Raw genomic sequence first — 54,619 nt, 5'->3', positions numbered from 1 at the left:
ACGACGGCGGCGTCTTGCTCGCCTACCCGGTCACCGCCCGCCGGCCCGAGGGCGACACCGACACGCGACCCGCCATCCACGCGCTGAAGGTCGAACGCATCGCAGCGGCAGCCGTGGCCGTTACGCGCACATGGCACGCAGCTCTCGCGGTCACGACCGGGGCCGTCCTGCGCGCCGCGGTCGTCACGGGTCCCGCAGATGTCGCCCCGTTCTACCTGTATGGCAACGCCGGCGACGACACCTTCTACAGCCCAGGCGTGGCGTCATGGACCCACCCCGTGCGCGCCATCGCCCCTGTGCTCGTCGACCAGCCGGGCGTCGACCACCAGGCCCAGCACCACGCCGCCGTCGATCTCGCCCAGGGCGTTTTGCATCAGTTCGGCACCGAACAGCTCGAAGCACTCGCCCCACTCGACGAAGACTGACAGCTCACGACGGTCAGGAGCGAGCGAGGAGAGCTCGGTTCACGTTTCGGACCCGAGCCGTGGCCCGGTCGTCCAGGAGGGATAAGTGCCCAGCGCCTTCGGCGCCGGGCGATCGTGCGCCGGAAGCGGGTAGCACCACGCGCACGCGTACGGGTGCTCGACGACGTCGTGCTCGTGCGCCTCCTGGTCCCCGATCGGGGTCCCGGCCTGGCAGGTGTGCAGACCAGCACGGTGGTCCTCGGCGCAGCCTGGGCACCACCCCACGCACGTGGGCCAGTCGTGTAGGTCGCACCGTGCGTGCCAACGCGGCATCCGCGGCGGGGACTGGAGTTCCATGGGCCCGGACGCTACCGGCCAGCACCGACCCGCCTGCCGCCCGCTCTACGATCGGGTCGTGCTCGTCCGTGCCACCATCCAGCAGATCCCGCCCGACAACGCCCGCACCTACGACCTCGAAACGCGCGACGTCGTGGTCGACGACGTCGCCTCGTACGAGGAGGGCAAGGAGCAGATCGCGCCTCAAGTGCCTGAGGGGTGGCGGATCATCGGTTACTCCCGCTGGTGATGCGAGGCCGGGGTCACCCAGCGTTGGGTGGCTGGACTGCGCTGACCTCGGCGTCCGGGCGCGAACCTGGCACCGTCTGTTATTCGGAACCGTCGATATTCAGGACGATCGGCGCCGGGGTGCGGGCATCGTCTCTCGCTCGGGTTCGCGGAGCGCCAGGTGGGTGGCGAGTCGCTGTGCGTCGCGTTGGACGTAGCCGAGCAAGGCTGATCCGCGGTCACGTTGCCAGGGCCGCCCGATCGCGTACAGGCCGGGGACGGGGGTCGAGCCGTCGTCGACGATGAGGGCGCCGCTCTGGTCGAGGGCGCCGGGCACGGTGACCCAGGTGTCGTCGTGCCGGTACCCGGTCGCCCACACCACGGCGGCGGGCTGGACGGCGTGGCCGTCAACGAACCTCACCGCGTCGCCGGCGGCGTCCTGGGCTCGAGGGTGGAAGGTGACGCCGGCGTCCTGCAGATCACGTCGCGGGGTGCCGATGACGGGCTCGTTCGCGCGCACGCGCCGCCCGACGAGCGAGTCCCCCGGCGCGTGGATCGCCCGTGTAGCGGTCAGCCACCAGAACAGGTCGCGCCCCATCGGTCGTTGCGGGAGCTCACGCAGGCGCGCACCCTCCGACAGGTGCACGGACCGGCCGGCCCGGGCGAGCTCGAGCGCGATCTGGCGCCCCGAGTTCGCGCCCCCGACGACGAGCACCACCCCGGGTGGGAGCGCGTCCGGGCGCTGGTAGTCGTCGGTGTGCACCTGCACGACGGCCCGGTCGAGACTGGTCGCGAAGGACGGCGTCCAGGGACGGCCGAACGCACCGGTAGCCACGGCCACCCGGGCAGCGCGGATCATCTCGCCGCCCGCCAGATGGACACGGAACTCGCCGGCATCGCCCTCGAGCAGGGCGACCTCGGCGCCGGTGCGCACGGGCAGCTCGAACCGGGCGGCATAGTCCGCGAGGTAGGCGGCCACCTGGTCCTTGCCCGGGTAGGACCACGCATCGCCGGGGAACACGAGCCCAGGCAGGGCGTCGTACCGGGCGGGGGTGAACAGCCGCAACGAGTCCCACCGCCGCGCCCAGCTCGCCCCGACGTGCGCGGCGCGCTCGAGCAGAAGCACGTCGACGCCGGCGCGGGTCAGGTAGTACCCGAGCGCGAGCCCCGCCTGCCCGGCCCCGACCACGACGACGTCATGGTCGGGGCCGGTGCCGCCGCTCACAGCAGCGACGCGATGTGGGCCAGGGTGCCGGACTCGATGAGGATGAACACACCGAGGCCGATAAACACCACCGGCACGAGCCAGTGCTCGACCTTCTCCAGCCCCTCCGTCACCTTCTCGTTCGTGCCGATCGCGCGCGCGAACAGGCACCACAGCGCAAGCAGGACGAGAAACACCGCGATCGTGACCAGGGCGTCCGTGGTCGAGATGGTGCGGAACACCGGGGTGTAGATCGCGATGTTGTCCCCGCCGTTGGCGATCGTGATGCCCGCGACGCCGAGCAGGCCGACGGCCTTGAGCGCGGACTCGGCCTCATCGTCGTCGTCCTTGCCGCGCAGCGTGCGCACCAGGGCGAGCACACCGATCGCGAGCGGGATCAGGCCGAGCAGGCCGACCCACTCGTCCGGCACGATCGTCAGGCCCAGCGCGGCCAGGAAGCTGACCGCGATCAGGGTGACCAGGCCCAGGTACTGCCCGGCCACGATCTGCCACCCGCGCAGCCGCGACGTCCCCCGTGCGGCGACCGCGAACAGGACTGTCAGGACCACGATGTCGTCGAGGTTGGTCGCGACGAACAACCCGACCGCGGCCGCGATCGTGCTCAGCACGCCGACACCTGCCCGTCCACGCCGTAGGTCGGGCAGAGCGCGACCGCGCTGCCCGTCGCCGCGAGCAGCGTCTCCGCGGCGGCGAGCATGTCCAGCAGCTCGGGGCGGGCCAGCGAGTAGAACACCCGCCGGCCCTCCATGCGCCCGGCCACCAGGCCGCAGTCCTTCAAGCACGCCACGTGCGAGGACACCGTGGACTGCGCCAGCCCCAGATCAGCCGTCAGCTCCGCGACCCGCGCCTCCCCGACCGCGAGCCGGCGCACGATCGCCAACCGCGCCGGATCCCCCAACGACCGGAACAACGCGACCGCCGGCTCAACATCCACCGTGCTCGCCGCACACACCTCAGAATCTATGATCGACACAGACCGATAATAACCGGTGTATGTCGATGATTAGACAACCGTGCTTAGGCAGCGACGATCCCGGTTGCTACGCCCGTTGGACCGTACGAGCACGTCAACGCGCCACGTCGCCCGGTTCAACCTCGTCCGGGTCCATTTCCGGACGGAGGCGCACGAGGCGGAGCGGGTGGCGCCAGGACTTCCCGGACCACGCGACGTCGGCGGAGACCTCGACGACGAACGGCTCGACGAGCGTCAGGTCGATCGGCGCCGTGCGGGCGTTGAAGCGCCCGAACGTGCCGGGAGAGATGCGCGCCGGCCACGGGTGCTCCCCCATGGGCCGGCGTAGCAGCGGGACGAGCCGGCGCCGGGCGCCAGGCGTCAACGGCGTCGTGCGGCCCACGATCCGCAGGTCGCCGTCGATCGGCAGGCCCGCGACGATCTCCTGCGGCTGGGACATGCTCCCGGTCACCGCGGCGCACACGACGTCGACGGTCGAGCGGTGCTTCACCTTGAGCCACGAGCGCTCCCCGCCGCGGTAGGGCTCGGCGCCGCCCTTCACGACCAGGCCCTCCACGCCGACCGCGACGTACGTCTCGAACCACTCGCGCGCCTCGTCGACGTCGTCGGTCACCGGTGACAGGTTCAGGGGTGGGCGCCACGACGACGCGAGCTCGACGAGCAGCGCGCGCCGTACGTCGAACGGCTCGGGCCGCACGTCGCGGTCGGCGATCGCGAGGACGTCGAACGCAGCGAGGGACGCCGGGCGAGCCCTCGCGGCGGCCGCCGCCGTGCGCGGGCCGCGGCCCATGCGCTCCTGCAGGGCCTCGAACGCGAGCCGGCCGCTCTCCCACACGACGAGCTCGCCGTCGAGCACGACGCCCGGCGCCAACTGCTCCGCGACGGCGCCGGCGATCTCGGGGAACGTCGCCGTCAGGTCCGTGCCGCGCCGGGACCAGATGCGGGCGCCGTCGTCGCTGCTGGACACGATCGCGCGGTAGCCGTCCCACTTCGGCTCGTAGCGGCAGCCGCCCTCGAGCGCGCCTGGCGCGGGGATCTGCTCGACGACGCGCGCGAGGGCGACGTCGTACGGCATCGCCTTCGCGCCGGCCATGGTTCAGCCTGGCACGTTGCGCGGGTCGTGCCCGTGGGAGTCCTTCTGCGCGATCGTGCCGTCGAGGTTCTTGATCACGAGCTCGGCGCTCTCGCGCCCGGCGACCGCGCGCCCGGCGGCGACGGCGTCGTCTTTCTTCGCGTGGTTGGACAGTGGCTCACGCTCGCCCTGGCGTCGCACGTGCCACTGCTCGTCCTGGTGGTAGACCTCGATCGTCACGGCCACGGGTGCTCCTTCCGTCGGGTGGATGCGACCACCGTGGAACGACCCCGCGGTGCACGCACGCCGCGACGGCGCAGCTCGTGCCCGCGCTCACCGGCTCTCGCGGCACGTGCGGCAACGCCGGCGCCCGTCCGACGGGTAGACGATCGTGTTCTGCGGCGTGTACTCATGTCCGTGGGGGCAGTGCGTCTTGGCGCGCTGGCGCGCGCCGCCGCCGAGGCCGTCCGTGCTCCCGGTGCGGTACCAGCGGTCGTAGTGCATCTTGCACAGCCCCCGCCCGTGCGCGGGCCGTTCGCACCCGTCGACCGAGCACGGTCCCGGCTCGTGCTCACGGATCGGCGCCGTCGCGGTGAACCGCTTGCGCACGCGCGCGGCCATGTCATCGTCGAGCAGCCACCGCCGGTCGACCGGGCGCGGGAACGTCGCGCGCAGCCACGCGTACACCGCGGCCCGCGAGACCCCGACCTCGGCCGCGAGCTCCGTCGGCGTCCACAGCGACTTCACGACGACGTCCCGACCGGCTGGGCGCCACGGCCGCGCCGTGGCGTGCCGGTGCGGTCGAGGCTCCGCCGCACCGCCGTCTGCGTGCGCCCCGTCAGCTCCCCGAGCTCACGCAGCGATCGGCCGGCCGAGTACTGCTCTGCCACGAACCGGTCGAACCTGTCCCGCTGGAACAGGTTGTACCCGTTCTTCACATCGCCGCGGAACTGCGGCAGCACCTCGAGCACGGGACGCGACGGGTACGGCACGATGCGACCGTAGCCGACGTGCCCTCGCCGATTCATACGAGATTCTCGTCGGATCGCGCCCGGAAGCGGTCAACCTGACTTCTGGCCTATACCCCGCGCGCTTCGTCCCTCTGACCAAGGAACGGGCCGTTTCACCCGGGTCACCTCGGCAGGAACTGAACTCTGTGCGGCAGCGGACGTGGGATGCTCTGGGCGAAGAGCGAAGGGAAGCAGGCGTGAGCTACCAGCAACTGCCCATGGACCAGGTGAAGGTCGAAGACCTCGTGCTGGACTTGGACAACTACCGGATCCCCACGCGTCCCGACGATGAGGCCGCGGCGTTGAACTACCTGTTTGCCGAGGAAGACGTCTTGGATGCCGCGACGTTGATCCTGCGCGACGGATACTTCGACAACGAAGTGCCGATCGTCGTGGAGGAAGATGGCGCCCACGTCGTCCTCGAGGGAAACCGGCGGGTCAGCGCCCTGAAGGCACTCCTGGATCCAGACTCTGTCCCGTCACACACTGTCGAAATCAGGCGGTTGCTGACCCGGTTCGCGGTCGAGGCGGAGAACCTTCCCCTCTCGATCCGCGTGCTGGTCGCCCCTTCTCGAGAGGTCGCCCGGCCGCACATCGCCCGCCTGCATACCGGACTCTCGAAGAAGCGGTGGAGCCGAGACCAGCAGGCCAACTACTACTTCTCGCTCCTCGGGCCTGGCGTCACCGTCGATGACCTGAAGCTTGACTACCCTGACGTGCAGGTCGTGCGGTTCCTAAAGATGGTCGCGATGCGGCGGTTCCTGTCGGGCGTCGCGTTCACCGACCCAAGCCTGCACGACTACGTCATCAGTCCCGCCCTCACGATGTCCGCGTTCGAGTACGCGTACCGCAACGCTGACATCGCCGCGGCGATCGGCGCGGTGTTCGACGGTGAGGGTCGTCTCGTCCCACATACTCTGTCGCCCCACTCGATCGGCGCTGCACTCGACGACAAGCAACGCGCAGCAGTCGAGCAACTCATGACGCAGTTTCGGGCCAAGCGCCTGAATACTCGCTCTGACGAGTTCAAGAAGGGGACACCGGAGCACCAGTCGCTGCTTGAAAGCCTCACTGGCACAGCACCAACCGCTACCTCTCCCGCGGTATCAGACGCGCGGGTCGGCGATCCCTCCGAGCCAGCCTTGGGTGAGGAATCCCCCGCAGTCACCGGTGACCCACACCAGGCTGGCGGCACGGGCGCTGGAGACGGATTGCCCAAAGCCGAGCAGCCAGCACAGATTGCGAGCCCGCGCGGCCCCAACCATCCCAACACCAAGTCCCTATCCTTGGCCGGGTTGGACTACGGGTCCGGTGCCTCGCACAACCTTCAGCTGCGCTACCAAGAGCTGCGAAAGATCGATCTGAAGGAAACGCCCGCCGCTGCGGCGATGCTGTTAAGGTCCGTGCTGGAGACCACGATCAAGTTTCATTTCGAAGGCACAAGCACCCCTGCAACCGGAGCTCTAGACGACAGCTTCAAGCTAGTCGTCACGGCGTACGGAAAGCAGAAGGCGCTACAGCACTCGATCGCCCGGATCCGCAACGGCGGTACGACCGCGCCAGGAAGCGTGCAGTGGTTCAACGTCGCCTCACATAGCGCCGAACTCGTCGTCGATGCACAGCAGGTCCGCGACGCATACAGCCTTCTCGAGCCCGTCCTCAGGCGCCTGCTTCGACCGGCAGCAGACAGTTGAGACTCATGAGCGACTGGGCTACTCGCGGCGAAGCCACTACCAACTCCTCGGCGCGACCGGGATACCTCGCGGAGTAGTTCAAATCCAGTGTCGCCTGAAAATGGTCGGCGTACAGGCGTTCGACCACCGGTGCCAGGTCGTAGGTCATCAGCCAGTCAGCTCGCGGAATCTCCCCAACGATCCGGGCCAGCGCCTGGTGGTCTCGTCCATCGAATGCGTTTAGGTAGAGTTGAGAACCTGCTTGGACGTAAGGGGGGTCGATGTACATGAAGGTCGACTCACGCTCGCCGTGTTTGAGGATCACCGAGCGTCCGTCCAGCTCGCTGACTTCGATTGAGTCGGCGAGGTCGCCCAAGGCGAGCAGGCGCTCGGCAAGGGTTGTCCGGTTGAACCGGGCGTCGATCTTATACTTGCCCGACTGGGCCTTGCCTCCGATCACGCCTGCGTTCAACACCCCAGATCGGTTGGTGCGGTTGAGGTAGAAGAAGGCCCGTCCCAGATCGAACCGGTCCTCCGTCTTTGATCGGTACACCTCGCGCTGCCTGGCCCACTCCTCCAGTGTCAGGGGCACCGAGTGCACCCACGCAACGAAGTCCTCGTTCTGTTCCGTTACGGACTTCCAGAACGCGAACACTGCCGGATCGATGTCATTGATGACCAGCCGGCTCACCAGGCCCTCGCGTAGGAGCGCGATACCCGCGCCTACGCCGCCTGCGTACGGCTCGACGTACACCACGTCCCGGAGCCCCAGGTCTTCTATCAGGTCGGCGAACAAGCCCGCGAGAGCCGACTTTCCTCCCGGATAGCGCAGCGGTGACAAAGTCCCGTACCTTCGCGAGGCCTGAATTCTCAGCGACTGTGTCATGCGCCCTCTTCCAACCGATTCCGGTATGCCGCGGTCCGACAGCGCCCGGAGCAGTACTTCGCGTCCGTACGGCCGAGGAACGTCCGCGCGCAGATGACACAGATGCGCCAGTCCCCACTTCGACGCAGAGCCTCTCGACGCACCCGACGGGCCAGTTCATGCAACGCGACGTCGTCGATCGCGGCAAGATCCAGCGCCGAGGGTCCGTCCACCATGTGACGAGTCTATCTGTCACACGGGCACTTCGGAACCGTCATTCTCGCCGCCCTCCGGCGATTGCACTGGGAACGGATATCTCATCGTCCAGTGCTGAGAGGTGGCGGTACAGAGTGTCTCGAGAGACCCCGAGGGCCCGGGCGACGGCGGCGCGGGACTGTCCGCCAGCAAGGGCCACGCGCGCGGCCGCGACGCGGTCCGGGGTCATGACGCTCGGGCGTCCGCCGACCCGACCGCGGGCGCGGGCGGCGGCGAGGCCGTCGAGGGTGCGCTCTCGCGCGAGGTCGGCTTCCATCTGCGCGACGGCGGCGAGCACGTGCACCATGAGCCGCCCGGTCGCGCTCGAGGTGTCGATCGTCTCTGTGAGCGACCGGAGCGTGACGCCGCGGTCGTCGAGGTCGCGCACGAGGCGCGCGACGTGCGCGGCGGACCGGCCGAGCCGGTCGAGCTTGGTCACGACGAGCGTGTCCCCGTCCCGCAGCCCGGCGAGGAGTCGGGCGAGCTCGGGGCGGTCCTCGCGGCGCCCGGAGGCCTTCTCCACGACGACGTCGCGCTCGTCGACTCCGCCGGACCCGGTGAGCGCGTCGACCTGGGCGTCGAGGTTCTGCGCCGTGGTGGAGACCCGGGCATACCCGTAGGTGTGTGCCATGCGGTGACCGTAGCGAAAACCCCCGGGTCGCGTTCTGCGACACCAGGGGTTTTCGGACACTAGTTCTGCGACATGTCCTCTCGGCGTGTCGCGACGGCCGCTGTCAATGTTCGGAGTCGCCTGCACGGATGTCCGAAGTTGACTTCAGGATCGGCTGGCCCGGCCCCACTAGCGGCGATACTGGGGTCCAGGGCAGGTCATTGGGGCACCTGGCGGGCTCTGGCTTCTCTTCTCTCGGGACCGACCTCGCCATCCTCCGTCTTGAGTGCCTTGCGCACGCCCACCACGTGATGGCCAGCGGAGAAGTCCGCCAGAGGGCCCACTTCCCCCGCTCGGGTGTCGACGACGGCTGCGCCTATGCCGGCCGGGTGCCGCCGGCCGAAGCCATCGGTGCACGTGTAGGCCTGATGGGCCTGATGGCCTAGCGCGTCTTACGCTCACCGTTTCAGACGGCTGGTGCGAGGGTGGGCCGTTGTGCAGCCGGCCGTTGAGTCGGTGCACGTCGCCACCCCTGAAGAGGAGGTCAACGGATGGATGATCGATTTGATGCCATTGTCATCGGGATGGGCCCGGGGGGTGAGGTGGTTGCCAGCAAGCTGCTGGAGGCGGGCAAGCGGGTCGCCGTCGTTGAACGTGAGCTCATCGGTGGGGAGTGCGCGTACTGGGCATGCATCCCCTCCAAGACGGTGTTGCGCCCTCCGGAGGCCAAGGGCGGAGTCGACCGGGCCGCGGGGGTGGACGGTGCCGGGCTGGACTGGCCGGCCACGCGCGACTACCGCGACTACATGATCCGCCACCTCGATGACAGCAAGCAGGTCAGCGGCTACGAGAAGTCCGGCGCCACCGTAATCAAGGGCGCCGCCCGGATCACCGCTCCGGGCTCGGTGGATGTCGAAGGGCAGCGGCTGACGGCCGAGCACATCGTCGTCGCCACCGGGTCCGATCCCGTCGTCCCGCCCATCGAGGGGCTGGACCAGGCGCCGGTGTGGACGAACCGCGAGGCCACCACGCTGACCGAGATTCCCGACCGCGTGGTGATCGTCGGCGGCAGCGCCGTCGGCGTGGAGCTGAGCCTGTTCCTGCACCGGTACGGCGCCGAGGTCACCATCCTCGAACAGACTGAGCGGCTGTTGCCTCGGGAGGACCCGCGCGTCGGAGAACTCACCGAGCGGTACGTCAGGGATGAGGGCATCGACGTGCGCACCGGTGCCACCGCCGCCCGGGTCCGGCGCGAAGGCCAGGACACGGTGGTGGAAGTCGACGGGGGCGGCGAGGTGCGTTGCGATGTCATCGTCGTGGGCGCCGGGCGGCGCCCACGCACCGCCGACCTCGGGCTGGACACGGTCGGGGTGCAGGTCGGCGAGAGAGGCGAGCTCGTCGTCGACGATAAGTGCCACGCGGGCGCCGGCGTCTGGGGACTGGGAGACGTCACCGGCGTCATGCTGTTCACGCACGTCGCGAAGTACCAGGCCCGTGTGGTGGCTGACAACATCCTGGGCAGGTCGCGCACGGCCCGGTACGACGGCATCCCCCGGGTGGTGTTCGCCGACCCGGAGATCGCCGCGGTGGGGATGACCAGCCGGCAGGCCCGGGACCGGGGCCTGCCGGTGGCGTCCACGGAGGTCGACCTCGCTGACGCGATCGCTAGGCCGTGGACCTACGAACGCGACCCGCGCGGGCACCTGGGTGTGCTCGCCGACCGCGACCGCCGGGTGCTCGTCGGCGCCTGGGCGCTCGGCCCCCAGGCCAGTGAGTGGATCCACACCGCCGCGCTGGCCGTCCGTGAGCAGATACCGGTGGACCGGCTCCTGGACCAGGTCGCCCAGTTCCCCACCTACAACGAGGGCTACCTCCAGGCCCTCCAGCGCCTCGAGCTGTAGCCGATGGTCACGAGCAGGGCGTTGTGCCGGCGCTGGCGATCCGCACCGCGCCTTCCCTGGCCCGCGCGCAACCGGTCCAACTTCCGGCGCGGTGCGGCCGGCCCGGCGCAGCAGTGCCGAGGAGGGATTTCCGGGTCCCGTTCTTCCGTCGAAGAGAGCGCAGGTCCCTCTCCTCGCTGGGGGCCGGGGCCGGCCCCGGCCCCGGCCCCGGGTGGCAGCAGCTCAGCAGCACCGGGAGTTTTGGCCGGTGGTGTCGCGGGGGATGTCGTGGCCGACCGGGGTGTGCTCGTCGAGCATGTTCGTGGTCATGGCGAGGGCGAGCCGGTAGGCGTCCTTGACGGCAGTTACCTCGGCGTCGGGGTGCCTCTCGAGCCAGGGCCGGGCGTCCTCGGCGGAGGCGAAGTAGTGGACCTGGTTGCAGAACGCCGAACGCACCGAGGACATGTCGGCGGGGTGGTTGACCAGGGAGACCACCGCGGTGGGCGGCTCCACCTTGGTGACTCCGTCCGGCCCGGCGTGCACCCGCACCGGGGTCCGCGTCGTCGGGGAGAGCGATTCGATCGTCACCGCTTTGTCGAGGAGCGCAGGGAAGATCAGGGTGTCCAGCGCGCACCAGGTGTACAGCTGCCGGCCGTCGACAGCGAAGTGGTGGCGGGTCGGCCGCAGGGTCAGTCCGAGACCCACGATGCGCCCGTCCTCGTCGTACTCGGTGTCGGGAACAGCGGCCAGCGCCTGGCGGACCTCCTCGGCCGGCCGGCCGGTGGCAGCCGCCAGGTCGGCGACTTCGACCGGGGCGCCGGAGGCGAGGAGGCGGAGCAGCGGCAGCCAGAGCCAGGTCTCCAGGCCGGAGTCCTGTGTGGCCAGTCGCTCGGTGAGGGTTTTGGTTTCATCGTTCACGGGGAAATCCCTTCCTATTGGTGCCGCGGGTCTGCGGCGGTTGTGGTCAGGCGGCGCAGCAGGAGAGCTTGGAGACGTCGGTGGTGAAGGACTGGCAGGCGAGCTTGATGCCCTCGGCCATGGTCAGGTAGGGCGCCCACATGTGGGCGACCTGGTCGACGGTCATGCCGGCTTCGAGGAGGTACACGCCGGCGGCGGCCAGCTCGCCGGCGTCCTTGGCGACCGCGGTCAGGCCAAGGATCTGCCCGGTGTGCGCGTGGGCGACGACCTTGACGAAGCCACGGGTGTCCCGGTTGACCAGGGCGCGGGGGACGTACTCCAGCGGCAGCACGCGGCAGTCGCACGGAATCCCGGCGGCCACGACCTCCCGCTCGGTCATCCCCACCGCACCGACGGCGGGGCTGGTGAACACCACCCGGGGCAGGTGGCGGTAGTCGACCTCCCGGCCGGCGCCGGCGAAGGCGGTCTCGACCACGAGGGTGCCGTGGGAGGCGGCGACGTAGACGAACTCCCGGTGCCCGGTGACGTCCCCGGCCGCCCAGATTCGGGGGTTGGTGCTGGCCAGGTGGCCGTTGACGATGACCTCGCCCAGCTCGCCGGTGCTCACGCCCACGGCGTCCAGGTTCAGTCCGTCGGTGACGGGGCGACGGCCCGTCGCGACCAGCACCTTGGCGGCGCGGAACTCCTCGACCCCGCCCGAGACCGTGGCGGTCGCGACCACCTCGCCGGTGGCGTCGTCGGTGCGCAGGGCCGAGACGGTCGCCCGGCGCACGACCCGGATGCCCTCGTCGGCGAACACCCCGAGCAGCGCCTTGGAGACCTCGGGCTCCTCCCCGGAGGCCAGGCGGGAGCGGACCAGCATGGTGACCTGCGAGCCGAGCCGCGCGAAGAGCTGGGCCTGTTCCAGTGCGACGTAGCCGCCGCCGAGGACCAGGAGCGTGTCGGGCACCTCATCGAGCTCCATCGCCGTCGTCGAGGTCAGGTAGTCGATGGTCTCGAGCCCGGCGATGGGCGGCGCCCACGGCGTGGAGCCGGTGGCCACGAGGTAGTGCGCGGCGCGCACCGTCTCGACCGTGCCGTCCGGACCGGTCACCTCGAGCAGCGGCTCGTCCGCCGTGGCGGCGAAGGTGGCGTCGCCTTGGCGCAGCTCCCAGCCGTACTCGGCGGCCAGGTCGACGTACTTCTCCGCCCGCATGGTCTCCACCAGCGCCCGCTTGCCGCCGACCAGCCCGGACATGTCCGCACGGGCGGCGGACGTGGCGATGCCGGGGAACCGGCCCGAGTCCAGCGCCACGTGGTGGGCCTCGGCCGCGGCGATCAGCGCCTTGGAGGGGATGCAGCCGGTGTTCACGCACGTCCCCCCGATCGTCGACCGCTCCACCATGAGGACCCGCTTGCCCAGGTTGGTCGCCGCGATCGCGGCCGCGAAGGCGCCGCCACCCGAACCGATGACCGCGAGGTCGACCTCGGTGTGTCCCATCTGATCCCTCCCGCTCGTTGCCGCCGAGGTGGCGACAGGACCAGACTGGACCTTCCAGTGCAGGGGAAGGTCAAGTCCGGCGGCACACGAAGGAGAGATGGATGCGGATCGGTGAGGTCGCGGCGGCGGCCGGGACGACGACGAAGACGCTGCGCTTCTACGAGGACCAGGGGCTGCTCCCCACGCCAGAGCGCACCGCGGGCGGGTACCGCGACTACGGCCAGGACGTGATGGGCCGGCTGGACTTCATCCGCCGCGGCCGCACCGCGGGGCTCAGCCTCGCCCAGCTGCGCCAGATCCTGGCCATCCGCGACGCCGGCGAGGCCCCGTGCGCACACGTCGCCGGCCTGCTCAGCACCCGCGTGGTCGACCTCGACCGGCAGATCGCCGATCTGCAGGCACTGCGCCAGACCGTCGCGGAGCTGCGGGACACAGCCACCACCGCCGACCCCGCCACCTGCGCCCCAGACCAGGTCTGCCGCTACCTCTAAGTGGCAGAAACTATCAGAACTTGACTTCGTGTAGGACTGGCATCGATCGCCGCGCGCCCGGGCGAGTCGACCAGGGATGACAACGAAGGGCACAGCTGGTGTCCGCCTACCAGCCGCTGGGCCGGCCGGTTCAGTTGCCGGGGAGGACCTTTCGCCCGTCGGGACGTAGCTCCCCGGTGGGAGACACGTGCCGGTACAGGGTCTGGCGCGTGATACCGAGCTCCTTGCACAGGTCGGTGACGTTGGTGTCGGGTTGTCCCATGGAGGCCATGGCGAGGCGGAGCTTGGCGGGGGTCATCTTGTAGGGGCGTCCGCCTTTGCGGCCGCGGGCGCGGGCGGCGGCCAGGCCGGCGATGGTGCGTTCGGAGATGAGCTCACGCTCGAACTCGGCCAGGGCGGCGAAGATGCCGAAGACGAGCTTGCCGGAGGCGGTGGTGGTGTCGATGGCGGCGCCCTGGCCGGTGAGGACCTTCAGGCCGATGCCGCGCTGGGTGAGGTCGTGGACGATGTTCACCAGGTGGCGCAGGTCGCGGCCGAGGCGGTCGAGCTTCCAGACCACCAGGGTGTCGCCGGCGCGAAGGGCCTTCAGGCAGGCGGCGAGGTGGGGGCGGTCGTCCTTCTTGCCGGAGGCCTTGTCCTCGTACAGGGCGTCGGGCTCGACGCCGGCGGCGAGGAGGGCGTCGCGTTGCAGGTCGGTGGTCTGGGACCCGTCGGCCTTCGAGACACGCATGTATCCGACGAGCATCGCCGTCACCTCCATCACTTATTCGACCGATTACGTGACAGTCCGCATCCGGAGGATTCTCCGGAGGAGATGTGTCACTTAACCGGTCACGTATTCTACGTCGTGCAAAGGTGCCGTCGCTTCGGATGTGACGAGCGCGCACTCTTGGACGGGTGGAGCGTCACGGGCGTGCACATCGTCCCGGGTTCGTGGGAGGTGGCGTTCGGGGACGCCGAGGGCGACCAGGTCCTCGCGGGTGCGCCGGAATGTGGTCTCGCTGCGGGTCAGGGCGGTGAGAGTGGCCAGCAGCTGGCGGGCGGCGGCGGGGTCGCGCTGGGCGCGGGCGATGGCTCGGTTCATCTCGTCCTTGATCTCCTGCCAGTGGTCACGGCGGCGCTGGGGCGGTGTGCTGCCGTCGGGAACGGGCCGGTAGGGCTCGGGGGTCAGGAGATGGCCGAGGGTGCCGTGGGCGGTCACGTCGCCGGCCTCGACCAGTTGCAGGGTGGTGGCGGCGGCCTCGAGGAGCATTCGCTGCTGCGGCCACGGCAGCGCCTCGTAGGGGCGCCAGGGGCCCGCCATGCCGGCCCGCGGCGGATGACCGGTCACGTGCCAGAGGTGCTGCATGGTGTGCCGGGAACGGACGCGCAGCATCGAGACGGGGGTGGAGAGCTCGTCGATCAGGGTGCGTAGGAGACGGAACCACATCCCGACGTGCACTCGGCGGCGGGGCAGGGTGACGAGGCCGGTGTGCAGACCTTCGTGGGTGAGCGCGTCCATGGCGACGACCGGGACCGGTGCGGCGGTGGCATTCGTGTCCTGCTTCGCCCAGGCGACGAAGCCGCCGAGGGCGCCGAAGGCGGGTTCGAGGCGGCAGCCGTGCTGCGAGCAGCTGAGCGTGAGCGGCAACTGGGAGACCAGGGTGAAGCCGGGGGTGCCGGCCGTGGTGGTGCTCAGGCAGGTCGGGCAGGCCCGGCGAATCGGTTCGCGTCTGAGGTCCGAGGGCAGCCAGGCGCGCCAGCCGGGCACCTGCCGGCGGGGGCGTTCCTTGGCGGTGAGGAGCACCGAGTCCTGGTGGAGGTAGGTGTCGAGCGCCGCCCCGGCCTCCGGTTCGACGTCCAGGGTGTCGAGGAGCCAGGGCGCCCAGCCGGCGATCGTCATCTGGCGCAGCTCGCCCAGGGGCACTCCGGTGCGCCGGTGGAGGGCGGTGAGCACTCCGGGTGGCGGGTCCAGGTCCAGGGCACCGCCGTCGTAGATTATCGGGTCGGCGCCCGGCGGGAGAAGGTCGTGCCGGATCAGTTCCTCGACGCTGAGCCCGTAGATCTCGGCCAGTCGGTTGAGCCAGGAGGACAGCGCCTCTCCGTCGCCCGGTGGCGGGTGCAGCGGCCATCGACGGGTCATGCGAGCTCGCGTTCGACCATCCGGCGTCGTTCCGTGGGGCCGGCGTAGGGCGCCATGAGGAGGGCGCGTTGGTTGATGGCCTCCTCGCCGGACTCGATCGCGGCCACGGCGGCGTCGACGAGCAGGTGGGTGAGCTCGCCGATGGTGCCCTCGCTGCGGGTCAGCAGGTAGCGGGTCATCTCCTCGGTGGCGATGGTCGAGCGGCGGCGCAGCGGGAAGGCGGCGGCGAAGCTGGCCAGCAGCGACCGTGTCTCCTGGTCGGGTTCCCACCGGGGCAGGGTGAAGGGTTCGAAGCGGTTCTCGAGCTGGTCGTCGGAGCGGATGGCCAGGTATGCCTCGCGGGTGCCGACCCCAACCAGCGGGATGCCCAGCTCGTTGCCGAGGAAGCGGATGAGGTTGAGGAACTCCCGGCGGGTGTCGGACCGCCCGGCGAGGACGTTGTGCAGCTCATCGATGACCAGCACGCGTACTCCCGCGGCTCGCAGCAGCGCCAACGCCATCGGCTCCATGTCGGCCAGGCGCTGACGCGGGCGTAGCGGTGCCCCGAGCGTGGCGAGCAGCGCGACGTAGAACCGGATCACCGACGGTTCGGAGGGCATCTGCACGACCAGGACCGGGATCTCCTCCCGGTCCGCGTGTGAGGTGGGCGGGTGGAGGCGGCGGAACTTCTCGATGATCATGGACTTGCCGTTGTTCGTCGGGCCGACCAGCAACAGGTTGGGCATCCGTTGCCGGCCGGGCCACGCGTACAACGTCTCCAAGCGGTCCAGGGCCGCGGTGGCACGGGAGTAGCCGATCCACCGGTCCGCGCGCACGTGCCGGACCCGTTCCTCGGCCGGGAGCCGGGCCAGCGCCCGGGCGCTGTCGTGCAGGTGGTCCAGGTCGGCCGGGGCCAGGTCGTTGTTCACCACTGCTCGATCACCTCGAACGGAACCGCGTCGGCGTCCATCCGGTCCTCTGCTTGTCGGCCCGCCGGGACGTCCTCGGGCGGGCACGCAGGCATGGTCGGCGGTGCGGCGGCCGCCGGCGGGTTGCGGTGGCGTCGTTCGGCGTCACGGCGGGCCCTGCGCGTGGTGGCCCGGGCGGTCTCGGTGATCGTGCGCATCTGCTCGACCATCCGGAACAACGCGTCCTCGTCGACCTGTGCCCGTCCCTCGGCGTGCAGCCGCTCGAGCGCGGCACGATGCTCCCACGCGCTCACCGCCGGGCGTGACAGGGTCCGGTAGGGCACCGGCAGGTAGGCCCCGCCCTCGGGGTCGAGCACCCAGATGCGGCTGATGTCGCGCGGGTCGCGGCGGATCACGAACCGGTCCAGCCGGTCGCGGCGGGCGATCCACGGCTTGAGCGCGTCGCTGAAGTAGTGCACGTGGTCGATGACGAACCCGGTGCGGGTCAGGGACCGGCGGATCACCGGCAGGAAGTCCACCAGGAACGCCGTCTCGTCGGTGACCGTCATCGGTGCCGCCCCGGTAGTGGCGGCGGCCCAGCGGGCCTGCGGGGTCTGCCGCGTCGTGCCGTGGACCTGCCCGTGGTAGCTCGCCACCGCCAGCGCCAGCCATCGCTGCAGCTCCGCGAGCGTCAGGACCGCCTTGGCGTCGGAGTCGTAGCTGCCGCGCTGGGCCGGGTTGGAGAACGTCGTGCCCGGCAGCTCGTGGACCATCTCCATCAGCGTGCCCACGACCCGCTCGACGATGCCGCCGTAGTGCGGACGCCCCGGCGGGCGGTAGCGCAACTTGATGCCGTGCTCCTCGCACCCGCGCCGGAGTGCCTCGCTTTTGAACTCCGCGGCGTTGTCCAGGTACAGCTCGCCGGGCTTGCCGGCCATCGGCCAGGCGGCCTCGGTCCCGAGGCGCTCGAGCCAGGCCTGCTTGTCGGTGACCATGTGCGCCAGACAGAGCCCCGCCGACAGCGCCGAGGGCGCCTCCAACGTGATCACCAGCCCGACGATGCACCGGGAGAAGACGTCGATCCCGACCGTCACGTACGGCTGCCCGATCGGCAGGCGGTGCCGCTCGTCGACCACGACCAAATCCACGACGGTGTGGTCGATCTGCACCTGCTCCAGCACCCCGCTCACCGGCGGCACCTGCCCGCCGGCCGACGCCAGGGACCGGGCCCCGTCCGGGCCCTCCCGCGCCGTCGCGGCAGCCTGCGGGTCCAGCCCGGCGATCCGCCGTTCGACGGCGCCGCGCGAGGGTGCCGGCAACCCGCGCCGCCGACAGGCCCGGACGATCTCGCGGTGGACCGCCGCGGTGGTCCTGTGCTGCCTGGTCAGGCACTCCCGGGGCAGCACCTCCGCGAGGATCGCCTCCACGTCGGCCGGCAGTCGCCGCCCGCCGCGGCCGCCGGACGAACGGCCTGGGACCAGGGCCGAAACCACGCGACCGCCCTCGCGCCACCGGCGCAGCAGCACGTACACCTGACGCCGCGAGACACCCAGGAGCTCGGCCGCGCTGTCCACCGCCTCGCCACCGGCCCGGCCCGCCTCGGCGAGCGGGGCGATCACCTCCGCCCGGCGCACCGCCACCGCCCACACCTCATCCGGGACGGTCAGCAGACCTCGCTCGGCAACGCGATCCTCATCGACCGCCTCGTCGTGCACAGGACTATGGAACAACGTGCCGGTCGTGCGTACGGGTACGGACACGCCGGCAGCTCACACTCCCATGCACGCAGCACCGAACTTGCAGGTCACCTGTGCACGCGACTTCGGGATCTGACAGCCGCCGCGGTGTACGGAAAACGGTCGGTTCTGCGGTGTCCGACAACCTTGTAGGAACCGGCCAAGTTTCGGGAGGGTCTTCGCCGGGCTTGGTCGATGAGTTACGAGGCGGAGCCGCCTGTAGGTGTGGGTGCTGACTGAGACGATGCATCCAGCGAGTCGTGACTTCGACGAGGGGATGCGTACCGTGGCGAACTTCAAGTTCGACAGCAAGGGCCTGGCCGACCTTCAGAAGCACATGGAGCAGCAGCTGAAGAAGGCCGAGCTCGAGGCGAACAGGGCTGCGGCCCGTGAGTCGACACCTGAGGCCAAGGCGCGAGCCTTCGCCCGGGTCTTGCGCAAGTACGGGGTCGAGAACGTCAACGAGGCGGAGCTCCGCAAGAAGTTCAGCCGCTGACCCTGCCGTCACCCGCGGGACGCCGCTCTACGTCGTACCGCGCGTGATGGTGTCGTTCGCCGTCCGTACCCTTGCGTCGTGCCTACCAGCGTGCCGGACCGTTCCCTGCGAGGCGGTCACGTGTTCGTCGACGAGAGCAAGAAGCAGGACTACCTGCTCGTCGCCGCGGTGATCATCCCCGGTGAGCTCGCGCTCGCCCGCAAGACGGTGCGGGGGCTGCAGAAGCCCGGCCAGCGCCGGTTGCACATGGTCAAGGAGTCGCCGGCGCGTCAGCACACGATCTTGTCGACGCTCGGCACGCTCGGGGCGCAGGTCACGATCTACCAGGCCGGCGCGGGGTACCGCACGAACATCGAGCGGCGGGCGGCGTGCCTGGAGCGGCTCGTGGAGAACATCGCGGAGGCGGGCTGCGCCCGGCTGATGCTCGAGAGCGAGCAAGGCGAGGAAGAGCGCGACCGGCGCCTGCTCTATCGAGAGACGGGCCGTCACGGATGCCGGGACTCGCTGGCGTACGACCACGCGACCGCGGCCGCCGAGCCGCTACTCGCGATCCCGGACGCGATCGCCTGGGCGTGGGCCCGGGGCGGTGACGCGCGTCGTCGCGCCGAGCCGCTGGTCGACGGCGTCGTCCGGCTGTAGAAAGCGCGAAACCCGAGCGCCACAACCGTCCGGAAGGGTCTCGGGTTCACTTCTCGCCGCTACTGCGGTGAGCTGCCCCAATCTTAGGCACCCGTGTTGCGTACGCGCAACGAACCGCCGATCCCGGCGGGTGATCTTTGGGCGGTCCCCCATGCGTGCAGGAGCACGCCTGCACCCGCTGCCACACCCTCGCGATCGATCCCGCCCAGCCCGGCCGCCCCGACCCCCAGGCTTCAGCAGCACACCTGGAGATAGGCCTGCAGGTCGCCCAACGCCCGTGTCACGCCGTCGCGGTCAGCTCGGTAGAACACGACCCTGCCTTCACGTCGGGAGGTGACGATTCCGCCACGACGCAGGATCTGCAGCTGCTGGGACGCCGTGGGCTGACTGATGCCCGCGCGCTCGGCCACCTCGCCGACCGCGAGCTCGGCACCGCGTGCGAAGAGCAACAGGACACGCTGGCGCGTGGGGCTGGCCAACGCGCTGAGGAAGTCGTGCGTCGCCTGGGACAGCTCGAGCGGCGAAGTGTCCACCGCGGTTGCTTGGCTTGTCGGCGTGCTCATCCCTCGAGCGTACCCGCATCCATCGTTCTATTGACATATTCCACATCGTCGATACGTTACGGGGGTGACGACGCCATCGACGCTTCCCGTGATCATCATCGGTGCTGGCCAGTCGGGCCTGGCTGCGGCCAGGGCCGTGCGCGCGCGAGGTCTTGAACCGCTCGTGTTGGAGGCGGGCGACAGGCCGGTGGGGTCGTGGCCGTCGTACTACGAGAGCCTGCGGCTGTTCTCCCCCGCCCGGTACAGCGGCTTCCCCGGGTTCGGCTTCGGCGGCGACCCGGACCGCTACCCGGCGCGCGACGAGGTGGTCGCGCACCTGCAGCGGTACGCCGACCACCTCGGGGTCGAGGTGCGCACGGGCACCCGGGCGGTGGCGGTCGAGCCAGCAGAGGCCGGGTTCGTGGTGCGCACCGACGACGGGGTCGAGCTCGATGCGAGCGGGGTGATCGCGGCGACGGGGTCGTTCGCCAACCCGGTCCGCTCGAGCGTCGCCGGGTTGGAGCGCTTCGCCGGCCGGGTGATGCACGCGGCGCAGTACCGCGAACCCTCGCCATTCGCTGGGCAGCGTGTCGTGGTCGTTGGCGGTGGCAACTCGGGGGTGCAGATCGCGTACGAGCTGGCGCAGGTGAGCGACGTGACGCTCGCGACGCGCGAGCCCGTCGTGTTCGCGGTCCAGCGCCCGCTGGGACGCGACGTGCACTTCTGGTTCCGCGTCACCGGCTTCGACCGCTTCCCGCCTGCCGTGCTTCGGCGCGTGGTGCGCGGGCCACTGGTCCTGGACACCGGCGCGTATCGGTCAGCCTTGGAGGACGGCACCGTGGATACGCGGGCGATGTTCACCGAGGTCGAGCAGGACGAGGTGGTGTGGGCGGATGGGACGCGTGAACACGTCGACGCCCTCGTCCTGGCCACCGGGTACCGGCCAGCGCTGGGCTATCTCGGTGACCTGGCCGGTCTGGACGAGCGCGGCGTGCCGCGACAGCGCGGCGGGGTCTCGCTCGTCCGGCCGGGCCTGGGGTTCGTGGGGCTGGAGCTGCAGCGCTCGTTCGCCTCGAACACGCTGCGTGGGGTACACCGCGACGCCGCCCACGTCGCCGCGGCGGTCGGTGCGCACGCCCGGACCGTGCGCACGCTGACCCGGTCATGACCACCACGCGGCACGACAAGGACGACCCCCGCCTGCGGGCGGGCCCGCGTGGCACCCTGGCAGCCTTGTGCGTGACCCAGGTCGTGGGGTGGGGCGTCCTCTACTACTCCTTCCCGGTCGCGTTGCCGGCCATCACGGCCGACACCGGCTGGTCGCAGGCCAACGCGACGGCCGCCTTCTCAGCGGCACTGGTGGTCGCCGCCGGCGCCGGCGTCATGGTCGGCAGGCGCATCGATCGCCACGGCCCCCGGGCGGTGATGACTGCCGGGTCTGTCCTGGCGAGCATCGCGGTCGTCGCCGTCGCGCTCGCGCCGTCCCTGGGCTGGTTTCTCGCCGCCTGGATCATGGTCGGCCTCGCCCAGTCGATGGTGCTCTACGCCCCGGCGTTCACCGCAATCACGCGCTTGTACGGGCCCGCGCGGAACCGGTCCCTGCTCGTGCTGACCTTGGTAGCCGGGCTCGCGAGCACGATCTTCGCGCCGCTGACCGCCGCCCTCGTCGAGCACGCGGGGTGGCGCCAGACCTACCTCGTCCTGGCCGCCCTGCTCGCCGTGACAACCGTCCCCGCGCATGCGCTCGGCCTGCGCGCCCCCTGGCCCCACGCCCGAACCTCCCACGGCCTGGACATCGGCGGATGGCGAACCATCGCGCGCTCTCGAGCATTCGTCGCCCTGACCGTCGCCACTGCCCTGGGCGCGTTCGCGATGTTCGCCGCCACCATCCACCTCGTGCCGATGCTGACCTGGCGCGGTCTGACCCCGACGGCCGCGGCATGGGCGCTGGGCCTGTCCGGCGCCGGTCAGCTCTTGGGGCGCATCGCGTACGGACCGCTAGCCGCACGCACCACTCCACCCGTACGCGCGAGCCTGCTGCTCGCAGCATCGGGACTGACCATCGCCGCCGTCGGGCTGCTCGCAGGTCCACCCCTCACCCTCATCGCCGCAGCCGTCGCCCTCGGCGTGGCCCGCGGCGCGTTCACGCTCTTGCAGTCCACCGCCATCAGCGACCGCTGGGGCTCGAGCTCGTACGGCGTCCTGTTCGGAATCCTCAACGCCCCCACCACGCTCGCGATGGCACTGGCACCCTGGGCGGCAGCCGCCTTCACCAGCGCGACCGGCTCCTACCCGGCAACATTCGCGGTCCTCGCCGCGACCGCCTGCCTCGCAGCACTCATCGCCCTCACGACCGGCGTGCACCGCTCGAACGCTGCATGACGGCTGTGGGGGCGCAGGCCAGCGCCCGAGCACGTGCCTCGTTGGCAACTCCTTGTTATATCGGTGTTCATCGATGGCGGCTGGCCGGACTGCATCGACGAGTGTCAACATAGAGGCATGTCGATGCCAGAGGTTCAGCAGATTGTGATCGTGGGGTCGGGCCCTGCGGGCTACACCGCGGCGATCTACGCGGCACGTGCGGGCCTGGCCCCGCTCGTCCTCGCGGGCTCGATCACCGCGGGCGGCGCGCTGATGAACACCACCGAGGTGGAGAACTTCCCCGGGTTCCCGGACGGGATCATGGGCCCCGAGCTCATGGAGAGCATGCAGAAGCAGGCCGAGCGGTTCGGCGCGCGGGTCGAGTGGGACGACGCGACGCTGCTCGACCTGCAGGGCCCGGTGAAGACGGTCGTGACCGGCAACGGCGAGACGTACCGGGCCCGCGCGGTCATCCTGGCGACGGGGTCGGCCTACCGTGAGCTCGGCCTGGACGACGAGAAGCGCCTGTCGGGCCGGGGCGTGTCCTGGTGCGCGACGTGCGACGGGTTCTTCTTCCGCGACCAGCACATCGCGGTCGTCGGCGGCGGTGACTCCGCGATGGAGGAGGCCACGTTCCTGACCCGGTTCGCGCAGAAGGTGACCCTCGTGCACCGGCGCGACGAGCTGCGCGCGTCGAAGATCATGGCCGACCGTGCGCTGAACGACCCGAAGATCGAGGTCGCGTGGAACAGCGAGGTCATCGGCATCGACGGCGAGAAGAAGGTCGAGGCCCTCACGCTGCGCGACACCGTGACCGGGCAGGAGCGCGACCTGCCCGCCACGGGCCTGTTCGTCGCGATCGGCCACGAGCCGCGCACCGAGCTCGTCAAGGGACAGATCGACCTGGACGACGAGGGTTACATCCAGGTCGTGGGGCGCACCACGGCCACCAACCTCGAAGGCGTGTTCGCGTGCGGCGACGCCGTCGACCACACCTACCGCCAGGCCATCACCGCCGCCGGGTCGGGCTGCTCGGCCGCGCTCGACGCCCAGCGCTACCTCACCGAGCTCGCCGACGCCGCCGGCCTGGAAGATCTCGCCGGCACCCCCGAGGTCCCGAACCCCGACGATCTGCCGCTGGCGCTGGAGGAGATCCGATGAGCACCGTGACCGTCACCGACGACACCTTCGACGAGGTGGTCCTCGGCTCCGAGATCCCCGTCCTGGTGGACATCTGGGCCACGTGGTGCGGCCCGTGCCGCCAGGTCGCCCCGATCCTGGCCGAGCTTGCCGAGGAGTACGACGGCAGGCTCACGATCGCCAAGCTCGACGCCGACGCCAACCCGGCGACGGTCGCCGCGGCCGGGGTCGTGTCGATCCCGACGCTGAACTTCTACTCCGGCGGCCGGCTCGTGAAGTCCGTCGTCGGTGCCCGCCCGAAGCCGGCGCTGGTCGCGGAGATCGAGGAGGTCCTCGCGTGAGCGACCTCACGACCGCCACGCGCGGGCGCCTGTCCACGCTCGACCGGTGGCTGCCGCTGTGGATCGGGCTCGCGATGGTCGCCGGGCTCGTCCTGGGCCGGTTCGTCCCCGCCCTGTCCGAGGTGCTCACAGCGATGGAGGTCGGCGGGATCTCGGTCCCGATCGCGCTCGGCCTGCTCGTCATGATGTACCCGGTGCTGGCCAAGGTCCGCTACGACCGCGTCGGCGCGGTCACCGGCGACAAGAGGCTCCTGGTCTCCTCGCTGGTGCTGAACTGGCTGGTCGGTCCGGCGCTGATGTTCGCCCTGGCCTGGATCTTCCTGCCCGACCTGCCCGAGTACCGCACCGGGCTGATCATCGTCGGCCTGGCCCGCTGCATCGCGATGGTCGTCATCTGGAACGACCTCGCGTGCGGGGACCGCGAGGCGGCCGCTGTGCTGGTCGCGATCAACTCCGTGTTCCAGGTCGTCGCGTTCTCCCTGCTCGGCTACTTCTACCTCACCGTGCTGCCCGGGTGGCTCGGCCTGGACACCCAGGGCCTGGACGTGTCGGTCGGGCAGATCGCGCTCAACGTCCTCGTCTTCCTCGGCGTCCCGCTGGCCGCCGGGTTCGCCTCCCGCCTGGTCGGGGAACGCGCCAAGGGCCGCACCTGGTACGAGGACCGGTTCCTGCCCGTCATCGGGCCGTGGGCGCTGTACGGGCTGCTGTTCACGATCGTCCTGCTCTTCGCCCTGCAGGGCGAGGCCGTCACCTCGAACCCGCTCGACGTGGCCCGCATCGCGCTGCCGCTGCTGGTGTACTTCGCCGCCATGTGGGGCATCGGCATCATCGTCGGCAAGACGCTCGCGCTCGGCTACGCACGCTCCACGACGCTCGCGTTCACCGCGGCCGGCAACAACTTCGAGCTCGCGATCGCCGTCGCGATCGGCACGTTCGGCGCGACGTCGGGCCAGGCACTGGCCGGTGTCGTCGGCCCGCTCATCGAGGTCCCCGTCCTCGTCGGCCTCGTCTACGTGTCCCTGTGGCTCGCACGCCGCTGGTTCGCCGTCGACCCCTACGCCACCCCGGCTCCTGCACGCGAGCTGGACGAGGTGAGGTCATGACCACCACCCCCCTGACCGCGCGTGACGCGGACTGCGCCCCGCAGATCGAGTCCCACGCGATCGGCACCGAGGTCGCCGGCGCCGTCGCCACCACGCTCAAGGCCCTCGCCGAACCGCTGCGACTGCGGATGCTGTCCTTCATCGCCACCTCCCTCGCCGGGGAGGCGTGCGTGTGCGACCTCGCGGCTCTCACCGACGTGTCACAGCCGACGGTGTCGCACCACCTGAAGGTGCTGCGCGACGTCGGCGTGCTGACCTCCGAACGACGCGGCACCTGGGTCTGGTACAGCATCACCCCTGGCTACAAGGCCGCGGTGACGACGCTGCTGGACTCGTTCGCCCCGGCCGCGCTCGGCGCCACCCACGGCACCACGGTCCTGGCGGGCCTGGACGACGTCGACCCGGCGCTCGACCACCTGGCCGAGGACCTGGCCGGTGCCTTCCCCGACGTCCGGTTCGACGTCGTGCAGCGCGTGGTGCGCGAGTCCTACACCGACCTGGCCCGCTCGGCGAAGGTCTCGGCCCACCTGGTGCCGCTCACCGGCAGGTTCGCCCGGCAGAGACTGACCGACCTGACCCGCACCGACGACGCCCGCCCGCAGGTGCTGTTCGTCTGCGTCGCCAACGCCGGCCGCTCCCAGCTCGCCGCGGCCCTGCTCCAGCACTACGCCGGGGACCGCGTCGTGGTCCGCTCCGCCGGGTCCACGCCCGCAGCCGACATCCACGACGGCGTCCGCGAGGCACTGGCCGAGCTCGAGGTCGCCGACGACGAAGCCTTCCCCAAGCCGCTGACCGACGACGCCGTCCGCGCCGCCGACATCGTCATCACGATGGGCTGCGGCGACGTGTGCCCGGTCCTGCCGGGCAAACGGTACGAGGACTGGCTCGTGGGCGACCCCGCCCTCGCCTCCCCGGCCGGGGTCGCCGCGATCCGCGACGACCTCGACGAGCGCGTTCGCGGCCTGCTCGCCGACCTCCTGCCCGACCTGACCCTCACCATCGCCTGACCCCCACCACCAGGAGAGCCACCATGACCGACACCACCACCGCCAAGCCGTCCGCCCTGTTCGTCTGCGTCCACAACGCCGGCCGCTCCCAGATGGCCGCCGGCTACCTGCGCGCCCTGTCCGGCGGCGCCGTCGAGGTCCGCTCCGCCGGCTCCGCACCGGCCGATCAGATCAACCCCGTCGCGGTCGAGGCGATGCTCGAGGAGGGAATCGACATCCGGGCCGAGCAGCCCAAGGTCCTCACGACCGAGGCCGTGCAGGCCTCCGACGTCGTGATCACCATGGGCTGCGGCGACGCGTGCCCGATCTTCCCCGGCAAGCGCTACGAGGACTGGCAGCTCGCCGACCCCGCCGGTCAGGGCATCGAGTCCGTGCGCCCCATCCGTGACGAGATCCGCGGTCGTGTCCTGACCCTGCTCGACGAGCTCGGTGTCACGCCGGTCGTGCCGAGTCCGGTCGCCTGACGCGGACGGCTATCCTCGATGGGTGAGCGCCCCGGCACGCGAGTCGTCCCCGCCCTTGGACGGGCGGTCCGAGCGCGCGCCGGGGCCCGCCCTTCGCGCGACCTTGAGCCGGGAGCAGGCCGAGGACACCGCGACGCTGCTGCGGGTGGTGTCCGACCCGACGCGGCTCCAGCTGCTGAGCCTGATCCACCACAGTGCCGACGAACGCGCACGGGTCGCGGACTTGACTCGCGCGCTCGGGCTGCGTCAGCCCACCGTGTCGCACCACCTGAAGGTGATGACCGAGGCCGGCATCGTCACCCGCGATCCCGTCGGGCGCGAGGTCTGGTACTCCATCGTCCCTGCCCGCCTGCACGCGATCGCCGACCTGCTGCGCTGATCTCGCCGGGCGGGCCCCGATGAGCCCGCCCGACCTGCGCGCCGCCCAGGTGGCCACGATGGCCGATCCGGCCAGGCTGCGGCTGCTGGCCCTGATCATCACCGACCCGAGCGGGCAGCCCGCAGCGGTCGATCTGGCGGGGCCCGGTGGCGCACTGGAGGCCGTCGACGCCCACCTACGGGCCATGACCGATGTCGGGATCCTGGTTCGCATCGGTCACGGCCGACAGGCCCGGTACCGGCCCACCCCGGACGCCCTGGCCCGGTTCGGCGGCGCTGCGATCGGGGTACCGCACCGTGCCGGGGCCGCCCACGTCCCGTCCGGAGACCACGACCGCCTCCTGCGGCGCATCGCCGCCGATCTGAGCGCCACCTACGCGGACGTCCTCGCGCCCGAGACGGTCACCCGGTTCGTCACGGACAGCTACGACCTGCTCGCCGCCCGCGCGACGGTTCGCCGCTACCTGCCCGCCCTCACGGCCCGCTTCGCTGCCGACCGGCTCGCCGCGCTCACCCTCGAACGCCAGGGCGTCGTGCCGCACCGGGACGTGCTGTTCGTGTGCGTCCGCAACGCCGGGAGGTCTCAGATCGCGGCGGCGGTGCTGCGTTCGGTCGCCGGTGATCGGGTGCGCGTACGCACCGCGGGATCGGTGCCCGCCGGCCAGATCGACCCCGTCGTGCGCGCCGAGCTCGCCCAGCGCGGCCTGGACGCGCTGACCGAGTTCCCCCGCCCGCTGACCGACGAGGTCGTCCGGGCCTCAGGAGTCGTGGTGACCATGGGCTGCGGGGACGCCTGCCCCGTCTTCCCCGGACGCCGCTACGTCGACTGGACGGTCGATGACCCCTCGGGGCGCCCGCGCCAGGACGTTGCACGCATCGTCGACGACATCACCGCACGGGTGCACGACCTCGTGCGCCAGATCGACCCCTGACCGACACCTCTCAGCGCGCCACCGGCCCGGCCGCATCGCCGGCGACGCGGGAGACCTCGCGTGCGAGGGCGCGCACCAAGCGTTTCATCGCCTGGTAGGCCTGGTGGTGATGCCACCGGCCATCTGTCTGCGCCCCGTCGACGTCGTCCGGCGCCGCGTCCACCGTGAGGTCGCACTGCGCGCCGCGCGGGACGAGATGGGCCGAGAGCTCGTACGCGCGCCCGCCCACCCGGGCACGCACCGCCAGCCCGTCCCCGGGCACCGCGTCGCGCAGGCGCCCCGCCATCGCACCGAACGCCACCGGCACACCAGGTACGTCGGCCTCGGCCCCCAGGACGATCAGCAGCGCGCGCCACGCCTGCTCGACCGGCGCGGCGACCGCGACGGTCGAGCTCACCTCCCGGTCGAACAGCGTGCCACCCACCCCTTCAGAATAGATGTCCGTCTATGGTTTCGGGTGTGAATGGTCGTGGAGCACGGTGCTCTCCAAGCGGAAGCCGATGCCGCGCACGGTGTGGATCACGCCGGCGAGGTCGTGGGCATCGAGCTTGCGGCGCAGGCGGGAGATGACGGCGGCCAGGGTGCCGTCGGGGTCCGGTGAGTGGGGCCAGTAGCGGTGCGTGAAGCGCTCGCGCGGGACCACGTGGTCGGGGTGGGTCGCCAGCTCGTGCAGGACCTCGAACTCCAGCGTGCTCAGGTCGATGCCACGCCCGCGCAGGCGAGCGTCGTAGGCACCCGGGTCGAGCTCGAGCAGACCGACCCGGACCAGGGGGCGCAAGTCGCTGCGCGTGGCGAGCTCGAGCAGCGTCCGGGCCAGCCGCTCAGGCTGGTACGGCTGGTCGACGACGGGGCGTGCGCCGGCAAGCACCGCCGCGCCGAGCCGGTCGGCGTCCCCCGCGCGGTAGGCGAGCAGGACGGGCAGGTCCAGCTCGTCGCGCACCACCGCGACGAAGCCACTGAGCATCGGGTCCTCCAGCGCCGCGCTGACCACAACGGCGAGGGTGGGGATCGCGGAGGCGCGCGCCAGCGCGCGCAGTGGGTCCCCCACGGGCTCGAGAGTGACGCCTTGCTCGCGCATCGCCGTGACGAGCCCTTCGTGGGGGTCGAAGGTGGGGTCGACGAGGACCGCGTGCGCGGCCGGGGCCCGGAGTCCGGTCGAGTCGCGCAGGATGTCGTGGCCGCGCTGGGGAAGGGTGACGGTCATCGTCGGCTCCTGGTGGGTGGTCAGCCGAAGCGGCCGGTGATGTAGTCCTCGGTGCGCTGGTCGGCCGGGTTCTCGAAGATCTTCGCGGTCCGGTCGAACTCGACGAGCTCCCCGGTGCGGTCGCCAGTGGCCTCATCCACGGCGGCGGTGAAGAACGCGGTGCGGTCGGCGACCCGGGCGGCCTGCTGCATGTTGTGGGTGACGATGACGATCGTGTACAGGTCGCGCAGCTCGGTCATGAGGGTCTCGATGCGCATGGTCGCGATCGGGTCGAGGGAGGCGCAGGGCTCATCCATGAGGATCACGTCCGGCTCGACCGCGATCGTGCGGGCGATGCACAGGCGCTGCTGCTGACCCCCGGACAGGCCGTAGGCGGACTGCTTGAGCTTGTCCTTGACCTCGTCCCACAGCGCCGCGCGGGTCAGGGCCTGCTCGACGTGGTCGTCCATCGAGGAGACCTTCATGCCGGTGACGCGGGGCCCGTAGGCGATGTTGTCGTAGATCGACTTCGGGAACGGGTTGGGCTTCTGGAACACCATCCCGATGCGTCGGCGTACCTCGATCGGGTCCACGCCGGCGCCGTACATGTCCTGGCCCCAGTACCGCACCGACCCGGTGACGCGGGCGCCCTCGACGAGGTCGTTCATGCGGTTCAGGGATCGCAGGATGGTCGACTTCCCGCACCCGGACGGGCCGATGAGCGCGGTGATCTCGTTGTGCCCGAATGCGAGGGACACCTCACGCACGGCGCGGAAGCCCCCGTAGTGGACGCTGACGGCCTCGCACTCCAGGACGGGGTTGGGCTCGGCGGGAATCTCACGGTGCTCGCTGTGGGCGGGGCGTGTGGAGATCCGGGTGCTGGACGTCATGGTGGCCTTCGCGGGAGTGCCGGTGGTGGTCATGGTGGGGCGGTCCTCGGGTGGTCTCACCAGCGGCGCTGGTAGCGGTTGCGGATGACGATGGCCAGCGCGTTCATGGCCAGCAGGATGCCCACGAGCAGGATCGAGGTCGCGGCCGCAAGCTCGTGGAAGCCGGCCTGGGGTGCGTTGGTCCAGCCGTAGATCTGGATGGGCATGGTGGTGAACCCGGACAGCAGCCCGTTGGGGTCGAAGGAGATGAACACCAGGGCGCCGAGCAGCAGCAGCGGCGCGGCCTCGCCCAGTGCCCGGGACAGGGCGAGGATCGTGCCGGTGGCGATGCCGGGCACCGCGGAGGGCAGCGTGATCCGCCAGGTCGTCTGGAGCTCGGTCGAACCCAGGGCCAGGGAACCGTGGCGCAGCTCGCGCGGGACGGCGCGCAGCGCCTCGCGGGTGGCGATGATGATCACCGGCAGGATGAGCAGTGCCAGGGCGAGCGCGCCGCCGATGACGATGTTCTTGTTGCCGACGCCGATCAGGGCCAGGGTCCCGATGGCGAGCATGCCGTAGATGATCGAGGGGATGGCCGACAGATTCTGGATGTTGAGCTCGATGAACCGGTTGAACCAGTGGCGCCGGTCGGCGAACTCCTCCAGGTGGACCGCCGCGGCGACCCCGAGCGGGATCGCCAGGACGGCGGTGGTGCCGATCACCCACAACGACCCCAGGATCGCCGGCCGTGCGCCGGCCTCCTCCGGGCGTGAGGACGGGTATTCGGTGAACAGGCGCGCGTCGAGCCGGTCGGCGCCCTGGGCGATCGTCGTGACGATCAGGGCGACGAGCGTGGCGAACGCGACGAACAGCGAGACCCACAGCAGGGCCAGGAACACGATGGAGGCCGGGGTGCGTTCCTTGGACCGGTTGCCGGTGGCCAGGCGTGCCTGGTGGGTCGCGACGGCGGGGGTGTGCAGGGCCATCAGTACTCCTGGCGAAAGCGGCGCACGAGCTGGATGCTGATCGCGTTGACCACCAGGGTCAGGACGAACAGCAGCAGCCCGACGGCGAAGAGGGTGTTGTACTCCAGGGACCCGACTCGCGCGTCACCGAGCGCCATGCGGGCGATGAAGCCGGTCATCGTGGCGCCCTCCATGGTCGGGTCGGTGACCATCTGGGGCCGGGCGCCGGCGGCGATCGCGACGATCATCGTCTCCCCGATCGCCCTGGAGATCCCGAGCACGACGGCGGCGACGATCCCGGACAGCGCCGCGGGGAAGACCACACGCAGCGAGGTCTGCATCCGGTTCGCGCCGAGGGCCGCAGATCCCTGGCGTAGCGCGGACGGGACCGCGGACATCGCGTCCTCGGACAACGACGCGACGGTGGGGATGATCATCACGCCCATGACCAGCCCGGCGGCCAGGATCGAGAACGTGCCAACCTCGATGCTCAGCCAGTCGCGCAGGACCGTCGGGGCGACGAACGACAGGGCGAAGAAGCCGAACACCACGGTCGGCACCCCGGCCAGCAGCTCGAGGATCGGCTTGAGGATCTTGCGGGCCCGCGGGCGGGCGTACTCCGCGAGGTAGATCGCCGCGCCGAGCCCGAACGGGACCGCGACCGCCAGCGCGATCAGCGTCGTCCACGCGGTCGCCGTCACCAGCGGAAGAACCCCGAAGGTCGGGTTGGCGAACTGCGGCGCCCAACGGGTCCCGGTCAAGAACTCCACGACCGAGACCTCGGCGAAGAACTGCAGCGCCGGGGTCAGCAGCGAGATCACGATGCCGACCGTGATCAGGATCGACAACCACGCGGCCAGGCGCAGCAACAGGCGCACCAGCTGCTCCCCGCGACGTGCGTGCTGCCTCGTGATGGCCGGGGCGTGATCGGTCAGGGCCGACGGCCGGCCCGGTGCGCTCACCGGGCCGGCCACCGTGAATCGGGGGGTGCTCATCGAGGCGCCGGTCAGCCGACCAGGCTCGCGAGCTCGTCCGCCGCGGTCTGCTGCTGCTCGTCCGTGAGGTCGATGAACAGCGCGTCCGCGGCGATCTCCTCCTCGTTGGCGAGGTAGAAGTCGACGAACGAACGCAGCGCCTCGTTCTCGGCGTACTTCGCGTTGTTGACGTAGATGAACAGCGGGCGGCCCAGCGGCGAGTACGTGCCGTCCTGCACCGTCTCCTTGGACGGCGTGACGCACCCGTCGCCGTTGTCCACGGCGAGGAGCTTGACCGAGTCGGCGTTCTCCTCGGCGTAGCTCAGGCCGAAGAACCCCATCGCCCCGACCGCGCCCGAGACGCCCTGAACCGTGAGGTTGTCGTCCTCGGACGGGGTGTAGTCCGTGCGGATCGCGCCCTCCTCACCGTTGATCGCCTCGGTGAAGTAGTCGAACGTGCCCGAGTCCGTGCCCGCCCCGTACAGCTCGAGCGTCTCGTCCGGGAACTCGGGGTCGACCTGGCTCCACGACGTCACCGTGCCCTCGGACTCCGGGCCCCAGATGGTCGCGAGCTGGTCGGTCGTGATGCACTCCAGCCAGTCGTTCTCCGGGTTCACCACCACCGACAGGCCGTCGTTGGCGATGACGATCTCGGTGAACTCCACACCGTTGTCCTCGCACGCCGCGATCTCCTCGTCCTTGATCGGACGCGACGCGTCGGAGATGTCGGTCTCCCCCGCGCAGAACCGCTCGAACCCACCACCGGTCCCCGACGTGGCGACCGTGACGTTGATCCCCGGCTCCTCGTCGCGGAACAACGTGGCCGCCGCCGAGCTCAGCGGCTCGACCGTCGAGGAGCCGTCGATGACGACCTCCCCGCTGAGCCCGCCCGATTCCCCGCCATCGCCGGTCGCGCCCTGGCTCTGGCCACCACAAGCGGCGAGAGTGAGAACCAGCCCCGTCGCGCCGATCACGACTGCACTGCGCTGCGGAAGTCTGAACACGTAAGTCATCCCGTCTCGTCGGGGCGGGACCTTGCGCCCGCCCACATCCACCAACGAGATCGATAGAACGCGGTCTATGTGAACGAGCGATGAACACGGCCGGAAGCCTGGATGACAAATAGAGCACGATCTATGTTTAGAGGCTGAATCGAGTGCTACGAGACACCGAGCCGCTTCTGCAGAAGCGTCGTACCGAGCCAGCGGTCGAACTTGCGACCCACCCGTTCCAGGCGCCCGGCACCGGTGAACCCTGCGCGCCGGTGCAGCGCCAGGGACGCGGCGCTGTCGCCGTCGGCGACGACCGCGACGACCTCCCTCGCGCCGGCCGCTGCGGCACCGGTGAGGACCTGGTCGAGCAGCCGGGTGCCGATCCCGCGCCCGGTGGCGGCCCGGTCGAGGTAGATCGTGTCCTCGACCGTGTGGGCGTAGGCCGGGCGCGGGCGCCACGGCCCGACGTAAGCGAACCCTGCCACGGCGCCGTCGAGTTCGGCGACCAGGAACGGCCAGCCCGCACCCTGCAGCGCTTCCAGCTTCTCGTGCCACAGCGACACTCCAGGCGGGGTGAGCTCGAACGTCGCGGTCGACGTCGCCATGTAGTGGTCGTAGATGCGCGCGACCCCCGCCATGTCGGCGGGGGTCGCGGTCCGCAGGGTCAGGCTCATGCGTCCTGGCCGTCGCCCGAACGCCCGTGGACGACGCCGGTCGCGAACCCGACGCCGGCCGGTGCCCCGACGCCGAGGGTGACGAGCTGCGGCTCGGCCGGCGCGGTGCCGCAGCACGACCCGCCCGCGCTCTCGCCGTCGGCCTCCAGGGCCAGATCGGTCGAGCAGACGCCGGTCGCGGGCAGGTCCAGCTCGACCGCGTCGGCCGCGGCGCGGTCCCCGGCGAGCGCCGCGGCGATCGAGCGCACCTGCTCGTACCCCGTGGCGAGCAGGAAGGTCGGCGCCCGCCCGTAGGACTTCATGCCCGCGAGGTAGAAGCCGTCGTCGGGGTGGGACAGCACCTGCTCGCCGTGCGGGGGGACCGTCCCGCAGGAGTGCTGGTTCGGGTCGATCAGCGGAGCCAGCGCCGACGGCGCCTCCACGACCGGGTCGAGGTCCAGGCGCACCTCGCGCAGCATGTCGAGGTCCGGGCGGAAGCCGGTCGCGTTGACGATCTGGTGCACCTCGAGGTCGAGCGCGCCGTCGCGGGCCGTCCCGAGCACCTGGACGGTCTCCCCGTCGGGCACGAGGCGCTCGATCGAGACGCGCGCGAGCAGGGTCAGGCGCCCGGCCTCCACGGCCGCCCGCAGACGGGTGCCGAGCAGACCGCGCGCGGGCAGCTCGTCGTCGGACCCGCCGCCGAACAGGCGACGCGCGGACCCGCCCCGGATCGCCCACGTGATCGTCGTCCCCGGCTCGGCCTCGGCGAGCTCGACGAGGCTCAGCAGGGTGTTCGCCGCCGAGTGCCCCATCCCGACCACGAGCGTGTCCCGGCCGGCGAACCGGTCACGCTGGGACCCGAGGACGTCGGGCAGCGGCCCTGTCACGAACCCGGCCGCCTGCGCCTCCCCGGCGGCCGGGAGACCAGAGACGCCCAGCGGGTTCGAGGTCGAGAACGTGCCCGAGGCGTCGATCACCGCGCGCGCCAGCACGTCGCGCACCACGCCCTCGCTGTCGACGGTCCGCACCCGGTACCCGCGGCGCTCCCGCCCGAGCGACCGCGTCTTGTCCGCCCCGTCACGCGCCACCGCCAGCACCCGCGTCCCCGTGCGCAGCCGCGACGCGATCTGCGGCGTCGCGGCCAGCGGGGCCAGGTACCGCTCGACGAGCTCCCCACCGGTCGGCAAGGTGTCGGGGTCCGGCTCCACCCAGTCGGTCGGCGCCAGCAGGCGCCGCGCCGCGGCGTCGACGTCGTACCGCCACGGCGAGAACAGGCGCACGTGACCCCACGACGCCACGGCCGCACCGGGACCCTCGCCCGCCTCGAGCACCAGCGGCTCCAGTCCCCTCTCCAGCAGATGCGCCGCCGCCGCCAGACCCACCGGACCCGCACCAATCACCACGACCGGCAGCTCGCCCCGCACAACCTCGCCCATCACCACTCCTCAAATTGAAGACCGTCGATGTGAGCATCGTGGAGCACGTATCGAAGGATGTCAATCTGTGCGAGGATGGCGGCATGACGATGACCGACCTGCCGCTGGCGCCGACGGGTACCGGATGCTGCGGCCCCGCTGTCACCGAGGCCGTCGAGCCCGGGCGTGCGCGTGAACTTGCCCGCACCTTCAAGGCACTTGCCGACCCCACCCGGGTCCAGCTCCTGGCGATCGTCGCCGCACAGACTGGTGGCGAGGCCTGCGTGTGCGACCTCACCGAACCGGTCCGCCTCTCCCAGCCCACCGTCAGCCACCACCTCAAGATCCTCGTCGACGCCGGCCTCCTCGCCCGCGAGCAGCGTGGCCGCTGGGCCTACTACTCCCTGGTCCCTGGCGCCCTCAGTCAGCTGGCGACCTCGCTCACCGAGGCGGCCCCACACGGCTGACCCCGCAGAACAACTGGCCTCCTGGAGGCGGCCATGATCGACATCCCTGGACTGCCGGAACCGGATGCGGGCCTGGTGTTCGACCTCGCTCTGCTGGTGCACGTCGTCGCAGGCGTCACAGCGGTGCTTGCGGGTCTGGTCGCGATGCTCACGCGCAAGGGTGGGCGGTGGCACGTGGGGGCGGGGCGCGTGTTCCTCGGCGGGATCGTGGCTCTCTTCGGGTCGATGATCGTCATGGTGGTGATCCGCTGGCCGGCCACCGTCCACCTGGCCGTCCTCGGAGGTATCGCCCTGGCCGCCGTGCTGCTCGGGTGGCGCAACCGGCGCCGCGGCCGCAGCGACGACGCGCACATCGCATGGATGGGTCTGGCGTACATCGCGATGCTCACCGCGTTCTACGTCGACAACGGTCCGCACCTGCCGGTGTGGGAACGGCTGCCGGACTGGTCGTTCTGGTTCCTGCCGACCGCGATCGGGGCACCGCTCACGGTCTGGGCGATCCGCCGGCACCGCCCGACGCCCGCGCACCGGCCCGAGCCGGCACCGTAGACCGCCCCGCGCGGGCGTCGTTCACGAGCCGTCGGGCGAGGCGTTCCGCGTCGCGGCGGACGTAGCCGAGCAGGGCTGAGCCGCGGTCGTGTTGCCAGGGCCTCCCAAGGGCGTACAGCCCGGGGACGGGGGTCGTGCCGTCGTCGACGACGAGGGCTCCGCGGGTGTCGAGGGCGCTGGGGGTGGTGATCCAGGAGTCGTCGTGCCGGTACCCCGTGGCCCACACCACGGACGCGGGCTGGACGGCCTCGCCGTCGGCGAACCGAACCGTGCCGCCGTCGACCGACGACGCTCGGGGGTGGAGCGTGACGCCGGCGGCGCGCAGTGCTCGTCGCGGGGTGCCGATGACGGGCTCGTTCGCCCGCAGGCGCCGACCGACGAACGACGTCGCCGGGGCATGGATGGCGCGCGTGGTGGTGAGCCACCAGAACAGGTCGCGTCCGAGCGGGCGCTGCGGCAGCTCGCGCAGGCGTGCGCCTCCGGACAGGTGCACGACGCGGCCGGCTCGGGCGAGCTCGAGCGCGATCTGGCGTCCGGAGTTCGCTCCGCCGACGACGAGCACCGGGCCGGGCGGGAGCTGGTCCGGGCGCTGGTAGTCGTCGGCGTGGGCCTGGACCACGGCAGGGTCGAGCTCAGCCGCGAACGCCGGCGTCCAGGGACGGCCGAACGCGCCGGTGGCTACGACCACGCGGGCGGCGGCGATCCGCTCGCCGGTCGCGAGGTGGACACGGAAGTCCCCCGTGCTGTCCTCGAGTCGGGTGACGTCGGCACCAGCGCGGAAAGGGAGGTCGAACCGGGTGGCGTAGTCCGCGAGGTAGGCGGCCACCTGGTCCTTGCTCGGGTATGACCACGGGTCGGCGGGGAACGCGGCGCCGGGCAGGGCGTCGTACCGGGCCGGGGTGAACAGGCGCAACGAGTCCCACCGCCTCGCCCAGCTCGCCCCGACCCGTTCGGCCCGCTCGAGCAGCAGCACGTCGACGCCTGCGCGGGTCAGGTAGTACCCGAGCGCGAGCCCGGCCTGGCCCGCCCCGACCACGACGACGTCACGGCGGACCGGTCCGGGGTCGGTCACAGCAGGCTGGCGATGTGGGCGAGGGTGCCGGACTCGATGAGGATGAACACACCGAGACCGATGAACACCACCGGCACGAGCCAGTGCTCGACCTTCTCCAGTGCCTCGGTGACCTTCTCGTTGGTGCCGATCGCGCGCGCGAGCAGGCACCACAGCGCGAGCAAGACGAGGAACACCACGATCGTGACCAGGGCGTCCGGGGTGGAAATGGTGCGGAACACCGGGGTGTAGATCGCGATGTTGTCCCCGCCGTTGGCGATCGTGATGCCGGCGACGCCGAGCAGCCCGACGGCCTTGAGCGCGGAATCGGCCTCATCGTCGTCGTCCTGCCCGCGCAGCGTGCGCACCAACGCCAGGACACCGATCGCGAGCGGGATCAGGCCCAGCAGCCCGACCCACTCGTCCGGCACGATCGTCAGGCCCAGGGCGGCCAGGAAGCTGACCGCGATCAGCGTGACCAGACCGAGGTACTGCCCAGCCACGATCTGCCACGCGCGCAGCCGCGACGACCCCCTGGCCGCGACCGCGAACAAGACCGTCAAGACCACGATGTCGTCGATGTTGGTCGCGACGAACAACCCGGCCGCGGCCGCGATCGTGCTCAACACGCCTCCACCTGCCCGTCCACGCCGTACGTCGGGCACAGCACCACAGCGCTGCCCGTCGCCGCGAGCAGCGTCTCGGCCGCGCCCAACAGGTCCAGCAGCTCCGGGCGGGCCAGGGAGTAGAACACCCGCCGCCCCTCCATCCGCCCGGCGACCAGGCCGCAGTCCTTCAAGCACGCCACGTGCGAGGACACCGTCGACTGCGCCAGCCCCAGATCTCTGGTCAGCTCCGCGACCCGCGCCTCCCCGGCCGCGAGCCGGCGCACGATCGCCAACCGCGCCGGGTCTCCCAACGAGCGGAACAACGCGACCGCCGGCTCGACGTCCACCGTGCTCGCCGCACACACCTCAGAATCTATGATCGACACAGATCGATAATAACCGGCTCTAGTCGATGAGTTGACCTAGGCGCAGTACACGGGTGCGTGTACTCTCGGTCCCATGGAGACGGTGACCCTCACCCACACCGCCGCACTCGCCCGGCTCGGCCACGCGCTGTCGGACGAGACGCGGGCCCGGATCATGCTCACGCTGCGCGAGGCGCCGGCGTACCCCTCGGACCTGGCGGATGCGCTCGGGGTCTCGCGGCAGGTGATGTCGAACCAGCTCGCGTGCCTGCGCGGGTGCGGTCTGGTCGAGGCGATCCCGGACGGCCGGCGCACCTGGTATCGGCTCGCCGACTCCCACCTCGCGCCGGCGCTGGACGACCTGCTGAAGCTCGTCGTCACCGTCGACCCGACCTGCTGCTCACCCGAGGGGTGCACCTGCTCATGACCTTCATCGAGACCATGGCCCCGGAGGACCGCAACTCCATGGCGCCGCGGGGAACACTCGCGGGCTTCACGACGTGCGGGAGCGTCCAGTGAGTCGGGAGTGCTGCGGCGGAGACGAGTTCGAGGGCCGCCTCGCGCCGACTACCGGCCTGGGGCTGCAGCCGGCACCGGCCCCTCCGGCCAGCGCGTCGTCGCAGCAGCTCAAGGACGATGACGGGTACGAGGAGTTGACGCCATGGTGGCGCGACCGGGCGTTGCTCCTTCCCGCGGCCTCCGGTGTGTTGCTCGCTGTCGGGTACACCCTTGAGTGGTCCGGTCTGAGGACGCCGGCCGTGGTGGTGCAGGGCGCAAGCCTGCTTGCGGGAGCCTGGACATTCGTGCCCGGAGCAGTGCGCCGCCTGGCCAGGGGCAAGCTGGGGGTCGGGCTGCTCATGACGATCGCCGCGGTCGGCGCCGTCGCGCTCGGACATGTCGGCGAGGCCGCCGCACTGGCGTTCTTGTTCTCCATCGCCGAGGCGCTGGAGGATCGCGCGATGGACCGCGCCAAGCACGGGCTGCGCGCTCTGCTCGATCTCATGCCCGCCACTGCTCGTGTCTCTCGCGTGACCGGCGACGTGGAGGTTCCGGCGTCGGCCGTGCGCAAGGCGGACGTGTTGGTGGTCCGAGCTGGTGAACGTCTGGCGACGGACGGCGTCGTCACCAAGGGGCGCAGCTCGCTGGACACGTCCGCGATCACCGGAGAGTCGATCCCGGTCGAGGTCGGTCCCGGCGACCAGGTACCCGCGGGGGCGATCAACGGCAGCGGCGCGCTGCTCGTCGAAGCGACCGCCGACGGTCAGGACAACTCCCTGACGACGATCGTTCGGCTCGTGGAGGAGGCGCAGGCCCGCAAGGGCGAACGCGCACGGCTCGCCGACCGCATCGCTCGACCACTCGTGCCGATCGTCCTCGTCGTCGCAGCCGTCGTCGTCGTGTGGGGCTTTGTCGTCGGCGAACCCGGGGTGTGGACTCAGCGCGCCCTGGTCGTGCTCGTCGCCGCATCACCGTGCGCGCTGGCCATCGCGGTGCCCGTTACGGTCATCTCCGCGATCGGCGCCGCAAGCCGCTTCGGGATGATCATCAAGTCCGGGGCCGCGTTCGAGGAGCTCGGCGTCGTCCGTGCTGTCGCGATCGACAAGACGGGAACGCTGACCCGCAACCGCCCCGAGGTCGTCGACGTGGTGACGAGCCCCAGGACCATTCGGGACCATGCGCTCGCTCTGGCTGCCGCGCTCGAGGCACGCAGCACGCACCCCCTCGCTGCGGCGATCCTGGCCACCACCCCCCGCCCACCCATAGCCGACGACGTCGAGGAGCTCCCTGGCCGGGGCCTGCGCGGCAAGGTCGACGGGCTCGAGGTCCGCGTGGGCACCACGCGCTGGATCGACCCCGGCTCTCTCGGCCCGGCCGCGCTCACGCTCGAAGAGCAAGGGATCACAGTGGTCGTCGTGGCAGCCGATGGCGACCCGGTCGCTCTCCTCGGGATCCGAGACGAGCTGCGACCCGAGGCCGCCTACGCCGTGCGACGACTCACACAGGACGGCGTGTCGGTCACCATGCTCACCGGTGACAACGAGCGCACCGCCCAGGCCCTGGCCACCCAGGCCGGCATCACGGACGTGCGCGCGGCCCAGATGCCCCAGGACAAGGAAGCCGCCGTCCGCGGGTCCTCTGAGCGCGTCCCGACCGCGATGATCGGCGACGGCGTCAACGACGCCCCGGCCCTCGCCGCGGCAAACGTCGGAATCGCGATGGGCGTCGGCGGGTCCGCCGCTGCCATCGAGTCCGCGGACATCGCCTTCACAGGAACTGACCTGCGTCTGGTCCCGCAGGGTCTGGCGCACGCCCGGCGCGGCCGACGGATCATGGCGGCCAACATCGTGCTCGCCCTGGCGATCATCGTCGTGCTCTTCCCGCTCGCCCTCTTCGGCGTGTTGGGCCTGGCCGGTGTCGTCCTCGTCCACGAGATCGCCGAGGTCGTCGTCATTCTCAACGGCGTCCGCGCAGCGCGCGGCACTGCGTCGCTCCCCGCCCTGCCGGCCACGTCCTCGGAAACTGAGCGGCCAACGCTCACGGCAACCGTTCACTGACCCCGGAGCCCAACCACACAGTGCGGCCGGTCGGCGCCGAGAGCCTGGGTAGCCCTGCGGCACCGCCAGCCGTGCCAGAGACCCTGACGGGAACCGGATTTCGGTAGACCGAAGAGTAGACTTCGCAGGTATGGATGTTGCGGTCCGTGAGGACTCGACACGTACAGCACGCACCGGGGGCCTCGGTGTGGTCCGTCTGCTGGGCCCGGCGTTCGTCGCGTCCGTCGCTTACGTCGACCCCGGCAATGTGGCCGCGAACGTCTCGGCCGGCGCACAGTTCGGCTTCCTGCTCGTGTGGGTCCTGGTCGCAGCGAACGCGATGGCCGTCGTCGTGCAGTATCTGTCCGCGAAGCTCGGCATCGTCACGGGCCGTTCCCTGCCGGAGGTGGTCGGGCAGCGGTTCCCTCGCAGGGTGCGCCTGGCGTACTGGGGGCAGGCCGAACTTGTCGCGGCGGCAACCGACCTCGCTGAGGTGATCGGTGGGGCGATCGCCCTGAACCTGCTCTTCGGTCTCCCGCTCGTGCTCGGCGGGGCGATCACCGGTGCCGTCTCCCTCGCGCTTCTCGTGCTTCAGCATCGCCGTCGACAGCGCCACTTCGAGTTCGTCATCACCGGGCTGCTCGTCGTGCTGACCGTCGGCTTCACCGCTGGACTGTTCGTTTCGCCGCCGCCGTGGTCACAGGCCGCGGCCGGGCTCATCCCGCGGTTCGACGGGCCGCAGTCCGTGCTCCTCGCGGCGTCGATGCTCGGCGCGACCGTCATGCCGCACGTGATCTACCTGCACTCCTCCCTCGCACGCGACCGACACGGTCGATCGCGCACGGACCATGAGACCTCCTATCTGCTGCGGGCAACGCGTTGGGATGTGGTGATCGCGCTCGTCGTGGCAGGCGGTGTGAACATCGCGATGCTGCTCTTGGCTGCGACGAACCTGCCGGGGCAGGATGGCACCGACACGATCGGGGGCGCCTACGCAGCGATTGCCGGGGCGCTCGGTCCCGTCGTTGCCGTGCTCTTCGCCGTCGGGCTCCTTGCCTCGGGTCTCGCCTCGACGTCGGTCGGGGCATACGCAGGTGCGGAGATCATGCATGGCCTCCTGCGCGTGCAGATCCCGCTGGTGGTACGACGCCTGGTCACCCTCACCCCGGCCCTGCTGCTGCTCACCACCGACCTGTCACCCACCAGCATGCTCGTCATCAGCCAGGTCGTGCTCAGTTTCGGCATCCCGTTCGCGCTGATTCCGCTGGTCGTCGTCACCCGCGATGCCCGGGTGATGGGTGCACGACGCAACGGCGTCGTGCTGCACCTGGCGGCCTGCGCGATCGCCATGGTCATCGTCGTGCTGAACGTCACGCTCCTGACGCTGACGCTCTTCGGCTGAACCCGGAGGGGAGTCATGGTCGTGGGTAGGCTCGCGGAATGCCCTCGACCACGGCGACGACCGCTGCTCCACGCCTCGCGCGCGCAGCAGTCGTTTCCGTGCTCGTCCTGTCGTTCTCTGTCGGCGCTCACCTTGCTGGCGGTGGCACGATGCCTGATCCGCTCGTCCTTGCGGCGCTGGTCTCGCTGACCCTGGCCGCGACCACGATCGCGGGCCGGGCCCGCTTCACCCCGACGCGCCTGGTCGCCGTGCTCGGGACAGCTCAGCTCGCCCTGCACAGTGCGTTCGACGTCCTGGGACACAGAGCGCATCTCTGCGCGGATCCCCTGACCGACTCTGCGCCGCACGTCCAGCACGCGCAAATGACGACCTGTGCGCCGATCACGGTCTCGCACGGCGCGACTCCGGGATGGATGGTGCTCGCGCACCTCGTCGCGACGCTCACGCTCGCGTTCGCGCTCGCCCGCGGGGAGGACGCCATCCGCTGCGTCCTGGCGTGGCTGGGTCGGCGTCTCATGCGCGATGTCGCGCCCGCCTACCGGCACGAACAGCACCGACCCGTCCGTGTCGCTCGCCGCGTGGCCAGGCCGCACGGCAGGCCCTTCTCCACCGCTCCCACCCGCGGCCCGCCGGCTGCACCCGAGCTCGTCGCTGGTTCTTCCTGACCGCGCCCCACATGGTCGGCCCCGCCGACCCCCGTCCGACGAGCCCTCGCATCACTGCCTGCGCCGGGGCGCGACGAGTCCCCCTCTCGCATCGCTCGACGGAAACGGTCATGACCTCGACACCCTCGCTGCCCGACCCTGCCCGCGCACCGGACCATCCCACACGGACGGCTCCACGGTCCCTATGGGCTGCCATGCCCCTGGTTCTAGGGTGCGCGACCCTCGTCGTCCTCGTCGCCCTGGCATTGTTATCTGCTGCGGGCGAGCTCGACGTCAGGCTCCTCATGAACCCCGGTGCCGTCGTGCGCTACGGGCTTCCCGCCGCGCGCGCACTGCACGACGCGACGGCGGCACTGACCATCGGGCTGCTGGTGCTGGCCGCCAGCATCCTGCCGGGCCAGTCCGACGAGCCCGAAGCACTGTCCTACTGGCAGTGGCGAGCCGCGCGCTGGGCAGCCTGGTCCTCGTCTCTGTGGTTCATCTCTGCCGTCGTGGTCGTCGCGCTCACCGCCGGGAACTCCATCGGCACGGGCCCGCAGGAGCCGGGGTTCTGGACCCAGGCGCTGCACTACGCGACATCGATCGACCTGGGCCAATACCTGGCGATCTCCACGCTGCTCGTCCTCGCGACTCTCCTCACGCTCACCGCCGCACGCACGGTGTCCCGCGTCGTCCTCGCGCTGGCGTTCGCCCTGGTGGCACTCCTGCCCGTGGCCCTCGTGGGTCACGCCGCCGGAACCGAGGAGCATGCCAACGCCGTGAACAGCCTGATCGTGCACCTCGTGGCCGTGACCGTGTGGGTCGGAGGCCTGGCGGGCCTGGCCCTGCTGCTGCCGCGCCTGCGCGGCTCGCTCCCGATCGTGGTCACGCGCTACTCCACCGCCGCTGCGTGGTGCTTCGCCGCGACCGCGGCCTCCGGGGTGGTGAACGCCTCGCTGCGGTTGACGAACCCGTCCGACCTGGTCGCCACGCCGTACGGCCGTCTGCTGCTGGTCAAGACTGCGGCCCTCGCCCTGCTCGGTGCGGCGGGGTGGGCGCAACGACGACGAGTCATCCCGCACGTGGGCGGGCTTCACGGCCGACGAGCGTTCGCTCGGCTCGCACTGGTCGAGGTGGTCATCATGGCGCTGACGTTCGGTGCCTCGGTCGCGCTGTCCCGGATGGCGCCACCAGTACCTCAGGACCCGTCGGCGTTCGACGTCCGCCTGTCCCTGCTTGGCTTCCCCTATCCGCCCGCCGTCTCGTTCTCGACCATGATCAGCGAGGTTCAGCCGGACTGGCTCTTCGTCGCACTCGCCGTCGTGCTCGCGACCCTGTACCTGGCCGGAGTGTTCCGCCTGCGCCGCCAAGGGTTGACGTGGCCGCGGGCACGCACCAGCGCGTGGGTGTCAGGCTGCCTCGTCCTGCTCTGGGCAACGAGCGGCGGAGCGGGCGTCTACGCCTCGGTCCACCTGTCGACCCACGTCCTGCACGCCACCTTGCTGATCCTGGTCGTACCGTTGCTCCTCACCCTGGGCGCCCCGCTCCCGCTCGCTCTGCAGGTATTGCCTGCGCGTCCAGACGGGTCAGGCGGGCCGAGAGAACTCGCCGACACGCTCTCGCGGTCTGTGCTGTCCGCCCGGCCGGGCGTGGCAGCCGTAGTCCTGGTGGCGCTGGTGGCCGTGTACTTCGGGACGGGCTGGCTCAAGTGGGGGCTGTTCGAGCACGCCGGCACGCTCGCCATGCAGGTGCTGTTCCTTGCCGCCGGGACGGTGTTCTTCCATGTCGTGCTCGGGACCGGCCCGGACCGCAACGCGGTGCCCGCCTCTCGGGCACTGCTCGCTGTCACGGTCGTAGGCGTCGGCCTGGCCGCGCTTGGCGTTGCTCTGCACACCCTCCCCGGGCTGCTCGCGCAGGACTGGTGGTTCACCATGCAATATGACGACGTCCGCGCGCTGCGTGCCGACCAGTCGCGAGGGGCGCTCGTCGCAATCGCCGCAGCGGTGGTGACGACAGCTGCCACCGTCGCGCTCCTGCTCGCCCGACGATCAGGGCGACTCCAGCGCCCCCGACAGGACCGCCGGCGTCTGAGCACCGGGTGAACCCCGCACCAGCATTGCTCCGGGCCGCCTCAATGCGCCCAGGAACGGCGGCTAGATCGGGGTCACGAAGCCCCCGACCCAGCCCTGCATCGTCGTCATCAACGCGGTCCACAGCCCTGTGACCATCGAGATCCCGATGAGCACGAGGATGAAGCCACCGGCGACGTTGATGGCGCGCAGGTGCTGGCGTAAGAACGTCATCGACCGCTGGGCCCAGCCGAGCCCCCACGCGACGAGCACGAAGGGCACACCCAGGCCCAGGCAGTACGCCAGGGCCAACAGCGCCCCACGCCCGGCCGTGCCGGCGTCCACGCTCAGCGCCGAGATAGCTACGAGCGTAGGGCCCAGGCACGGCGTCCATCCCAGCCCGAACACCAACCCGAGCACGGGCGCCCCGGCGATCCCCACACGCGGCGTCCAGGACGGGCGCACCACCCGTTGCAGGGGCCCGACCTGCCCGACGAACACCAGCCCCATGACGACCACCAGGGCACCCAGAACCCGGATCAGCATGTCCTGGCGTTGCACCAGCCACGACCCCAACGCTCCGAAGAGAGCACCGTAGGCGACGAACACGACGGTGAACCCTGCGATGAACAACCCCACCCCGAGCAGCAGGCGACGACGAGTGGTCTCCCGCCCCAGACCCCCGACGTAGCCGAGATAGCCCGGCACCAGCGGCAGGATGCACGGCGAGGCGAAGGACACCAGCCCGGCGAGCATCGCGAGCGGAACAGCGAGCAGCAGGTCGCCGGAGAAGACGGTCTCGGTGATGCTCACTGCGCGAGAGCAGCCTCGACGGCTCGGGTGAGGTCGCCCGGGTTCTCGACGCTGACCTTCTCGCCGTCAAGGAAGAACGTCGGTGTGCCGCCCACGCCCAGGGCCCGCCCCTCGTCGAAATCACGCTGCACCCGTGCTGCGACCTTCGGGTCGGCGACGTCGGCGTCGTACTGCGCCATGTCCAGGCCCATTTCCTCGGCGAACCCGCGGAACACGTGCGCCTTGGAGTCGCGAGCCTCGCCCCAATCAGCCTGGGTGGCGTACATCTGCTGGTACATCGCCTCGAGCTCGCCCTGCCGTGCTGCGGCCTCGACCGCGATAGCCGCGTTGTTCGCGTTGGCGTGGGAGGGGATGGGGAAGTAGCGGATCACGAGGGTGAGCTCGTCGCTGTACTGCTCGCGCAACTGTTCGACAGTCGGATAGTAGGCGCGGCACACCTCGCACTCGAAGTCGAGAAACTCCACGAGGACGGCCTTCTCGTCGGGTGCCTGATTGATGACGTGGCTGTCCTCGCGCACGACCTGCGGATCGCCGCTCTGCGCTGAGGCGTCGGCGTCGTCGGTTCCCGATGACAGGATGAACCAGACCAGGATCGCGAGCAGGCCGGCGACGCCGAGCAGGAGGACGGACTGGAGGATGCGGCGGGTGGTCATGAGGTTCCTCGGTGGTCGTGGGCGTGCGGGTTGTTTGGTGGGTCGACGACGTCCTGGGATGTGACGTCGGATGCGGCCGAGGGCGGGTAGCCCGGGCTCGGGTCGGTCTCAGCGACTTGTTGGCGGTCGAGCTCGGCCAAGGCTCTGCGCTCGTTGCGGTCGGCGTGCACGATGGCGCGCATCGCGAGCCAGAAGAGCAGGCCGACGCCGATGGAGGGCACGATGCCGGCGATGATCGCGGTCCAGGGGATGTTCATGAGTCGCTTCGTCTCGTACTGGTTGCGGTCGTGCTCCGCGGTGGGCAGCTGGTCAGGAAGCGGACCATCCGCTGGGCATCGTCTGTGACGAACCCCAGGAGGGACGACCCGCGTGTGCGTTGCCGCGGCCTTCCGATGACATGAAGCCCGGGGATGCGGGTGCGGTGCTCGTCGTGCAGGAGGGTCTTGTCCGCGCCCAGGGCGCCGGGGATCGTGATCCAGGCATCGTCCGGCCGGTACCCGGTGGCCCACACGATCGTGTGCGGCTCCCAGGTCGCGTCATCGGCGAACGTCACTGCGGTGCCGGTGACAGCGCTCACGCGCCCGCGCAGCACGATCCCGGCGGAACGCAGGTCGGACTCGCTGATCCCGATCACCGGGTCGGTGGTGGGCAAGCGCCGGCCGATCGGGCCGTCGGCCGAGGCCCGCATGATGGCGGTACGGGTCATCCACCAGAACAGGTCTCGGCCCGCGATGACCTGTCGCACGCTGCGCAGGCGCCCGCCGCACGCGAGGTGGACCTCACGCCCGGCGCGGGCGAGCTCGAGCGCGATCTGCACGCCGGAGTTCCCTGCCCCCACGACCAGCACCCGCCCGCCCGGAGTGGCGGCGGGAGTGCGGTAGTCGTCCGAGTGCAGCTGGACGAGTCCCGGGTCTGCTCCTCGCGCGGCGTCGGGGATCCACGGCTTCTGGTAGGCGCCGGTGGCGACGACGACCTGTGCGGCGACGATCACGCCCGCGGGTCCGGAGGCGATGAATGCGCCCGCGCGGTCCGTCTCGAGCTGCTCGACACGGAAGCTGTGCCGAACGCGCAGCTGGTGGTGGGCTGCGTAGGCGGCCAGGTACCGTGCGACCTCGTTCTTCGTGGGGAAGTAGTCCGGTGGCCATGGGGACGCGAAGTCGGGCAGGGTGGCGTACCGGGCCGGGGTCACCAGCCGAAGAGAATCCCAGCGTCGCGCCCAGGACTCTCCGGCACGACGTTGGTCGTCCACGACGACGTAGTCCGTCCCCGCTTGGGCGAGCAGGGCAGCGGTCACGAGCCCCGCCTGGCCGCCGCCGATGACGACGACCTGGTGTTGCGTGGTGGTGTTCATCCGGCTGTCAGCCCGGAGTAGGAGTGCTTGCCGTTGATGAGGAGGTTGACCACCGTGAAGTTGAAGATCACGCAGGCGAACCCGACCAGCACGAGCCACGCGGCGCGCCGGCCCGTCCATCCGCGCGTGGTGCGCGCGTGCAGGTAGGCGGCGTAGACGATCCAGATGATGAAGGTCCACACCTCCTTGGGGTCCCACCCCCAATAGCGACCCCAGGCGCTTTCGGCCCAGATCGCCCCGCCGATCAGGGTGAACGTCCAGGCGACGAAGCCGACGGCGTTGAGCCGAAACGCCATGGACTCCAGCTCGTTCGGGGCCGGCATCACCTCGAGCCAGCGCCACCACCGTCGCCCGAGCACGACGCCGCCGTCCTCGCGGTGGTCACGTAGCAGCTGCAAGGCGGAAAGGATGCATGCGACCGTGAAGATGCCGGTTGCGCCGATCGCGACACCGACATGGATCACCAGCCAGTACGACTGCAGGGCGGGGAACAGCCCTGTCGCGGGGGTGTAGAAGGCGTTCAGCGCCAGCACCAGGAACAGCGCGGCCGTGCCGGCGATGAACGCGCCGGCGAACCGCAGGTCCCGGCGCAGGTTGAGCAGGACGAACGCGACCAGGGCCGCGAACGTTCCCACGAGCGTGAACTCGTACATGTTCGCCCACGGTGTCCTGCCGGCAGCGAGGCCACGCAGCACGATCGCCGCGGCCAGCAGCCCTGTGGCGAGCCACGTCGTCGCCATCGCAATTCCGGCTGCACGTCGTGGGACCAGGACATCGGTCGCGTCAGCAGGAGCAGGGTGGACGCGTCGTTCGGCGTGCTGGGCGAGGTCGAGGGCGAAGGCGATCAGGGCGATCACCAGTGCTGTTGCGCTCGACCACACCAACAGCACGCTCAGGTTGGAGAGCTCCATCGGGATCCTCGAAGGGGTACGCCACGGGTGCAGGGCACAGGGGGCGGCACGGCTCGCTCCACGCCACGTTCCGGCGCCGATCCGGCGCGGGAGACGCTCTCGAGCAGTTGTACGAGAGCGACGGTGGCTAGAGCTGGCAGTGCAGTTTCGGCCAGGGGCTGCGGTGGTGAGGGAACAATCCCTCGCCGGCGGACGACTATGTCCGGCACACGCCCCAGGTCAGCGGCTTCGATGAGGGCAAAATCATGCCTACAAAGATCGGGATCGGTCGCCCACGCTGGAGACGTCTGGGCACGAGCCGATGCAGCAGTGAACCGCGAGCGAGCAGGACGACGGCGAGCACGATCAGGGCGCACAGGCACAGCAAGGTCAGGGCGTCGATGTGTCCCGGGTCTTGCCGGTCGGTCGGTTGCGCCGCGTCTTGGAGGGCGGGATCTGCCTGGACGAAGGATGCGACGTGCGCGGCCGCGGCCGGCGTCTCGGACTCGATCACGGTCGTACCGAGCAGCCCGGCGAGCGCGAGCAGCACGACGACCAGCACAGCGCGCAGGGCGGCTGCGCCGACGCGGTGACGAGTCGCGGTGACCATGGCGTGCCCGATGATAGAGGTTCATGCTGGATGCTTCCGGAACGGGGTGTACAGACGGTTCTGTTACGGTCCGGGCGATCATTCGCGCAGTGAAGGGGTAGGGCGTGTCCGGGTTCGTGGCCACGGAGTTCGAGGGTCCGGTGTGGTTGCCGACCGAGCCCCCGTCGTGGGAGACGTTCCTTGCACCGACCCTGCAGCCCATCCCGGTGATCCCTGTCATCGCGCTGATCGCGGCCGGGCTCTACCTCACAGGAGCGGTACGTGTCTGGGCCTCCGGGCGGCGCTGGTCGCCCTGGGCGACGCTGTCGTTCCTGACTGGGTGCGCCGTCCTCGTCGTCGTGATGGGCGCCGGTGTCGAGGGCTACGGCCTCGAGATGTACTCGGTGTTCATGTTTCAGCAGCTCACCCTCATGATGGCAGTCCCGCCTCTGCTCGTGCTCGGCCGCCCGGGCACGCTGCTGCTGCGCGCCACCCCGCACAACCGGATCGGTCGCCACGTGCTCGGTGCTGCTCGTTGGGGCCTGCGCTCCTGGCCGGGACGGGTGTTGCTCCACCCGGCACTGATGATCCCGCTGTTCCTCCTGTGCTTCTACGCCCTGTATCTGAGCCCGCTCGCCGGGGACCTGCTGCAGAGCTGGGGCGGGCACCTGTCGCTCGAACTACTCTTCCTCGTCGCGGGCTTGTTGTTCACCGTCCCGGTACTCTCCCGCGACCCGCTCCCCCGCCCCCAGGGCCACCTCGGGCGGGCGGCCGACATGTTCATCGAGATGCCGACGCACGCGTTCTTCGGCGTCATCGTCATGATGGCGAGCGCACCCCTCGTCTCAGCCTTTACCCATCCCCCGCAGTCATGGGGAGTCGACGTGCTCGCCGACCAGGGCACGGCGGGCGCGCTCGCCTGGTCCTACGGCGAGCTGCCCTCGCTGATCATGCTGCTCATCATCTTCGTGCGCTGGAACAAGGACGAGACCCGGCGCACCCGTGCCGCTGACACGCGCATCGACCAGTACGGCGACCCCGACCTGGACGCCTACAACGACTACCTACGCCGCCTCAACGACGCCCGCTGATCCCGCAACCTTGTACGACGTCGGTCATGCGTGTCGCGAGCCGGCCGGCTCATGCTCGCGCAGCGCCTCGGTCTCGAGCTGGAACGTCGAGTGCTCCAACGAGACCGGGAAGTGCTCCGCCACACACTCACGGATGTCATGCAAGATCGCAGGGGCGTGCCCGTCGGTGAAGCATCCGTCGTCCACGACCACGTGCGCGGAGATCGTCGGCAACCCGGTCGCCACGGTCGAGGCGTGCAAGTCGTGCACGTCACGCACATGGGGAAGCCCCAGGATGTGGGCACGCACCTGGTCCAGATCTAGCCCCTTGGGCGTGAACTCCATCAGCACCCCTGTCGTCTCACGCATGATCGTGACCGCCCGGGGCACGATCAGAGCAGCGATGAACAGACCCGCGATCGCGTCCGCGCGCTGAAAGCCCGTCGTCGCGATCACGATCGCCGCCACGATCACCCCGAGCGAGCCGAGAGCATCGTTGAGGACCTCGAGGAACGCAGCGCGCATGTTGAAGTTCGCACCCCGACTCGAGGACAGGATCACGATCCCCGTGATGTTGGCGACCAGGCCGATGACGCCGAAGGCAAGAAGTTCCGACGAGGCAACCTCCGGGGGCTCTACCAGCCGCCGCACACCCTCGATAGCGGCATAGACGCCAACGACGATCAGCAACGTCGCCTGAGCGAGCGCGGCGATGACCTCGATCCGCCGAAAACCCCAGGTGCGGTGCTTATTCGCGGGCTTGAGCATCAAGGTCGCCGCGATCAACGCCACCAGCAAGCCCGTCGCGTCCGTCAGCGCATGCGCGGTATCCGTCAACAGCGCCAGACTACCGGTGACCCACGACCCGATCGCCTGCGCCACCACAACCGTCGCCGTCAACCCGAACACGACGGCGAGCCGGCGCCGAAGAGATCGGCTACTGCCCGACCCCGGCTCGCTCACGCCGTGGCTGTGCCCAGCACCCATCAGGACTCACCCCCCGCATTGGCCATCGGGTGCACCAAGTGCGAGCACAGCCTCACCTGTTCCCCCGTGGCACCGAGCAGGCGCTCCGCCCCCGAGAACAAGCCCGCCAAGAGGTCAGGCTCGGACAGCGAGAACCACGATGCCCGACCCTCCACACGGACCGCGACCAGCCCGCACTCGCGCAAGCACGCCAGATGCTTGCTCACCGTCGACTGCGCAAGCCCCATGTGCTCCACAAGATCACGCACGCGATGCTCGCCGACCGCCAGGTGCTGCACGATCGCCAACCTCGTGGGCTCCGACAACGCGTGGAACAGCTCCGCGTACACAGCAGTAGCCGCAACGTCGAGCTCACGATCCACCGAGACACCTATGATCGCCATATAGCGATGTTATCGCCGTATGACGATCTAGTCGAGCCGGTGCGGCGGTTCGCGGAACGCCGTCGTTCGGTGCCGCGCGGGTGACTGGAGTTCAGTGAAGGTACCCGTCCCACTTCGGCTCGTAGCGACACCCGCCCTCGAGCGCGCCCGGCGCGGGGATCTGCTCGACCGCGCGCGCGAGGGCGACGTCGTACGGCATCGCCGTCGCCCGCGGCACGGGTCAGCCCGGCACGTTGCGCGGGTCGTTGCCGTAGCTGTTCTTCTCGGCGATCGTCCCGTCGAGATTCTTGATGACGTGCTCGGCCTTCTCCCGCTGGGCGACCGTGCGACCTTCGGCGATCGCCTCGTCCTTGGTCGCATGGCTCGACAGCGCCGTGCGCTCACCCTCGCGCCGCACGTGCCACTGGTCGTCCTGGTGGTACGTCTCGATCGTCACCGCCACCGCGTGCTCCTCTCGTCCGGATGAGTCCACGGTGTGCCGCAGTCGCGATCCACGCACGCTGGTCCCCTCAGGCAGGTAGGTTCTGCGCGTGGACCGAACCGGGCGACCGACCGTGGAAGTCGATGATCCGACGACGTGGCCGCCGGACGTGCGCCGCGCCGTAGCTGACGCAGCGAGCCTGATCCGCGAGCCCGATAACACCACTGATCTTGAGCCCGGGGACGAAGCCCGCCAGAGCATCGCTGAGGCGCTCGACGGCTGCAGGGTTCTCGTCCACCACGCAACACGGCTCCTGCCCCACGAGGTCGCGATGATCTGGGACCACGGGTTACGGGCGCTCGACGACGAGCTCATCCGCGACAAGCTCGACGCCGGCGTGGAGAACGGGTTTCTAGACGCGCGCGAGCGCGACGAGCTGTGGGCACAGCGCGCACCTCTGGACGGCACGACCGGGGACCGAAGAGGCATGGTGTGGGCGATCAGCAACCGCGCGGACGTCACCGAGCAGAATCCCGGCGCTCGCCCGCTCCTGCAGAACTGGGGCGGAGAGGCGACCTACTGGCGGCACGAACGGACACAGCGCCTGCGTGGACTCGGCGACGCCATGGTCGTCTCGTTCACAGTCGAGGCCGTCGACGACCGGTCGCAACGTTGGTACCCGCGGCTCGCGAACGCCTTCCTCGGAACGCATCTGATGCTTCCCGAATCGTCGAGCGAGGTGTGCGTCCGACACTCGATCGATCCTGACGCCATCGTCGAGATCGCGATCGCGGGGGCGCGCTCGTCGTAGGGCCGAGCGCTCAGCCGACAAGTCGCAGCGGTCCGCGCCGTGCCGGTGGAGCAGCAGGTCGCGCGTGTCCCGCGACCGAGTCGACGAGCGGTCCCGCGGGCATGGGGAGCGTGACCGTCCAGCGATCTGTGACCCCGCGCGCCGTGCGCGCGACATCGAGCTCGCAGCGCCGCAGGTAGCCGCCACCACCGTCGACGCCGGACCACCGGTGCTCGACGACATCGAGGCGCACCGCGGCCTGCTCCCACGGGCTCACACTCACGAGCCCCGAGCCGCGCTCGCGTGCACGGGCGAGCAGCCGCCGGCGCTCGGACGCCGTGAGCCGGGCGTCCGGCCCGACGACGACGTACGTCATGCCGTCAATCAGAGCGGCAACGACGCCAGCAGGATCGTCCCCGGCGCGAGGCACGAGCGCGACGCGCTCGAGCGCCACGCCGGCGTCGGCGGCCGCGAGCATCCCGAGGCCGGGCGCTCCCACCACGGCGAGCCAGTCCAAGGTGCCCTGCGACGTCGCGAGCAGCGCGAGCAGGAGCGACGCCGAGCCCGTCACGACGCTGGCCGCGCCGCGCGGCAGTCGCCCTTCGTCGAGGATCGCGCCGAGCGGCCGCGGCGCGTCGTCGAGGTCGATGACGCCCGGCGTCGAAGCGCGCACGCCCGTGCGCAGCTCGGCGCGACGCAGGGTCGCGCGAGCCACCTCGAGCGGGTCGAGCGCAGTCGCCGTCACCCGTCCAGGCTACGTCGTTGTTAGAACTGGTGTTCGAATACGATTGTGTCGTGGGTACTCGTCGACGCCCGCCTCCGGGCGGCTGGCCGTCCGGCATCGAGACGGTCCCGATGCGCGACCACGCCGAGGAGGCGCCCGAGCTCGCGCGCCGCGGCGTGGCGATCGTGCGCCCGGCCGAGGGCATCCCGGTGCGCGCGTGGATCACGCAGCGCCAGAGCGGTGAGGCCCGCGTCGACGGCGAGGCCGTCGCATGGGCCGGCCGCCAGGTCCACGTCCGATACATCTCGCGCGAGGGACGCGAGGGGTGGGTGTGGCTCTGGGCCGACGCCGTCGAACGTCGCTGAGCCCAGACGCGACGAGCCCCGACCGCCAAGGGGGGTGCGGTCGGGGCTTCGTGTGTGCGCGAACGTACCCGACCCCACTGACAGCGAGCGCCGAGGGCGTAGCGTGTGCGCGTGCGATCCCAGTTCAGCCACCACTACGAGCGGCCCGACGACGGCGAAGTCGACGGTGCGCTCGTCAACGCGACGGTCGTGCTGGACACGAATGTGCTCCTCGGCCTGTACCGCGCCTCCCCCGATTTGCGCACGAAACGGCTCGAGGTGTTCAAGACCATCGGCGAGCGCCTGTTCCTCCCCTACCAGGTGGGCGTCGAGTTCCACCGCAACCGTCCAGTCGTTGCCGCGGGGATCAGCGACGCCTACGCAGCCCTCCGCACGGCCACGACGACTCTCCACAAGGCCGTGAAGTCCTTCGGGGGCGACGGGCGCTACGACGAGACCTCCGCGGCCGTGAGGGCGCTCGTGGACCCTCTGCTCGGGCAGATCGTCGACGGCCTCGCCGCGCTTGAGGAGGACGATCCGCACCGCATCGACCTGGCCGACGACCCGATCCTCAACCAGCTCGAAGCCCTACTTGAGGGCCACGTTGGACAGCCACCGCGAGCGAAGAACTTGGCAGCACGCGTTCGGGACTTCACCTCGATCCGCGTCCCTCTGAGGCTTCCGCCCGGGTACGACGACGCGCACAAGGCCGCCGCCAGCGGTGCCGCCGCGGCAGCCGGCGATTACCTGCTCTGGTGCGAAGTTCTCGCCCATGCCCGCAAGCACGAGACCGACGTCGTGCTCGTCACCGACGACGCGAAAGGCGACTGGTGGCAGGCCGGAGGCGCTGGCATGCCGACCGTCCCCCACCCTCTCCTCGTCTCGGAGTTCCGACGCGAGACCGGGCACGAGTACTACCAGCTCGACTCGCGCGAGCTCCTGAAGCGAGCACCTGCGCTCGACATCAGCGTTTCCACGGAGAACCTGGAGGAAGAGGACGAGCTCGCGCGCGCGACGGCCGAGGCCGAGAGCATCGTCGAGCGAATCGCAGCCTTCCAGGGACACGGGATGCTGAGCGCTACCGCCACTCCCGTCGAGTCCGAGCTCGGGCGTCTCGCCCGAGCAGGCTGGAGGGCCGATCCTGGCGAGCGGGAGCGCCTCGAAGAGTCCGGGCGCCTCTGGTGGGGCGCGAGGGAGGGGTTGTTGGGCAGCCGTCTCGTCAGTTCGCTGCTCACGGCAGGAGCGGGCGAGCGCGCAGCTCTCAGTGCGCTCGAGGAGGCTCGGCGCCGCGACGAC

General features: G+C 70.6%; 64 protein-coding genes (2 of these 64 running past the window's edge). 27 read left to right on the top strand and 37 right to left on the bottom strand.

What is annotated here, in order from left to right:
* Together E1O70_RS18650 and E1O70_RS20010 are read left to right on the top strand one after the other, a co-directional pair.
* A protein-coding gene (locus E1O70_RS18650; protein ID WP_061269316.1) for an AlbA family DNA-binding domain-containing protein crosses the window boundary here: on the top strand, positions 1 to 425 show its end. 877 nt of this gene lie to the left of the window's left edge; the window shows 425 of its 1,302 coding nt (coding positions 878–1,302); its start codon lies beyond the left edge, outside the window; its stop codon occupies positions 423 to 425.
* 394 nt (positions 426 to 819) lie between these two features.
* Positions 820 to 990: a hypothetical protein gene (locus tag E1O70_RS20010; RefSeq protein WP_157464323.1), complete on the top strand. Its 171-nt coding sequence runs from the start codon at positions 820 to 822 to the stop codon at positions 988 to 990.
* Between the two features lie 99 nt (positions 991 to 1,089).
* Here E1O70_RS20010 and E1O70_RS18645 read toward each other — a convergent pair whose 3' ends face one another.
* From E1O70_RS18645 to E1O70_RS18615, 7 genes are all read right to left on the bottom strand, one after another.
* Positions 1,090 to 2,193, bottom strand: coding sequence for a flavin-containing monooxygenase (locus E1O70_RS18645; protein WP_061269314.1), 1,104 nt, complete (start codon positions 2,191 to 2,193; stop codon positions 1,090 to 1,092).
* On the bottom strand, positions 2,190 to 2,801 hold the full coding sequence (locus tag E1O70_RS18640) for a cadmium resistance transporter (protein ID WP_128957759.1): 612 nt from the start codon (positions 2,799 to 2,801) through the stop codon (positions 2,190 to 2,192). Before E1O70_RS18640 ends, E1O70_RS18645 begins: the two co-directional genes overlap by 4 nt.
* Positions 2,795 to 3,160, bottom strand: a complete 366-nt coding sequence (locus tag E1O70_RS18635) for an ArsR/SmtB family transcription factor (RefSeq protein WP_205688677.1) — start codon at positions 3,158 to 3,160, stop codon at positions 2,795 to 2,797. Before E1O70_RS18635 ends, E1O70_RS18640 begins: the two co-directional genes overlap by 7 nt.
* 100 nt (positions 3,161 to 3,260) lie before the next feature.
* The gene (locus tag E1O70_RS18630) at positions 3,261 to 4,259 is read right to left on the bottom strand and encodes an ATP-dependent DNA ligase (protein WP_082774766.1); all 999 of its coding nucleotides are present in this window, start codon (positions 4,257 to 4,259) and stop codon (positions 3,261 to 3,263) included.
* Positions 4,260 to 4,262: 3 nt separating this feature from the next.
* Complete coding sequence (locus tag E1O70_RS18625; RefSeq protein ID WP_061269046.1) at positions 4,263 to 4,484, bottom strand: DUF2188 domain-containing protein; 222 nt, start codon at positions 4,482 to 4,484, stop codon at positions 4,263 to 4,265.
* An 87-nt stretch (positions 4,485 to 4,571) separates the two neighbouring features.
* Positions 4,572 to 4,985, bottom strand: coding sequence for a helix-turn-helix transcriptional regulator (locus E1O70_RS18620; protein WP_061269045.1), 414 nt, complete (start codon positions 4,983 to 4,985; stop codon positions 4,572 to 4,574).
* On the bottom strand, positions 4,982 to 5,230 hold the full coding sequence (locus tag E1O70_RS18615) for a helix-turn-helix domain-containing protein (RefSeq protein WP_061269055.1): 249 nt from the start codon (positions 5,228 to 5,230) through the stop codon (positions 4,982 to 4,984). The genes E1O70_RS18620 and E1O70_RS18615 overlap by 4 nt, the downstream gene beginning before the upstream one ends.
* Before the next feature lie 215 nt (positions 5,231 to 5,445).
* Here E1O70_RS18615 and E1O70_RS18610 point away from each other — a divergent pair, with 215 nt between their 5' ends.
* Entirely contained in the window at positions 5,446 to 6,942 is a 1,497-nt protein-coding gene (locus E1O70_RS18610) for a hypothetical protein (protein ID WP_061269044.1), read from the top strand.
* On the opposite strand, the gene E1O70_RS18605 is transcribed toward E1O70_RS18610, so the two are convergent.
* Positions 6,908 to 7,807 (bottom strand): DNA adenine methylase, encoded by a 900-nt coding sequence (locus tag E1O70_RS18605; RefSeq protein ID WP_061269043.1) that lies wholly within the window; start codon positions 7,805 to 7,807, stop codon positions 6,908 to 6,910. The two genes, E1O70_RS18610 and E1O70_RS18605, sit on opposite strands and share 35 nt — an antisense overlap.
* 253 nt (positions 7,808 to 8,060) lie before the next feature.
* Positions 8,061 to 8,672: a recombinase family protein gene (locus E1O70_RS18600; RefSeq protein ID WP_061269042.1), complete on the bottom strand. Its 612-nt coding sequence runs from the start codon at positions 8,670 to 8,672 to the stop codon at positions 8,061 to 8,063.
* 530 nt (positions 8,673 to 9,202) lie between these two features.
* Here E1O70_RS18600 and E1O70_RS18595 point away from each other — a divergent pair.
* Entirely contained in the window at positions 9,203 to 10,552 is a 1,350-nt protein-coding gene (locus E1O70_RS18595; protein ID WP_061269040.1) for a dihydrolipoyl dehydrogenase family protein, read from the top strand.
* Between the two features lie 222 nt (positions 10,553 to 10,774).
* Here E1O70_RS18595 and merB read toward each other — a convergent pair whose 3' ends face one another.
* Together merB and merA are read right to left on the bottom strand one after the other, a co-directional pair.
* The gene (gene merB, locus E1O70_RS18590; protein WP_061269039.1) at positions 10,775 to 11,449 is read right to left on the bottom strand and encodes an organomercurial lyase MerB; all 675 of its coding nucleotides are present in this window, start codon (positions 11,447 to 11,449) and stop codon (positions 10,775 to 10,777) included.
* Positions 11,450 to 11,495: 46 nt separating this feature from the next.
* Positions 11,496 to 12,929, bottom strand: a complete 1,434-nt coding sequence (merA, locus tag E1O70_RS18585) for a mercury(II) reductase (protein ID WP_061269038.1) — start codon at positions 12,927 to 12,929, stop codon at positions 11,496 to 11,498.
* A gap of 101 nt (positions 12,930 to 13,030) precedes the next feature.
* Between merA and E1O70_RS18580 the strand changes: the two genes are divergently transcribed.
* Positions 13,031 to 13,420, top strand: coding sequence for a heavy metal-responsive transcriptional regulator (locus E1O70_RS18580; RefSeq protein WP_061269037.1), 390 nt, complete (start codon positions 13,031 to 13,033; stop codon positions 13,418 to 13,420).
* 130 nt (positions 13,421 to 13,550) lie between these two features.
* Here E1O70_RS18580 and E1O70_RS18575 read toward each other — a convergent pair whose 3' ends face one another.
* The 4 genes from E1O70_RS18575 to E1O70_RS18560 all read right to left on the bottom strand — a co-directional run bounded on the left by E1O70_RS18575 (position 13,551) and on the right by E1O70_RS18560 (position 18,144).
* Entirely contained in the window at positions 13,551 to 14,165 is a 615-nt protein-coding gene (locus tag E1O70_RS18575; RefSeq protein WP_061269054.1) for a recombinase family protein, read from the bottom strand.
* A gap of 78 nt (positions 14,166 to 14,243) precedes the next feature.
* Complete coding sequence (locus tag E1O70_RS18570; RefSeq protein ID WP_061269036.1) at positions 14,244 to 15,542, bottom strand: TniQ family protein; 1,299 nt, start codon at positions 15,540 to 15,542, stop codon at positions 14,244 to 14,246.
* On the bottom strand, positions 15,539 to 16,450 hold the full coding sequence (locus tag E1O70_RS18565) for a TniB family NTP-binding protein (RefSeq protein WP_240696765.1): 912 nt from the start codon (positions 16,448 to 16,450) through the stop codon (positions 15,539 to 15,541). The genes E1O70_RS18570 and E1O70_RS18565 overlap by 4 nt, the downstream gene beginning before the upstream one ends.
* The gene (locus E1O70_RS18560; protein WP_061269035.1) at positions 16,447 to 18,144 is read right to left on the bottom strand and encodes a Mu transposase C-terminal domain-containing protein; all 1,698 of its coding nucleotides are present in this window, start codon (positions 18,142 to 18,144) and stop codon (positions 16,447 to 16,449) included. Before E1O70_RS18560 ends, E1O70_RS18565 begins: the two co-directional genes overlap by 4 nt.
* A 265-nt stretch (positions 18,145 to 18,409) precedes the next feature.
* Here E1O70_RS18560 and E1O70_RS18555 point away from each other — a divergent pair, with 265 nt between their 5' ends.
* Together E1O70_RS18555 and E1O70_RS18550 are read left to right on the top strand one after the other, a co-directional pair.
* Positions 18,410 to 18,661 (top strand): hypothetical protein, encoded by a 252-nt coding sequence (locus E1O70_RS18555; protein ID WP_128957761.1) that lies wholly within the window; start codon positions 18,410 to 18,412, stop codon positions 18,659 to 18,661.
* A gap of 78 nt (positions 18,662 to 18,739) precedes the next feature.
* Complete coding sequence (locus tag E1O70_RS18550) at positions 18,740 to 19,300, top strand: hypothetical protein (RefSeq protein WP_240696764.1); 561 nt, start codon at positions 18,740 to 18,742, stop codon at positions 19,298 to 19,300.
* A gap of 233 nt (positions 19,301 to 19,533) precedes the next feature.
* On the opposite strand, the gene E1O70_RS18545 is transcribed toward E1O70_RS18550, so the two are convergent.
* Positions 19,534 to 19,863, bottom strand: coding sequence for an ArsR/SmtB family transcription factor (locus E1O70_RS18545; protein ID WP_082774764.1), 330 nt, complete (start codon positions 19,861 to 19,863; stop codon positions 19,534 to 19,536).
* A 64-nt stretch (positions 19,864 to 19,927) separates the two neighbouring features.
* Between E1O70_RS18545 and E1O70_RS18540 the strand changes: the two genes are divergently transcribed.
* The 9 genes from E1O70_RS18540 to E1O70_RS18500 all read left to right on the top strand — a co-directional run bounded on the left by E1O70_RS18540 (position 19,928) and on the right by E1O70_RS18500 (position 27,568).
* Complete coding sequence (locus tag E1O70_RS18540; RefSeq protein WP_061269033.1) at positions 19,928 to 21,010, top strand: flavin-containing monooxygenase; 1,083 nt, start codon at positions 19,928 to 19,930, stop codon at positions 21,008 to 21,010.
* Positions 21,007 to 22,224 (top strand): MFS transporter, encoded by a 1,218-nt coding sequence (locus tag E1O70_RS18535; RefSeq protein ID WP_061269032.1) that lies wholly within the window; start codon positions 21,007 to 21,009, stop codon positions 22,222 to 22,224. The genes E1O70_RS18540 and E1O70_RS18535 overlap by 4 nt, the downstream gene beginning before the upstream one ends.
* Positions 22,225 to 22,341: 117 nt before the next feature.
* On the top strand, positions 22,342 to 23,364 hold the full coding sequence (gene trxB, locus E1O70_RS18530) for a thioredoxin-disulfide reductase (RefSeq protein ID WP_061269031.1): 1,023 nt from the start codon (positions 22,342 to 22,344) through the stop codon (positions 23,362 to 23,364).
* Positions 23,361 to 23,684, top strand: a complete 324-nt coding sequence (gene trxA, locus E1O70_RS18525) for a thioredoxin (RefSeq protein ID WP_061269030.1) — start codon at positions 23,361 to 23,363, stop codon at positions 23,682 to 23,684. The genes trxB and trxA overlap by 4 nt, the downstream gene beginning before the upstream one ends.
* Positions 23,681 to 24,787 (top strand): ACR3 family arsenite efflux transporter, encoded by a 1,107-nt coding sequence (arsB, locus tag E1O70_RS18520; protein WP_061269029.1) that lies wholly within the window; start codon positions 23,681 to 23,683, stop codon positions 24,785 to 24,787. Before trxA ends, arsB begins: the two co-directional genes overlap by 4 nt.
* The gene (locus E1O70_RS18515; RefSeq protein WP_061269028.1) at positions 24,784 to 25,794 is read left to right on the top strand and encodes a metalloregulator ArsR/SmtB family transcription factor; all 1,011 of its coding nucleotides are present in this window, start codon (positions 24,784 to 24,786) and stop codon (positions 25,792 to 25,794) included. Before arsB ends, E1O70_RS18515 begins: the two co-directional genes overlap by 4 nt.
* A 23-nt stretch (positions 25,795 to 25,817) precedes the next feature.
* The gene (locus tag E1O70_RS18510) at positions 25,818 to 26,258 is read left to right on the top strand and encodes an arsenate reductase ArsC (protein ID WP_061269027.1); all 441 of its coding nucleotides are present in this window, start codon (positions 25,818 to 25,820) and stop codon (positions 26,256 to 26,258) included.
* A 22-nt stretch (positions 26,259 to 26,280) separates the two neighbouring features.
* On the top strand, positions 26,281 to 26,637 hold the full coding sequence (locus E1O70_RS18505; RefSeq protein WP_082774763.1) for an ArsR/SmtB family transcription factor: 357 nt from the start codon (positions 26,281 to 26,283) through the stop codon (positions 26,635 to 26,637).
* A gap of 19 nt (positions 26,638 to 26,656) precedes the next feature.
* Positions 26,657 to 27,568, top strand: coding sequence for an arsenate reductase/protein-tyrosine-phosphatase family protein (locus tag E1O70_RS18500; RefSeq protein ID WP_205688673.1), 912 nt, complete (start codon positions 26,657 to 26,659; stop codon positions 27,566 to 27,568).
* Positions 27,569 to 27,578: 10 nt separating this feature from the next.
* On the opposite strand, the gene E1O70_RS18495 is transcribed toward E1O70_RS18500, so the two are convergent.
* From E1O70_RS18495 to E1O70_RS18460, 8 genes are all read right to left on the bottom strand, one after another.
* Positions 27,579 to 27,992 (bottom strand): hypothetical protein, encoded by a 414-nt coding sequence (locus tag E1O70_RS18495; RefSeq protein WP_061269026.1) that lies wholly within the window; start codon positions 27,990 to 27,992, stop codon positions 27,579 to 27,581.
* A 21-nt stretch (positions 27,993 to 28,013) separates the two neighbouring features.
* Positions 28,014 to 28,772 carry a winged helix-turn-helix transcriptional regulator gene (locus E1O70_RS18490; RefSeq protein ID WP_061269025.1) on the bottom strand — a complete coding sequence of 253 codons (759 nt, stop codon included), beginning with the start codon at positions 28,770 to 28,772 and terminating at the stop codon, positions 28,014 to 28,016.
* 20 nt (positions 28,773 to 28,792) lie between these two features.
* Positions 28,793 to 29,563: a phosphate ABC transporter ATP-binding protein PstB gene (gene pstB, locus E1O70_RS18485; protein WP_240696769.1), complete on the bottom strand. Its 771-nt coding sequence runs from the start codon at positions 29,561 to 29,563 to the stop codon at positions 28,793 to 28,795.
* A 134-nt stretch (positions 29,564 to 29,697) separates the two neighbouring features.
* Positions 29,698 to 30,606, bottom strand: a complete 909-nt coding sequence (gene pstA / locus E1O70_RS18480; RefSeq protein ID WP_061269024.1) for a phosphate ABC transporter permease PstA — start codon at positions 30,604 to 30,606, stop codon at positions 29,698 to 29,700.
* A complete protein-coding gene (gene pstC / locus E1O70_RS18475; protein ID WP_061269023.1) occupies positions 30,606 to 31,580 on the bottom strand; it encodes a phosphate ABC transporter permease subunit PstC in 975 nt (324 codons plus the stop codon). The genes pstA and pstC overlap by 1 nt, the downstream gene beginning before the upstream one ends.
* An 11-nt stretch (positions 31,581 to 31,591) precedes the next feature.
* Positions 31,592 to 32,572: a PstS family phosphate ABC transporter substrate-binding protein gene (locus E1O70_RS18470; protein ID WP_061269022.1), complete on the bottom strand. Its 981-nt coding sequence runs from the start codon at positions 32,570 to 32,572 to the stop codon at positions 31,592 to 31,594.
* Positions 32,573 to 32,718: 146 nt separating this feature from the next.
* Positions 32,719 to 33,225, bottom strand: coding sequence for a GNAT family N-acetyltransferase (locus E1O70_RS18465; protein WP_061269021.1), 507 nt, complete (start codon positions 33,223 to 33,225; stop codon positions 32,719 to 32,721).
* Positions 33,222 to 34,640, bottom strand: a complete 1,419-nt coding sequence (locus tag E1O70_RS18460; RefSeq protein ID WP_061269020.1) for an FAD-dependent oxidoreductase — start codon at positions 34,638 to 34,640, stop codon at positions 33,222 to 33,224. Before E1O70_RS18460 ends, E1O70_RS18465 begins: the two co-directional genes overlap by 4 nt.
* Before the next feature lie 83 nt (positions 34,641 to 34,723).
* Here E1O70_RS18460 and E1O70_RS18455 point away from each other — a divergent pair, with 83 nt between their 5' ends.
* Both E1O70_RS18455 and E1O70_RS18450 read left to right on the top strand, forming a co-directional pair.
* On the top strand, positions 34,724 to 35,086 hold the full coding sequence (locus E1O70_RS18455; protein WP_061269047.1) for an ArsR/SmtB family transcription factor: 363 nt from the start codon (positions 34,724 to 34,726) through the stop codon (positions 35,084 to 35,086).
* A 33-nt stretch (positions 35,087 to 35,119) separates the two neighbouring features.
* Positions 35,120 to 35,635 (top strand): DUF2306 domain-containing protein, encoded by a 516-nt coding sequence (locus tag E1O70_RS18450; RefSeq protein ID WP_082774761.1) that lies wholly within the window; start codon positions 35,120 to 35,122, stop codon positions 35,633 to 35,635.
* Here the strand turns inward: E1O70_RS18450 and E1O70_RS18445 are convergent.
* The 3 genes from E1O70_RS18445 to E1O70_RS18435 are packed head-to-tail and all read right to left on the bottom strand — an operon-like array spanning position 35,571 to position 37,680.
* Positions 35,571 to 36,707, bottom strand: a complete 1,137-nt coding sequence (locus E1O70_RS18445; protein ID WP_061269018.1) for a flavin-containing monooxygenase — start codon at positions 36,705 to 36,707, stop codon at positions 35,571 to 35,573. The genes E1O70_RS18450 and E1O70_RS18445 overlap by 65 nt on opposite strands.
* Positions 36,704 to 37,315, bottom strand: a complete 612-nt coding sequence (locus E1O70_RS18440; RefSeq protein WP_128957762.1) for a cadmium resistance transporter — start codon at positions 37,313 to 37,315, stop codon at positions 36,704 to 36,706. The genes E1O70_RS18445 and E1O70_RS18440 overlap by 4 nt, the downstream gene beginning before the upstream one ends.
* Positions 37,309 to 37,680: an ArsR/SmtB family transcription factor gene (locus E1O70_RS18435; RefSeq protein WP_061269478.1), complete on the bottom strand. Its 372-nt coding sequence runs from the start codon at positions 37,678 to 37,680 to the stop codon at positions 37,309 to 37,311. Before E1O70_RS18435 ends, E1O70_RS18440 begins: the two co-directional genes overlap by 7 nt.
* A 73-nt stretch (positions 37,681 to 37,753) precedes the next feature.
* Between E1O70_RS18435 and E1O70_RS18430 the strand changes: the two genes are divergently transcribed.
* The 5 genes from E1O70_RS18430 (at position 37,754) to E1O70_RS18415 (ending at position 44,341) form a co-directional block, all read left to right on the top strand.
* A complete protein-coding gene (locus E1O70_RS18430; protein ID WP_061269479.1) occupies positions 37,754 to 38,086 on the top strand; it encodes an ArsR/SmtB family transcription factor in 333 nt (110 codons plus the stop codon).
* 88 nt (positions 38,087 to 38,174) lie between these two features.
* Positions 38,175 to 40,214: a heavy metal translocating P-type ATPase gene (locus E1O70_RS18425; protein ID WP_082774870.1), complete on the top strand. Its 2,040-nt coding sequence runs from the start codon at positions 38,175 to 38,177 to the stop codon at positions 40,212 to 40,214.
* Between the two features lie 130 nt (positions 40,215 to 40,344).
* A complete protein-coding gene (locus E1O70_RS18420) occupies positions 40,345 to 41,595 on the top strand; it encodes an Nramp family divalent metal transporter (protein WP_061269135.1) in 1,251 nt (416 codons plus the stop codon).
* Between the two features lie 38 nt (positions 41,596 to 41,633).
* On the top strand, positions 41,634 to 42,260 hold the full coding sequence (locus E1O70_RS20005; protein ID WP_167496904.1) for a hypothetical protein: 627 nt from the start codon (positions 41,634 to 41,636) through the stop codon (positions 42,258 to 42,260).
* 284 nt (positions 42,261 to 42,544) lie between these two features.
* Entirely contained in the window at positions 42,545 to 44,341 is a 1,797-nt protein-coding gene (locus E1O70_RS18415; RefSeq protein ID WP_167496905.1) for a bifunctional copper resistance protein CopD/cytochrome c oxidase assembly protein, read from the top strand.
* Positions 44,342 to 44,392: 51 nt separating this feature from the next.
* Here the strand turns inward: E1O70_RS18415 and E1O70_RS18410 are convergent, their stop codons facing one another.
* The 6 genes from E1O70_RS18410 to E1O70_RS18385 form a co-directional block, all read right to left on the bottom strand.
* Positions 44,393 to 45,121 carry a cytochrome c biogenesis CcdA family protein gene (locus E1O70_RS18410; RefSeq protein ID WP_240696763.1) on the bottom strand — a complete coding sequence of 243 codons (729 nt, stop codon included), beginning with the start codon at positions 45,119 to 45,121 and terminating at the stop codon, positions 44,393 to 44,395.
* On the bottom strand, positions 45,118 to 45,774 hold the full coding sequence (locus E1O70_RS18405; protein ID WP_061269132.1) for a DsbA family protein: 657 nt from the start codon (positions 45,772 to 45,774) through the stop codon (positions 45,118 to 45,120). Before E1O70_RS18405 ends, E1O70_RS18410 begins: the two co-directional genes overlap by 4 nt.
* The gene (locus E1O70_RS18400; protein WP_061269131.1) at positions 45,771 to 46,031 is read right to left on the bottom strand and encodes a hypothetical protein; all 261 of its coding nucleotides are present in this window, start codon (positions 46,029 to 46,031) and stop codon (positions 45,771 to 45,773) included. Before E1O70_RS18400 ends, E1O70_RS18405 begins: the two co-directional genes overlap by 4 nt.
* Entirely contained in the window at positions 46,028 to 47,125 is a 1,098-nt protein-coding gene (locus E1O70_RS18395; RefSeq protein ID WP_082774786.1) for a flavin-containing monooxygenase, read from the bottom strand. Before E1O70_RS18395 ends, E1O70_RS18400 begins: the two co-directional genes overlap by 4 nt.
* On the bottom strand, positions 47,122 to 48,036 hold the full coding sequence (ccsB, locus tag E1O70_RS18390; protein WP_061269130.1) for a c-type cytochrome biogenesis protein CcsB: 915 nt from the start codon (positions 48,034 to 48,036) through the stop codon (positions 47,122 to 47,124). The genes E1O70_RS18395 and ccsB overlap by 4 nt, the downstream gene beginning before the upstream one ends.
* 196 nt (positions 48,037 to 48,232) lie before the next feature.
* Complete coding sequence (locus E1O70_RS18385; protein WP_061269129.1) at positions 48,233 to 48,625, bottom strand: hypothetical protein; 393 nt, start codon at positions 48,623 to 48,625, stop codon at positions 48,233 to 48,235.
* A 104-nt stretch (positions 48,626 to 48,729) separates the two neighbouring features.
* Between E1O70_RS18385 and E1O70_RS18380 the strand changes: the two genes are divergently transcribed.
* Complete coding sequence (locus E1O70_RS18380; protein WP_061269128.1) at positions 48,730 to 49,695, top strand: cytochrome c oxidase assembly protein; 966 nt, start codon at positions 48,730 to 48,732, stop codon at positions 49,693 to 49,695.
* 24 nt (positions 49,696 to 49,719) lie between these two features.
* Here E1O70_RS18380 and E1O70_RS18375 read toward each other — a convergent pair whose 3' ends face one another.
* From E1O70_RS18375 to E1O70_RS20530, 3 genes are all read right to left on the bottom strand, one after another.
* Positions 49,720 to 50,661: a cation diffusion facilitator family transporter gene (locus E1O70_RS18375; protein ID WP_061269127.1), complete on the bottom strand. Its 942-nt coding sequence runs from the start codon at positions 50,659 to 50,661 to the stop codon at positions 49,720 to 49,722.
* Entirely contained in the window at positions 50,661 to 51,044 is a 384-nt protein-coding gene (locus E1O70_RS18370) for an ArsR/SmtB family transcription factor (RefSeq protein WP_061269126.1), read from the bottom strand. The genes E1O70_RS18375 and E1O70_RS18370 overlap by 1 nt, the downstream gene beginning before the upstream one ends.
* A 220-nt stretch (positions 51,045 to 51,264) precedes the next feature.
* Complete coding sequence (locus tag E1O70_RS20530; RefSeq protein WP_061269125.1) at positions 51,265 to 51,486, bottom strand: DUF2188 domain-containing protein; 222 nt, start codon at positions 51,484 to 51,486, stop codon at positions 51,265 to 51,267.
* 88 nt (positions 51,487 to 51,574) lie between these two features.
* On the opposite strand from E1O70_RS20530, the gene E1O70_RS18355 reads away from it, so the two are divergent.
* A complete protein-coding gene (locus E1O70_RS18355) occupies positions 51,575 to 52,276 on the top strand; it encodes a hypothetical protein (protein WP_240696762.1) in 702 nt (233 codons plus the stop codon).
* 10 nt (positions 52,277 to 52,286) lie between these two features.
* Here the strand turns inward: E1O70_RS18355 and E1O70_RS18350 are convergent, their stop codons facing one another.
* Positions 52,287 to 53,000: a hypothetical protein gene (locus E1O70_RS18350; protein ID WP_061269123.1), complete on the bottom strand. Its 714-nt coding sequence runs from the start codon at positions 52,998 to 53,000 to the stop codon at positions 52,287 to 52,289.
* 50 nt (positions 53,001 to 53,050) lie between these two features.
* Here E1O70_RS18350 and E1O70_RS18345 point away from each other — a divergent pair, with 50 nt between their 5' ends.
* Positions 53,051 to 53,344 (top strand): hypothetical protein, encoded by a 294-nt coding sequence (locus E1O70_RS18345; protein ID WP_128957763.1) that lies wholly within the window; start codon positions 53,051 to 53,053, stop codon positions 53,342 to 53,344.
* A gap of 111 nt (positions 53,345 to 53,455) precedes the next feature.
* Positions 53,456 to 54,619 carry the 5' portion of a PIN-like domain-containing protein gene (locus tag E1O70_RS18340; RefSeq protein WP_128957764.1) on the top strand. 231 nt of this gene lie beyond the right edge of the window, so only the first 1,164 of its 1,395 coding nucleotides appear in the window; the start codon lies at positions 53,456 to 53,458; the stop codon falls past the right edge of the window.

Source organism: Cellulosimicrobium funkei, from assembly GCF_004519295.1.
GTDB lineage: Bacteria > Actinomycetota > Actinomycetes > Actinomycetales > Cellulomonadaceae > Cellulosimicrobium > Cellulosimicrobium funkei.
The sequence above is the reverse complement of the archived record's forward strand: the minus strand, read 5'-3'. Positions and strand labels throughout refer to the sequence as shown.

Excerpts from the sequence above, each read along its gene's own strand:
- E1O70_RS18600 (WP_061269042.1), bottom strand. The coding sequence starts at position 8,672 with ATGGCACACACCTACGGGTATGCCCGGGTCTCCACCACGGCGCAGAAC.
- E1O70_RS18595 (WP_061269040.1), top strand. The coding sequence starts at position 9,203 with ATGGATGATCGATTTGATGCCATTGTCATCGGGATGGGCCCGGGGGGT.
- E1O70_RS18545 (WP_082774764.1), bottom strand. The coding sequence starts at position 19,863 with ATGAGCACGCCGACAAGCCAAGCAACCGCGGTGGACACTTCGCCGCTC.
- trxA (WP_061269030.1), top strand. The coding sequence starts at position 23,361 with ATGAGCACCGTGACCGTCACCGACGACACCTTCGACGAGGTGGTCCTC.
- E1O70_RS18405 (WP_061269132.1), bottom strand. The coding sequence starts at position 45,774 with ATGACCACCCGCCGCATCCTCCAGTCCGTCCTCCTGCTCGGCGTCGCC.
- E1O70_RS18430 (WP_061269479.1), top strand. The coding sequence starts at position 37,754 with ATGGAGACGGTGACCCTCACCCACACCGCCGCACTCGCCCGGCTCGGC.
- E1O70_RS18370 (WP_061269126.1), bottom strand. The coding sequence starts at position 51,044 with ATGGCGATCATAGGTGTCTCGGTGGATCGTGAGCTCGACGTTGCGGCT.
- E1O70_RS18470 (WP_061269022.1), bottom strand. The coding sequence starts at position 32,572 with ATGACTTACGTGTTCAGACTTCCGCAGCGCAGTGCAGTCGTGATCGGC.
- E1O70_RS18395 (WP_082774786.1), bottom strand. The coding sequence starts at position 47,125 with ATGAACACCACCACGCAACACCAGGTCGTCGTCATCGGCGGCGGCCAG.
- E1O70_RS18490 (WP_061269025.1), bottom strand. The coding sequence starts at position 28,772 with ATGACCGTCACCCTTCCCCAGCGCGGCCACGACATCCTGCGCGACTCG.
- E1O70_RS18535 (WP_061269032.1), top strand. The coding sequence starts at position 21,007 with ATGACCACCACGCGGCACGACAAGGACGACCCCCGCCTGCGGGCGGGC.
- E1O70_RS18455 (WP_061269047.1), top strand. The coding sequence starts at position 34,724 with ATGACGATGACCGACCTGCCGCTGGCGCCGACGGGTACCGGATGCTGC.
- E1O70_RS18460 (WP_061269020.1), bottom strand. The coding sequence starts at position 34,640 with ATGGGCGAGGTTGTGCGGGGCGAGCTGCCGGTCGTGGTGATTGGTGCG.
- E1O70_RS18400 (WP_061269131.1), bottom strand. The coding sequence starts at position 46,031 with ATGAACATCCCCTGGACCGCGATCATCGCCGGCATCGTGCCCTCCATC.
- E1O70_RS18415 (WP_167496905.1), top strand. The coding sequence starts at position 42,545 with ATGAACCCCGGTGCCGTCGTGCGCTACGGGCTTCCCGCCGCGCGCGCA.
- E1O70_RS18465 (WP_061269021.1), bottom strand. The coding sequence starts at position 33,225 with ATGAGCCTGACCCTGCGGACCGCGACCCCCGCCGACATGGCGGGGGTC.
- pstC (WP_061269023.1), bottom strand. The coding sequence starts at position 31,580 with ATGAGCACCCCCCGATTCACGGTGGCCGGCCCGGTGAGCGCACCGGGC.
- E1O70_RS18580 (WP_061269037.1), top strand. The coding sequence starts at position 13,031 with ATGCGGATCGGTGAGGTCGCGGCGGCGGCCGGGACGACGACGAAGACG.
- E1O70_RS18570 (WP_061269036.1), bottom strand. The coding sequence starts at position 15,542 with ATGACCCGTCGATGGCCGCTGCACCCGCCACCGGGCGACGGAGAGGCG.
- ccsB (WP_061269130.1), bottom strand. The coding sequence starts at position 48,036 with ATGGAGCTCTCCAACCTGAGCGTGCTGTTGGTGTGGTCGAGCGCAACA.
- E1O70_RS18450 (WP_082774761.1), top strand. The coding sequence starts at position 35,120 with ATGATCGACATCCCTGGACTGCCGGAACCGGATGCGGGCCTGGTGTTC.
- E1O70_RS18510 (WP_061269027.1), top strand. The coding sequence starts at position 25,818 with ATGACCGACACCACCACCGCCAAGCCGTCCGCCCTGTTCGTCTGCGTC.
- E1O70_RS18555 (WP_128957761.1), top strand. The coding sequence starts at position 18,410 with ATGCATCCAGCGAGTCGTGACTTCGACGAGGGGATGCGTACCGTGGCG.
- merA (WP_061269038.1), bottom strand. The coding sequence starts at position 12,929 with ATGGGACACACCGAGGTCGACCTCGCGGTCATCGGTTCGGGTGGCGGC.
- trxB (WP_061269031.1), top strand. The coding sequence starts at position 22,342 with ATGTCGATGCCAGAGGTTCAGCAGATTGTGATCGTGGGGTCGGGCCCT.
- E1O70_RS18605 (WP_061269043.1), bottom strand. The coding sequence starts at position 7,807 with ATGACACAGTCGCTGAGAATTCAGGCCTCGCGAAGGTACGGGACTTTG.
- E1O70_RS18630 (WP_082774766.1), bottom strand. The coding sequence starts at position 4,259 with ATGGCCGGCGCGAAGGCGATGCCGTACGACGTCGCCCTCGCGCGCGTC.
- E1O70_RS18385 (WP_061269129.1), bottom strand. The coding sequence starts at position 48,625 with ATGGTCACCGCGACTCGTCACCGCGTCGGCGCAGCCGCCCTGCGCGCT.
- E1O70_RS18375 (WP_061269127.1), bottom strand. The coding sequence starts at position 50,661 with ATGGGTGCTGGGCACAGCCACGGCGTGAGCGAGCCGGGGTCGGGCAGT.
- E1O70_RS20005 (WP_167496904.1), top strand. The coding sequence starts at position 41,634 with ATGCCCTCGACCACGGCGACGACCGCTGCTCCACGCCTCGCGCGCGCA.
- E1O70_RS18420 (WP_061269135.1), top strand. The coding sequence starts at position 40,345 with ATGGATGTTGCGGTCCGTGAGGACTCGACACGTACAGCACGCACCGGG.
- E1O70_RS18500 (WP_205688673.1), top strand. The coding sequence starts at position 26,657 with ATGAGCCCGCCCGACCTGCGCGCCGCCCAGGTGGCCACGATGGCCGAT.
- pstA (WP_061269024.1), bottom strand. The coding sequence starts at position 30,606 with ATGGCCCTGCACACCCCCGCCGTCGCGACCCACCAGGCACGCCTGGCC.
- E1O70_RS18515 (WP_061269028.1), top strand. The coding sequence starts at position 24,784 with ATGACCACCACCCCCCTGACCGCGCGTGACGCGGACTGCGCCCCGCAG.
- E1O70_RS18575 (WP_061269054.1), bottom strand. The coding sequence starts at position 14,165 with ATGCTCGTCGGATACATGCGTGTCTCGAAGGCCGACGGGTCCCAGACC.